General features: G+C 42.2%; 40 protein-coding genes and 1 tRNA gene (1 of these 41 only partly in view). 22 read left to right on the top strand and 19 right to left on the bottom strand.

All coding sequences use genetic code 11. The features are described 5' to 3' along the window. Nucleotides 1-48: 48 nt before the first annotated feature. Nucleotides 49-387, bottom strand: coding sequence for a hypothetical protein (locus tag JF50_RS07605; RefSeq protein ID WP_039608797.1), 339 nt, complete (start codon nucleotides 385-387; stop codon nucleotides 49-51). 579 nt (nucleotides 388-966) lie between these two features. Between JF50_RS07605 and JF50_RS07600 the strand changes: the two genes are divergently transcribed. Then, complete coding sequence (locus tag JF50_RS07600) at nucleotides 967-1,884, top strand: DMT family transporter (protein WP_039608796.1); 918 nt, start codon at nucleotides 967-969, stop codon at nucleotides 1,882-1,884. A gap of 11 nt (nucleotides 1,885-1,895) precedes the next feature. Here the strand turns inward: JF50_RS07600 and JF50_RS07595 are convergent, their stop codons facing one another. From JF50_RS07595 to JF50_RS07560, 8 genes are all read right to left on the bottom strand, one after another. Then, on the bottom strand, nucleotides 1,896-2,201 hold the full coding sequence (locus JF50_RS07595; RefSeq protein WP_039608795.1) for a DUF962 domain-containing protein: 306 nt from the start codon (nucleotides 2,199-2,201) through the stop codon (nucleotides 1,896-1,898). A 64-nt stretch (nucleotides 2,202-2,265) separates the two neighbouring features. After that, the gene (locus JF50_RS07590) at nucleotides 2,266-5,406 is read right to left on the bottom strand and encodes an efflux RND transporter permease subunit (RefSeq protein ID WP_039608794.1); all 3,141 of its coding nucleotides are present in this window, start codon (nucleotides 5,404-5,406) and stop codon (nucleotides 2,266-2,268) included. 10 nt (nucleotides 5,407-5,416) lie between these two features. Further along, on the bottom strand, nucleotides 5,417-6,595 hold the full coding sequence (locus JF50_RS07585; protein ID WP_152614475.1) for an efflux RND transporter periplasmic adaptor subunit: 1,179 nt from the start codon (nucleotides 6,593-6,595) through the stop codon (nucleotides 5,417-5,419). Nucleotides 6,596-6,859: 264 nt separating this feature from the next. Beyond that, on the bottom strand, nucleotides 6,860-7,213 hold the full coding sequence (locus JF50_RS25980; RefSeq protein ID WP_152614474.1) for a DUF2946 domain-containing protein: 354 nt from the start codon (nucleotides 7,211-7,213) through the stop codon (nucleotides 6,860-6,862). Between the two features lie 456 nt (nucleotides 7,214-7,669). Continuing rightward, nucleotides 7,670-8,155 (bottom strand): GNAT family N-acetyltransferase, encoded by a 486-nt coding sequence (locus tag JF50_RS07575; RefSeq protein ID WP_200890381.1) that lies wholly within the window; start codon nucleotides 8,153-8,155, stop codon nucleotides 7,670-7,672. A 12-nt stretch (nucleotides 8,156-8,167) separates the two neighbouring features. Further along, the gene (locus JF50_RS07570) at nucleotides 8,168-8,656 is read right to left on the bottom strand and encodes a GNAT family N-acetyltransferase (RefSeq protein ID WP_039608793.1); all 489 of its coding nucleotides are present in this window, start codon (nucleotides 8,654-8,656) and stop codon (nucleotides 8,168-8,170) included. 153 nt (nucleotides 8,657-8,809) lie between these two features. Continuing rightward, entirely contained in the window at nucleotides 8,810-9,262 is a 453-nt protein-coding gene (locus tag JF50_RS07565; RefSeq protein WP_039608792.1) for a YaiI/YqxD family protein, read from the bottom strand. Nucleotides 9,263-9,343: 81 nt separating this feature from the next. After that, nucleotides 9,344-11,227 carry a methyl-accepting chemotaxis protein gene (locus tag JF50_RS07560; RefSeq protein WP_039608791.1) on the bottom strand — a complete coding sequence of 628 codons (1,884 nt, stop codon included), beginning with the start codon at nucleotides 11,225-11,227 and terminating at the stop codon, nucleotides 9,344-9,346. Between the two features lie 84 nt (nucleotides 11,228-11,311). On the opposite strand from JF50_RS07560, the gene JF50_RS07555 reads away from it, so the two are divergent. Both JF50_RS07555 and nfi read left to right on the top strand, forming a co-directional pair. After that, a complete protein-coding gene (locus tag JF50_RS07555; RefSeq protein WP_039608790.1) occupies nucleotides 11,312-12,475 on the top strand; it encodes a porin in 1,164 nt (387 codons plus the stop codon). 137 nt (nucleotides 12,476-12,612) lie between these two features. After that, a complete protein-coding gene (gene nfi, locus JF50_RS07550) occupies nucleotides 12,613-13,284 on the top strand; it encodes a deoxyribonuclease V (RefSeq protein ID WP_039608789.1) in 672 nt (223 codons plus the stop codon). A gap of 19 nt (nucleotides 13,285-13,303) precedes the next feature. Here nfi and JF50_RS07545 read toward each other — a convergent pair whose 3' ends face one another. Continuing rightward, complete coding sequence (locus JF50_RS07545) at nucleotides 13,304-14,089, bottom strand: helix-turn-helix transcriptional regulator (RefSeq protein ID WP_039608788.1); 786 nt, start codon at nucleotides 14,087-14,089, stop codon at nucleotides 13,304-13,306. A gap of 126 nt (nucleotides 14,090-14,215) precedes the next feature. Between JF50_RS07545 and JF50_RS07540 the strand changes: the two genes are divergently transcribed. From JF50_RS07540 to JF50_RS07530, 3 genes are all read left to right on the top strand, one after another. Next, nucleotides 14,216-14,620, top strand: coding sequence for a hypothetical protein (locus tag JF50_RS07540; RefSeq protein WP_235423403.1), 405 nt, complete (start codon nucleotides 14,216-14,218; stop codon nucleotides 14,618-14,620). An 85-nt stretch (nucleotides 14,621-14,705) separates the two neighbouring features. After that, the gene (locus tag JF50_RS25975) at nucleotides 14,706-15,215 is read left to right on the top strand and encodes a GNAT family N-acetyltransferase (protein WP_052262165.1); all 510 of its coding nucleotides are present in this window, start codon (nucleotides 14,706-14,708) and stop codon (nucleotides 15,213-15,215) included. Nucleotides 15,216-15,289: 74 nt separating this feature from the next. Next, nucleotides 15,290-19,507: a DEAD/DEAH box helicase gene (locus JF50_RS07530; protein WP_039608787.1), complete on the top strand. Its 4,218-nt coding sequence runs from the start codon at nucleotides 15,290-15,292 to the stop codon at nucleotides 19,505-19,507. A 56-nt stretch (nucleotides 19,508-19,563) separates the two neighbouring features. Here the strand turns inward: JF50_RS07530 and JF50_RS07525 are convergent, their stop codons facing one another. Together JF50_RS07525 and JF50_RS07520 are read right to left on the bottom strand one after the other, a co-directional pair. Continuing rightward, nucleotides 19,564-20,745, bottom strand: a complete 1,182-nt coding sequence (locus tag JF50_RS07525; protein WP_039608786.1) for a hypothetical protein — start codon at nucleotides 20,743-20,745, stop codon at nucleotides 19,564-19,566. A 540-nt stretch (nucleotides 20,746-21,285) separates the two neighbouring features. Further along, complete coding sequence (locus tag JF50_RS07520; RefSeq protein ID WP_039608785.1) at nucleotides 21,286-22,467, bottom strand: hypothetical protein; 1,182 nt, start codon at nucleotides 22,465-22,467, stop codon at nucleotides 21,286-21,288. A gap of 245 nt (nucleotides 22,468-22,712) precedes the next feature. Between JF50_RS07520 and JF50_RS07515 the strand changes: the two genes are divergently transcribed. From JF50_RS07515 to JF50_RS07495, 5 genes are all read left to right on the top strand, one after another. Next, nucleotides 22,713-23,417 (top strand): aspartate/glutamate racemase family protein, encoded by a 705-nt coding sequence (locus JF50_RS07515; RefSeq protein WP_039608784.1) that lies wholly within the window; start codon nucleotides 22,713-22,715, stop codon nucleotides 23,415-23,417. Beyond that, nucleotides 23,414-24,055: a GNAT family N-acetyltransferase gene (locus JF50_RS07510; protein WP_039608783.1), complete on the top strand. Its 642-nt coding sequence runs from the start codon at nucleotides 23,414-23,416 to the stop codon at nucleotides 24,053-24,055. Before JF50_RS07515 ends, JF50_RS07510 begins: the two co-directional genes overlap by 4 nt. A 114-nt stretch (nucleotides 24,056-24,169) precedes the next feature. Continuing rightward, the gene (locus JF50_RS07505) at nucleotides 24,170-24,490 is read left to right on the top strand and encodes a hypothetical protein (RefSeq protein WP_039608782.1); all 321 of its coding nucleotides are present in this window, start codon (nucleotides 24,170-24,172) and stop codon (nucleotides 24,488-24,490) included. Further along, on the top strand, nucleotides 24,480-24,728 hold the full coding sequence (locus JF50_RS07500) for a hypothetical protein (protein ID WP_039608781.1): 249 nt from the start codon (nucleotides 24,480-24,482) through the stop codon (nucleotides 24,726-24,728). Before JF50_RS07505 ends, JF50_RS07500 begins: the two co-directional genes overlap by 11 nt. Nucleotides 24,729-24,732: 4 nt before the next feature. Continuing rightward, a complete protein-coding gene (locus JF50_RS07495) occupies nucleotides 24,733-26,331 on the top strand; it encodes a PepSY-associated TM helix domain-containing protein (RefSeq protein ID WP_052262164.1) in 1,599 nt (532 codons plus the stop codon). Between the two features lie 59 nt (nucleotides 26,332-26,390). Here the strand turns inward: JF50_RS07495 and JF50_RS07490 are convergent, their stop codons facing one another. Both JF50_RS07490 and JF50_RS07485 read right to left on the bottom strand, forming a co-directional pair. Then, on the bottom strand, nucleotides 26,391-26,939 hold the full coding sequence (locus JF50_RS07490) for a hypothetical protein (protein ID WP_039608780.1): 549 nt from the start codon (nucleotides 26,937-26,939) through the stop codon (nucleotides 26,391-26,393). 147 nt (nucleotides 26,940-27,086) lie between these two features. Then, nucleotides 27,087-28,907, bottom strand: a complete 1,821-nt coding sequence (locus tag JF50_RS07485) for a cytochrome c peroxidase (RefSeq protein WP_039608779.1) — start codon at nucleotides 28,905-28,907, stop codon at nucleotides 27,087-27,089. Between the two features lie 339 nt (nucleotides 28,908-29,246). On the opposite strand from JF50_RS07485, the gene JF50_RS07480 reads away from it, so the two are divergent. Further along, on the top strand, nucleotides 29,247-29,603 hold the full coding sequence (locus JF50_RS07480) for a hypothetical protein (protein ID WP_039608778.1): 357 nt from the start codon (nucleotides 29,247-29,249) through the stop codon (nucleotides 29,601-29,603). Nucleotides 29,604-29,646: 43 nt separating this feature from the next. Here JF50_RS07480 and JF50_RS07475 read toward each other — a convergent pair whose 3' ends face one another. The 3 genes from JF50_RS07475 to JF50_RS07465 all read right to left on the bottom strand — a co-directional run bounded on the left by JF50_RS07475 (nucleotide 29,647) and on the right by JF50_RS07465 (nucleotide 34,182). Then, nucleotides 29,647-31,032 (bottom strand): hypothetical protein, encoded by a 1,386-nt coding sequence (locus tag JF50_RS07475; protein ID WP_039608777.1) that lies wholly within the window; start codon nucleotides 31,030-31,032, stop codon nucleotides 29,647-29,649. Between the two features lie 332 nt (nucleotides 31,033-31,364). Further along, nucleotides 31,365-32,762 (bottom strand): hypothetical protein, encoded by a 1,398-nt coding sequence (locus JF50_RS07470; RefSeq protein WP_039608776.1) that lies wholly within the window; start codon nucleotides 32,760-32,762, stop codon nucleotides 31,365-31,367. A gap of 76 nt (nucleotides 32,763-32,838) precedes the next feature. Continuing rightward, complete coding sequence (locus JF50_RS07465; protein ID WP_039608775.1) at nucleotides 32,839-34,182, bottom strand: hypothetical protein; 1,344 nt, start codon at nucleotides 34,180-34,182, stop codon at nucleotides 32,839-32,841. A gap of 287 nt (nucleotides 34,183-34,469) precedes the next feature. On the opposite strand from JF50_RS07465, the gene JF50_RS07460 reads away from it, so the two are divergent. From JF50_RS07460 to JF50_RS07430, 7 genes are read left to right on the top strand one after another with little or no spacing between them, the layout of a single operon-like run. Then, nucleotides 34,470-35,738, top strand: a complete 1,269-nt coding sequence (locus JF50_RS07460; protein ID WP_039608774.1) for an efflux RND transporter periplasmic adaptor subunit — start codon at nucleotides 34,470-34,472, stop codon at nucleotides 35,736-35,738. 18 nt (nucleotides 35,739-35,756) lie between these two features. Continuing rightward, nucleotides 35,757-36,452, top strand: a complete 696-nt coding sequence (locus JF50_RS07455) for an ABC transporter ATP-binding protein (RefSeq protein ID WP_039608773.1) — start codon at nucleotides 35,757-35,759, stop codon at nucleotides 36,450-36,452. 8 nt (nucleotides 36,453-36,460) lie between these two features. Further along, complete coding sequence (locus tag JF50_RS07450) at nucleotides 36,461-37,828, top strand: ABC transporter permease (protein ID WP_039608772.1); 1,368 nt, start codon at nucleotides 36,461-36,463, stop codon at nucleotides 37,826-37,828. A 4-nt stretch (nucleotides 37,829-37,832) separates the two neighbouring features. Further along, complete coding sequence (locus JF50_RS07445; protein ID WP_039608771.1) at nucleotides 37,833-39,056, top strand: ABC transporter permease; 1,224 nt, start codon at nucleotides 37,833-37,835, stop codon at nucleotides 39,054-39,056. A 44-nt stretch (nucleotides 39,057-39,100) separates the two neighbouring features. Then, nucleotides 39,101-40,438 carry a sigma-54-dependent transcriptional regulator gene (locus tag JF50_RS07440; RefSeq protein ID WP_039608770.1) on the top strand — a complete coding sequence of 446 codons (1,338 nt, stop codon included), beginning with the start codon at nucleotides 39,101-39,103 and terminating at the stop codon, nucleotides 40,436-40,438. Continuing rightward, on the top strand, nucleotides 40,435-41,757 hold the full coding sequence (locus JF50_RS07435) for a sensor histidine kinase (protein ID WP_039608769.1): 1,323 nt from the start codon (nucleotides 40,435-40,437) through the stop codon (nucleotides 41,755-41,757). Before JF50_RS07440 ends, JF50_RS07435 begins: the two co-directional genes overlap by 4 nt. A gap of 55 nt (nucleotides 41,758-41,812) precedes the next feature. Then, entirely contained in the window at nucleotides 41,813-42,883 is a 1,071-nt protein-coding gene (locus JF50_RS07430; RefSeq protein WP_039608768.1) for a hypothetical protein, read from the top strand. 64 nt (nucleotides 42,884-42,947) lie between these two features. Here JF50_RS07430 and JF50_RS07425 read toward each other — a convergent pair whose 3' ends face one another. Then, nucleotides 42,948-44,825 carry a S8 family peptidase gene (locus JF50_RS07425; RefSeq protein ID WP_039608767.1) on the bottom strand — a complete coding sequence of 626 codons (1,878 nt, stop codon included), beginning with the start codon at nucleotides 44,823-44,825 and terminating at the stop codon, nucleotides 42,948-42,950. 716 nt (nucleotides 44,826-45,541) lie between these two features. On the opposite strand from JF50_RS07425, the gene JF50_RS07420 reads away from it, so the two are divergent. The 3 genes from JF50_RS07420 to JF50_RS07410 all read left to right on the top strand — a co-directional run bounded on the left by JF50_RS07420 (nucleotide 45,542) and on the right by JF50_RS07410 (nucleotide 50,588). Next, nucleotides 45,542-49,099, top strand: coding sequence for an ATP-binding protein (locus JF50_RS07420; RefSeq protein ID WP_039608766.1), 3,558 nt, complete (start codon nucleotides 45,542-45,544; stop codon nucleotides 49,097-49,099). Nucleotides 49,100-49,260: 161 nt separating this feature from the next. Next, nucleotides 49,261-50,025, top strand: a complete 765-nt coding sequence (locus JF50_RS07415; RefSeq protein WP_039608765.1) for a hypothetical protein — start codon at nucleotides 49,261-49,263, stop codon at nucleotides 50,023-50,025. Further along, nucleotides 50,022-50,588: a hypothetical protein gene (locus JF50_RS07410; RefSeq protein WP_039608764.1), complete on the top strand. Its 567-nt coding sequence runs from the start codon at nucleotides 50,022-50,024 to the stop codon at nucleotides 50,586-50,588. The genes JF50_RS07415 and JF50_RS07410 overlap by 4 nt, the downstream gene beginning before the upstream one ends. A 249-nt stretch (nucleotides 50,589-50,837) precedes the next feature. Here the strand turns inward: JF50_RS07410 and JF50_RS07405 are convergent. Beyond that, nucleotides 50,838-50,848, bottom strand: a tRNA-Leu gene (locus tag JF50_RS07405) (it continues 76 nt past the right edge of the window).

The following is a 50,848-nucleotide window of genomic DNA, read 5'->3' as shown; positions in this document are numbered from 1 at the left end:
GAGACTAGTTACTGAAGAAGTGCCATGAATATTCATATGCATTTAGCTCTATTGAGCTATCGCTGCATCATAAAAGTAACGCTTTCGTTTTAACTTTAAGTCACCGTTTGTTACGATTTCCATTGCCCCTTCATTATCCAAGGTGACATTGAAATCTGTTATACCTCTTTTTACATCTAACTGCATTTCAAGTTCCGCAGCAGACCAAGACTTACCAAACCCTACCTGTAAGCTTTCTAAATCCTCAACTTCTTCAGACAACCTATACGCTGATCCAGGGAATATTTGAGTTAAAGTCAAAGCAACTATCTGCTTATCTTGGCATAAGAAAGCAAACATTGGCGTATTTGTTTTATTGATAAATGTTACGGTAACTTTTGCAGCCATAGCGTTTCCCTCAAACTGAATAATCTATGTGCAACTATAGGGTGATTAAGATTAAATGCAATTACGGGGCATTACAGCTAGATTGTAAGCCTTGACTATTACCAATTACGCCGATTATTAATCATCGATAAGTAAAGCCTAAATTAGGCTACAAAAAGGACCAATATTCATATTATTTTTGGTGAAATACATCTATTCAGTCTACACCTGCATTAGAGGTGTCCTCGCCTTTATTAGGTAACTTATTAATCATAACAAGTTCAAATAACACTTATCATCAGTAAATATACAACTATAATACGATAAAGCCGACCCACTATTCCTTCCTTCGATACTACTTTCCTTATTAATTTAAGCGTTCTAAAACTGACTTACTTATGACTTTCAACAATTAAAACAGATATAATAAATACTCTAAACCAATACTAACTAGTACTAATACTTCTCTTTCATTGTCTTTTTCCGAATTCAATACACATATTAAGATGAAATTGTATTATCCTACTGCTTCTAATATGAGCTAAGTCTCAAAGCCAATAAGCTGCTTTGATTGCAATGTTGTTAATAAAGAGGGAAGTCATGTCAACGACGGTACTAAATCAATCATCAAAAGATACGACGGTTATCCTATCATTGATAAGTGCGATGCTTATTTGGGGCTCGAGCTGGATCTCTGGCAAAATCATTGCGGATATGGCTCCTGCAACACTGACAGTATTTTATCGCATTGCACTGGCAACGCTCAGCATGCTGCCGATTTTACTATTGGTCTATAAAAGTAAACTGCAAAAACTATTTTTTTCTAGACAGGCTTTACTTTGGTCCATACCCGCTGGCATATTAATGGCCGCATACAATCAGTTATTTTTCCTAGGGCTATATGATGGTTTGCCCGGCAAAGGAGGTATGCTAGTAACCACAACCAACCCTATTTTTACCATTATTCTTAGTACGTTCATTTTTCGCTCTACGCTTTCTAATAAGCAACTTATCGGCTGTATATTAGGGCTTATTGGCGGGTTGTTTATGATAGAAATCTGGCTTTTCGACGCGGCGCAAATATTTGCCTCTGGAAATGCCTACTTTTTACTCGCCTCTTTAACTTGGGCATTTTTAACCCTCATTAGTAAGCAAGGTACTAAATTCGGGGATTTCCTTACATTTAGCGCTGCGATGTATTTTTGGGCAATGGTATTGAGCTATCTGTTTGCGTATGACCTATCGCCGTTGAGTAGTATTACAAATTACTCCGCTATTTATTGGTATCACATGCTATACCTATCCGTGATTGTCGTCAGTATCGCAACCAGTATCTTCTTTTTAGCGAATCAACGATTAGGGCCAAGTCGATCAAGCTCTTTTATCTTCATTGTACCAGTAACGGCAATGGGTATGTCCATTTGGTATTTTGACGAGCAGCTAAGTTTGACTATGTTCATTGGAGGTGTTTTGGCTTTATGTGCAGTTTATTTACTAAATAAACCAGCCAAAGGTTAGTCACTCTCTGCTTAGATTGATATTTTTCGGGTGATGATATCTTTAAACATCACCCAATCAGCCAGGAAGCTATATAATGGATACCTGAAGGTAGCTGGTTTATTTCCCTCATATTTAAAATGTCCATACCAAGCAAATCCATAACCTAAAAAAGGTAAGGCCATTAACAACATCCAGTACTGGGTTACAATCACCACCACCAATAAAATAATAACTAGGGATGAACCAATAAAGTGCATTCTTCGGCATCGTTTATTTGAATGCTCTTTTAAATAAAAAGCATAAAATGCTTGGAAAGTCTTAAATTCTTTCGGCATATTGACTCCCTAAAAGGTGCAAAGCCCGAGCATGGGCTTTACACCTCGAACTAAATTAACCGCGTTAGGTCTCTTTTAATAAACTTCGTTTTAAGAAAATAGGATAAAAACTAGGAATGACAAAAAGTGTTAGCAATGTTGAACTGACTAAACCACCGAACACAACCGTTGCGATTGGCTTTTGTAACTCCGCCCCCACGCCTTGTGAAAACAACATGGGCAAAAGACCCAGAGCAGATGTTAGGGCAGTCATCAATACGGGACGCAGTCTAGCACTTGCCCCAAGTAAAATTGCTGTTTTTTCGTCAAACTGAGTTATGTTTTTATTGATACTTTCAACCATGACGACCCCATTCAAAATGGCAACGCCAAACAAAGTAATAAAACCTACCGAGCTTGCAACTGAAAGATAAAACCCAGAAACATATAGCGCAACAATGCCACCGACAATCGCAAATGGGATATTTACCAATATCAAAACTGTTTGGCGAACAGACCTAAATGCTAAAAAAAGCATGATGGCTATCAGTAGCAATGATACTGGTACTATCATTAACAATCTTTGCTGAGCCCGTTGCTGATTTTCAAACTGCCCACCTACTTCAACAGAATAACCCACTGGCAAAGTAACCTTGTGGGCAACCTGTTGTCGAATGTCGTCGACCACACTGCCCATGTCTCTGCCCTGTACATTCGCCTGAATAACGATTCGCCTTTGTACATCATCACGTCTAATTTGAGATGTCCCCGTTGTTATTTCAACCTGCGCTACATCGCCAAGCCTTACCCATTCACCACTTGGCGCAACAAGCATTAAACCTGCAATTGACTGTGCGTTCTTACGAAACGAGTCATCAATACGAGTATATATATCATATCTTTCATTGCCACTGACAATCTGACCACTGTGTTGTCCTCCAACTCCGTCATTGACCAATGACATTACATCAGCAACAGATAGGCCAAATCGAGCAAGCGCTTGTCGGTCTGGTGTCACTAAAAGCTGAGCTTCACCATTAATTTTCTCAAGCGCAACATCAGTCGTTCCCTCAATGGTCTGAATCACTCGTTCTATTTCTGCACCCTTTTGCGCCAAGATATGTAGATCCGGACCCAATAACTTTATTGCCAGCTGAGCTTTCACACCAGAGAGCAACTCATCAACGCGTGTCGCAATCGGTTGAGAAAAGTTAAGTTGTACACCGGGAATGACTGACAATCTGTCTTTCATTAGTGCTTGTAATGTATTTCGATTGTTCGCACTGTGCCACTGCTCAGTGGGCTTTAAGCCAATATAAATTTCTATATTGTTAACTGGCTCAGGGTCTCCGCCAACCTCTGCCCGTCCAATCCGGCTTAGCGCATATGTAACCTCAGGAAATTCCATTAAAATACGCTCAAATTTAGGCGCGATACCTAATGCGGTTTCTAAGCTGGCCGAAGACGCCAAGGTCACACGTAAATTTATCGTCCCTTCCTCGAGTTCTGGTACAAACTCCGTTCCTAGCTTAGTTGCAATATAACTGCTCAACAAAACCAAGCTCATCAGGCCGAACACTAATATTCTCGGTTTAGCCATTACACTCCTCAAACATAAGCGATACGTGCTTTCAAAGTGCGCGACCATATGGTTTTTTCTCGCTGAGAAGCCCCATCGATAGGCAATGGATGCGAGCGCCGGAACAAACATCAGCGCAACGACAATAGCAAACACTATCGCCAACATGATACTCGTCGCCATAGGTTCAAACAGCTTTGCTTCAACCCCTTCAAAACTGAACAAGGGTAAAAACACAATCAAAATGATAAGAGATGCAAAAAATATTGAACGTGCTACTTCCTTAGCTGCGCTAATGACAACCTTAGAAACAGCTTTTTGTTGTGATCGTGGTAAACTATCGCGCTCATTGAGCCTGCGAACAATGTTATCAACCATCACAACTGAGCCATCCACGAGCATACCTATTGCAATTGCAAGCCCACCCAATGACATCAAGTTTGCAGACCCCCCTAGCCAAACCATAGCTATCAGCGCTAAGCCTATAGACAATGGTATCGAGAAAAGTACTAACAATGTTGCCCTGATATTCAACAAAAATAGTGTCAACACAATAGAAATAAAAATGAATGCAAGCCCCAGTGCTTTTGCCACTGTGTTTACGGCCTTATCAACGAGGTTTCCTTGATCGTAAAAGGGCACGATTTTTACCCCAACTGGCAAGGCGCGATCTAAACGACTTAGCCGCGCGTTAATTGCCTCTATGGTCTCTTTACTATTCGCACCAATACGTTTAAGTACAATTCCAGATACGACTTCTCCCATCACTTCCACATGGCCCTCTTCATTACGCCGTGTCATAGTCACCGCACCTTGACGTATCTGCGCACCAATACGGACCTGCGCGATATCCCCAATACTGATCACTGTGCCATTGATAACTTTCACAGGCACTTGCGAAATTTGCGCAATGCCCTCGCTACCATGTGTAAACCACCCAGTTCCTCTGACAACGAGCTGTTCTTGGCCTCTTTGCATATACCAGCCACCCGCATTGATATTATTTTCTTCCAATGCCATTTGAATATCTGACTGTCGAAGCTCATAGGCTAATAATTTCTGAGGGTTTATATTCACTTGGTACTGCTGTACTTCGCCGCCAAAAGACAATATATCAGTGACACCATCTATTGGCATGAGCATCATTTTGACTACCCAATCATTTAAGCTTCTTAGTGCCATAATGTCATAACCTGAATTAGGCTCAGACACCAATAAATACTGAAAAATTTGGCCAAGCCCCGAGGTATTCGGGCCAATTTCAGGCGTTCCCATTCCGTTGGGAATAGCCTCTTTGGCTTGCTGTAAGCGTTCAAACACCAACTGCCTAGCAAAATAAATGTCTACCCCCTCTTTAAACGCAACCGTTATCCCTGATAAGCCGGTTTTCGAGATAGAGCGCACTTCTTCAACATCAGGTAATGCATACATCACGGCTTCAATTGGAAATGTGATCAATTGTTCAACCTCTTCGGCTGCAAGCCCTGGTGCTTCAGTGTTGATAACAACTTGCGTATTAGTCACATCTGGAAAAGCATCTAAAGATAGCTTTTTTATTGTCGCTCCCCCTATCACTATTAGCGCCCAAATACACACCACGATTAAAAATCGATTTTTTACCGACCACACTATCATTCGATTTAACATATGCACTTCCTTAATGATTGTGTGGATCAAAGCTATTTTTCGCTAGCTCTGAGGCAATGAAGAATGCCCCTTTTACGGCCACTTTGCTGTTATTTGGCAAACCATAAACGACCTGCTGGTCTCCAACTTGGGCACCCAACCTAACTGGTATAGCAGTGAATGAAGTATTATTTTGCTCTACAAATACGACCCAATTTTGTGTTTGATCTCTTACTATCGCAGATTCTGGAACTAGCATCGCATGGTCTTTTGACCTAGTAATAAGATTCACGCCAACAAACATACCCGAGTGCAATACATCCTGTTTATTATCGACAGATAAACGAATGACTTTCATACGCGTTTTTTTATCAATTGTATGCGTTTGTTGGATAACCTCAGCAGCATATTTTTCCTTACCAAACACAACCAGCGCTCGGTCAATAGTGCGTGGCTCAATGTCTGCATGAACCGGTAACTTAGCCTCTACCCAAAGCGTGCTTTCATCTGCTAGCCTCATCAGCGCATATCCAGCTTCAACGCGCTGCCCTTGCGAAAAGTCATCTTCAAGCACGACACCCGCTTGGTGGGCGATCAGTGTATATTCACCCAAAGTGTTACTGGCTAAGCCATGTAACTTTTGAATGGCTGACTCGCTCAGTCCCAATGCGATAAGCTGTCCGTATGCCGCATGAAAACGCGTCTTTTCCGCCAGCTTTTCACTTTCACTGACCGTATCACCTGACAATTGAGCGATTCGTTGCCATTCACTGCGTGCTAGCCTATATTCAGCCTGCGCACTGGCTACTTCTTGACTGAACAAGGTCACCAACTTTTGCCCTTTCGATACCTTTTCTCCTAAAGTGACGTAACGACTTACAACCACTGAATCTGTTCTGGGAGACACAATATAACTGGTATACCCATTTGCTTTAACTTCCGCAGGTGCATAATGGTTCTGCTGGTAACGCGTTTTTTTGATTTCTGTAACCTCAATCCCCACCATTCGACGCTGAGCCTCATTGAGTACAGCATATTCAGTCTCATGCTGATGATTCTCTTTCTTATTTGGATATTCACCTGTCTGTTTAAACTGGTTACTGATTTGATGCGCGTGTTCACGGTCTGCAGATAATGCAAAAGTTGAAAAGCCGAACAAGTAGATAAACGTTACGGCAGCTAAAACACGCTCTTTATTTATGAAATTCATTCACTAAACCTCTATTTATCCCCAACACATCAATTCAACTTTGCGTTGGGCGATAATAATCACGCACCAGCTCTATGAACGCTTGCTAAGCAAGCATACACACTGATGCTGATGACATAACGCAAAAACTGATTGCGTCAAAACGATGCTCGTCCTTATGTATACGTGCCTCGGTCTTTTGCAAGATATACTCTAGGAAGCGCTTGATTAATTGCTCATTAAATAACGCTCGAATTCAGCTCTATTTAATAAGAAAAAGAGAAGTTAAGAATAGATTGGAGGTTTATATTTCGATTCGGCTCGTCTTCGGATACGCGTATCAGGTGTATTGATCACGACATATGAAGGCATCAATGTGACCACTTCTTGCCAGTATCGACTTAACCAAGAGGTATGACCACCAGAACAATGACCACAGTGGTGGCAATCCTGAATCGCGTGACCATGCTCATCGAGTTCTATGGTATTGGTCACTTGCAGATCGAATTGATGAGAATGTGTAGACTGAAGGTGTTTTATATCTACCAAGTGTACATCGGATAGAGATGTCACAAAAGACACTGGCTGCAATGCAATCACTGCCACCAACATCAAATAAGCCCATATCCGAGAGTTCAAATCTAACACCTTAGCATGATAAATGAGCCGTCAATATAATCATTGGCCGAATTAAAGTCAATCAAGTCAAGACTAAAAAATAACTATAAACCATTGTTATGTAATAACATTATTATTTTCAATTGTAATTAACCGAACAATACTGTGGTTGTTCAAAGTGCGTTGTATCACACTCGCCCTTGGTAAGACTTCGCTTTTAAACGTTAAAGACTTTGTAATGATCCCACATGTAACTCCAACTTATTGCCCATAAGGATCAAGAATATAAGGTGACTCAACTTTTAACGCTTAAAGGGCTATGTACTTACCACACAAATATGAGCATAAACACACATCACCCAATGATATATAAGCACTACTTTGGCAACGAACGTGGGTTCCAGCCCCCAGCTAGCAATAGAGTTCAATCAACAAAAGCAGATCTGATACTGGCAAAGTAATATGATTTACCCGTTATCATACAGACAAACTCAGTGATTTTTTCATCACAAGCACATGATAGCCTGTCGAGTGTGTCTCAAACATTGGTTCAAAGCCCAATTGACGATATAAGCCGCCGTCCAATTGCTCTGTTTGTAAGTAGAGCGTTTTTATCTGCGCTAATTTCGCTTGCGATACCACATAAGACACCAGCCTTTTACCAATCTGCATGCCTCTCATTTGTGCGTCCACATACACTCCACCAATCCAATGTTCATATTGTGGGTAGTCATCCATTTCACGAATTTTTAGCTCCGCAGCTGCAACCAACTTGCTGCCCATCATCGCGATAACAACTTGTGGTAACGCGTGTCGACTTAATGAATTTCGCAGTTTTTCGGTGATCTGCGCTAATGTGTAGCGACCACTTTGTTCGCACCACTGCAAGTAATACCAGCGAGCGACTGTCGGTAGGTATTCAGGTTTATCAGCTAAATAATAAAACACTAATTCCTTGTTCAAGGTTCACTCCTTCTATTTTTTCTCCAACCACTTATACATAATATAACTATCAACAAACCCCAACTGAGGGTGACGGTAAGCGTTCGGAATAGTACCAATGATCTCATACCCCAACTTTTTCCAAAGCGACACCGCAATTTCATTGCTCGAAACAACGGAGTTAAACTGCATCGCCTTAAATCCAAGTGCCAAAGCTTGTAACTGAGAATGCTCACATAACTTTCTTGCCAATCCTTTACCGCGCGCTTGCGGTGAAACCATATAGCCACAATTACAAATATGGTCGCTGGGTCCCATAGCGTTGGCCTTGATGTAATACGTCCCCAAGACTTGTTCATTTTCAACATAGACAAACGCGTTTAATGGCTGCGCACACCAAATTTGATAAGCTTCTTCTTGCGACATATTAGGGTTATATGCGTAGGTTTCTTGCTGCAATATAACTTGTTTAAACACAGGCCAAAACGCCACAAAGTCTTGCTCTGTCATCTCTCTTATCATGGTTCTCTCTCTTGGCAGTCTATGTGCCCTTTTATTGGATAGACAACTTACTTTACAAAAAATGAACCGAAGATCAATACGCGTATTGGTGATTAAGTGGATGAATGGGTGAGAAAAATGAGCCTGCATCATCAGCAGGCTGTGAAGCGAGTTTTACTGTGTCTTGTGCTGCTGTAACCACCTATCTAAACAGTTTGCAAACTGCTGCTTTTCACTTTGGCTTAATGGAGGTGGCCCACCAGTTTGCACGCCACTACTTCTCATCGTATCCATAAAGTCACGTATATTTAAACGCGAACGGATGTTTTCAGTGGTATACATTTCACCTCGGGTGCTCAGTGCAAGTCCACCCTTTTCAATAACTTCAGCAGCAAGAGGGATATCACTGGTGATCACCAAATCGCCTGCGCTCATACGCTTTACAATTTCGTTGTCTGCAACATCAAAACCCGCACTCACCTGCAACTTGCAAATATACGGCGACGGTGGTGTTTTCAAATATTGATTTGCCACCAAAGTGACTGTCACCTGAGTACGTACTGCTGCTCGAAACAAAATCTCTCGAATTACGACAGGGCACGCGTCTGCATCTACCCATATGGCCATGATTTGCTCCTACAATCACTGACTATTTCAACTGAGCAAAATCATACGTGCTTTTGGCTCAGCTGAAAACAGCTCACCATACTATAAGGTAAATTTAGACAGGAGTACCTCTTGTTCATGTGACTGCTCAGCCAACTCTTGACTTGCTTCGTATTGCTGACTGGCGAAGTTATCAACTTCAACACTAATATCATTAATATTTGCGGTGTTTTTGTTGATCTCTTCAATGACAACACTTTGCTCTTCAATCGCCGTCGCAATTTGAATATTGCGATCCATGATATCTTTTACCGACTCCGAAATTTCATTTAGCATTTGCGTCGCATGCTCTGTTTGCTCAACACATAACAAGGTTTTATCTCGACTTGCCCCCATGGCATTTTGCACCTGATTTGACGATACCTGTATTTGTTCAATCATGCTTTTAATTTCTGTTGTCGACTCTTGGGTTTTGGTGGCAAGCGAGCGCACTTCGTCAGCCACAACTGCAAACCCTCTCCCCTGCTCACCAGCTCTTGCAGCTTCAATCGCGGCGTTAAGCGCCAGTAAGTTTGTTTGCTCAGCAATACCATTTATAACCGATAGAATATTTTCAATACTGTGGCTGTATTCAGCAAGTTGCGTACTCATCGCATGAGACTCATTTATCTCCTCAGATAACGCTGAAATCTCTTTTTTCGTTTCTAAAAACACTTGCTGTCCATCTCGGGTTTTGTCATTCACGGTTGTAATAGAGCTGGCTGCATTTTGCGCACTACCCGCTATCTCGCCGGAAGTCGTACTCATTTCATGCATGGCAGTTGCCAAACTTTCCACTAATCCAACCTGCTCTTGCAAACGCGAGCTTGATTGCGTTGCCAGCTCTCGGGCTGCTTGACTGCTCGACACCACCATGTCTGTGCCCTGTTTTACTTGTGAAACGAGCTGATGGAGTGACCCTAAAAATATATTAAACTGCTGCGCCACCTTGCCGCACTCATCATCATTTTTAATGGTTAAACGCTGAGTCAAATCACCACTACCCGATGCGATGTTGGTAATGGCAGCTTCTAACTCTTTGAGTGGTTTTAAAAGATGTATAGCGAGTGTTCTGATTGTTAATGACCCTAACACAACGGCAATGATTGCCAACACAATCGTATTCAATGTCATCTTATTGAGCACTTGATAGACCTTGTCTTTATCAAGCATTACCGCTAGGTACCATGCGTTACCATATTGGTCATCCAGCGGGTAGTAATACATGATTTTGTCTTCACCACCGACCTGCGCTTCAATCACTGTTTTTGACTGAGCCAGTGATAGGTTAGGCGAAATGTCACGTAACGTTTTGCCATTTAAATCCTTTTGCTGATGCGAAATGATTTCGCCTTGCTTATCCACTAAGAATGCAAATCCAGTTTCATCAAAATCAACCGCATTGATACTATTTGCAATGGTCGTCAGGCTCAGGTCTCCACCGATCACCCCTTTGAACTGGCCTTGATAGTTTATCGGAGAAACAACTGACAATAGTAACTCACCGGTAGCCGCATCTACATAGGGACTGGTAAATACCGTTTTACCTTTTTGTTTTGCCAGTGAATACCAAGGGCGCTGGCGAAAATCCACGCCAGGTGGGTTCTGACGATTTGGATTGTTCGACCTAAGCCCTGTTTCTGTATCCACAGTACCAAACGCCAGCAAAAATGAGGTACTAAAATAAGGTGTGTTTAACGCTTGCTGAAAATTTTCGACACTAAAATCAACATCTAGCTGTGTCTTCACTAAATGTACTTGTGAGGCTTTTTTCGATAGCCAGTTATTAATGCTGATCGCCAGCAGCTGAGTTGTGTCTCCCACATAAGCAGCCGTTTTTTGCTTCATTGAATCATTGATAAACCAGTAAGTAGAGCCGCTGAATACAATAATGATGATAAACACCACCAGCGCAGAAGCGACTGAAAACTTGGTTCTAATCTTCATAGTTACTCGCCAGAAAAAAAATCAGTCAACATCGCAAAGTGTTGTCTATAATTCGCTTTATCGCAACTAATTGGTTTAAAGACTATGAAAACAGCGAGCCGTTCTTTATTTGCTCTTTTACTATCAACGTCATTTGCATATCCGGTGATTGCAAATGATAACCGTCCCGTCACCATGGATGATATTAAGGCACTTGAAGCCCAGCTCGCGGAACTCAAACGACGATTTACAGCGCAGCACCCAGAACCTGAAAAGCCAGCAGACACTAGACAACCCACTGCCAAGGCAGCAACAAAGCCTGCGATTAAAGTGGCCGAAAAACCTGTAACGCACAAAGTCGATGTCTATGCGACTATGCGCCCAACCTATGGACGCATCGAAGACAAAGGGGAAGATACATACGATGTGCGTGACGCATTATCCCACGCGGGGATCAAAGCCACCCACAGATTTAATGATGACTGGGCCGCAGAACTGCATGGTGAGTGGAGTATAGACATTCAAAATACGGGAGAATTTGGCCGCTCTCGCCGCGCCTACACTGCCCTAGTAACACCGGTTGGGCGCTTTGGTATTGGTAAACAGCGACCAGCACAATACTTGTTTATTGCCGAATACGTCGATATTTTTAACCATGCTAACAGCCCATACGCCTATGATAACGAAAGCCTATTTTTCGTTGACAACTTGCTGAGCTACCGCCTTGACAGTGGTCCTATTACTTTTGTAGCTGTTGCACAGTACGATGGAGCAAATAACGAAAACTATGCAGACTTGTTCAATGCTGGTGTCAGCTATGACAAAGATGGATTGCATGCCGCAATCACCTACCAAATGAATGATGTCTACGACCAGCAAGTCAGACAAGGGGAAAACGCCATCTGGGCAGGCTCTTTAGCCTATGATTTTACAGACCGTTTTTACGCTGCCCTCGCCTACCAAGATAAAACGTATGAAAGAAACAACATCGCAGACAGAGATGGATCTACGCTTGATCTCTCCTTTGCTTATAAATTGACAAAGTTTTATAAGCTAAAAGCGGGCTTTTTTGATTTTGACGACGGCTACAGCGATAACGACCCAGCGAATCAGAGCTACGATGGTTACAACGTCACATTAGAATGGATGCCGACGCCACCGCTGCGTGTACACCTTGAATACCTCACCAAGTCGTATACGAACGACCAAGATTTTGACTCCTTGTCAGTTGGTTTCAGATATGACTTTAAAACGTCGATAAATTACTAACATCCAAAGAGTCTCTGTTACTCACGATACAGAGGCTCTTTTATCGATTAAGTCGTTAAGAAACCCTGTAAGCTATTGATATTTATCTTTTGCCCCCCATCATAATCAAATCATCAATACCAACATAAATCATCAGCATGATCCAATACAACGCACCCACAACACAAGAAGACGCATTGCAAATTCAAACATCTTTAGCCAATACCGTCGTTATGACTGATCAATTCAATGAAATTGATACAATCGCAGGCGTAGATGTTGCCTATGATGAAGACAATAACCAAGTGGTAGGCGCTGTGGTACTTTTAGATGCAAAAACACTGCAAGTTATCGAGTCATGTAGTGTGGTAGAGACCATCAGCTTTCCATATATTCCAGGGTTATTTTCTTTTCGTGAGATCCCCCCGTTAATCAATGCCATTAAAAAGCTATCGATGATGCCAGATTTAATTGTCTGTGATGGACAAGGCATCGCACACCCTAAGCGTTTTGGTATGGCAAGCCACCTAGGTGTGCTTTTAGATATACCCACTATAGGGTGTGGTAAAACCAAGCTGATCGGTGAATATGATATGCCAAACCCATGTAAGGGAAGCACATCTGATTTAATGCATGATGAGACGCTTATCGGCAAGGTGCTGCGCACGCAAAAAGATATCAAGCCGGTTTTTGTTTCGGTGGGACACAAAATAAGTATTGAAACGGCTGTACAATGGATTGAAAAGCTCACTCCCAAATTTCGCTTACCTGAAACGACACGCCAAGCGGATCAACTGGTCAATCGCAGCTTAAAAGCACTGAAAGCTTAAATATCCATAAATTAATACGCTAGGACTTTTGATTTTTTCGCCATGCCGCAGGCGTTTGGCCAATATATTTTTTAAATTGGCGAATAAAGTGGGTGGTATCACTCCACCCGAGTGTTTCTGCTAATTGACTCACAGGCTGTGAAGTATGCAGCAGTTGAGTACATGCTTGCGATAAGCGCTTTTGTGTGATCCATTGACCAACCGTATGCCCGGTTTCTTGTTTAAACAATTGGGCAAGATAAGGAGGCGTCACATGAACCGCCTCACTTACTTCATTGAGTCCAATCGCGTGTAGATAATTGGACTGTATGAACGCGAGCGCCTTTTCAACTTTCTCATTATATTGCGGCGAATTCGCGCCACACGAGACAGCCAGACTAAGTTCACTTAACAACAACACAACAAAGCTGCGTTGCACTTCAAGGCTCAATTTTTGTTGTTGAGCGGCGATCAGTTCATAAAAGAGTGTTGTAATGAAGGCATGTCTGTCCAAGTTTGCAGCTTTCACTGGCAGCACGCCTTTCTTAACCAATTCAAAAGGAATCAATAAATCACTGTCGGCTAAACCCAAGCAATCAGGACAAAAACTCAGCCATAAGACCTGTAAGCTTTCACCTGTTAACAGTGTATGCGGGACTCCCGGCGGCACAATATTAAACGACCCGGGCTTAACATGATAAGGCAAGCGATGAGCAATGGTCATTTCACCAGATACGATAAAAGTCAGCACGCATTCCGCATGTGAATCATGCTTTTGCTCTGTTAGCGTCTCAAAAAACGCCTCGCCAACGGCCAGTGCATGCATACTGTTACTCCATTTTCTGAAAAGCTTAAAAAAAGCCGATTTTTACTAAACTCTATCAATTATCGTCCAATAAATTTAGCTCTAGAATAGCTCACATATTAAAAAATGCATATTTCGAGGTATATTATGGTTGATTCTCCAATAACGATAAACGTTTCCATTGCTTTGATGGGGCTGACATTACATATTCTGATCTGGGAAAAGCTGCCTGATTGGGGCACGTGGTTTAACACGCTCGTCGATGGACTCCCTAAACCACTTGCTTACCTTTATGAAGCCTGGCATTGCCCTTACTGTTTTGGTTTTTGGGTCGCCTTAGCGCTGCATGCACTCACTCAGCAAGCAACCTTACCTGCGCTGCAAAATATGCCTGACTTTTTAGGGGTAACAGCACTGCCTATAGCCTGGTTTTTAGATGCACTAGTGAGCGCCCTCTTCATTTACGTAGGCAGCCTACTATTGAAAGCTCTCGCAGGTCCTGCACTCACAGGTCACCAAAAAATGATGGTGTTTAAGCAATCTCAACAATAAGTGCATTCAAGTCAGAAAGTAACTAACCTTTACCAATAAACCCTGCTTGCGGCACTGATAATGCCGCTTTTGGAGAGCTAAACAGATGCCCTCTTTATTCACTACGCAAAGACTCTGCGTATATCATTGCCAGTCTTTGTTGACAAAGCCAAACCATGCTCAGCAAATTACGCACTTGCTCACTCCTGCTGTCACTGCATTTTTACCAGAACAGTGGCATTCACCGCCGCTTGATGCGCACGCAGTACAATGGCTCAACGACAAGCTCGAAGAAGCTGATGTATTCATCGCGATGAGTAAAGAAACCGCACTCAAAGACCGTCCTCAGCCAATTGGATTAACCTTAGTCCACCGCTCTGGTGACACAGCACACATAGGATATTTAATCGCCGAACAGGCTTGGGGACAGGGCTTTGGCAGCGAGCTTTTGTCCGGGCTAATGACTTATTTAGCACACTCCACCAGCATTAAAACCGTATTTGCTGGCGTAGACCCACATAATAAAAGCTCTGTTCGTGCCCTTGAGAAGTGTCAATTTCATCTCGATACGACAGCGAAAGACGGACAAAATGCCTTTTATGTCTATCACTTTTAGTCCCACAGAAAGCTTGTGACATTGGCGACCATTTGATACTTTCCCTGCGTCAGTTTGTACGCTTAGGAATACTCTTGCACTCACTTAATCGCCCACTCACGCTCACACCAGATACCAATGTCATCATAGAGCGACTCTATCAAGACTATTTAGCCCTTGATGAGGACTACCAAACGCTGGTGCAAGTGCTTGCAGTGGTTTTTAAGTCGGCGTCTACCATAAAAATAAAACAAATACTAAAGCGTTTAACAGAGCAAAAAGTCATCGCACAAGGTAGGCCAGTTTCTGCACTTAGCTCAGAACTGACAACCCTATTAGAAGCAAAGCAGCTAGCTATTATTGAGCACCTCAATGTTCGAATAAATCCACTTATCGCTAACCTTGTGACTCAGCATGCACAAAAGCTTGGGCGATTGTTACCGATATTAAAATGTGCAGAAGCGTTTATCCCAGTGCTGAATGCCTATGAATGGGAGCGAGACCCAGAAGATGAAAATCGTCTCACGCGCGATTTTTTGTTACTTGGCCAGCTACCTAAAGCAAAAGCGAGATTGGCTTTTCACAAAAACCCGCAAATAGTAAACACACAAAATAACAGTGCATTGGTGCAGTTTGTTTTTTTCCCATTCCAACTGGATACGTTTGCTGAGTTACCAGAAGAGATGCAATACCAAGCATTTGCAACATTACTTGCGAACCAAAAACAGTTTGGTATCAATAACCATGTTGCGCTTGAGCTGCTTATTCAAGCGCAAAAGCACTGCCCAAATAATAGAAACCTGCGGTTTTTACTCAGTGAAACCTTGCTAGTCGATAACCAACTCGACCAAGCACAGCAACTCATAAAGCCCAACGATATAACCAGTTATGCGCAGCAGCTTAAAGCCTGCTTTTTACTGCTTAACAACCAAAGCGAGCTTGCATGTCAGCAATTTAACAGTGCGCTTCAGGCACAGCAAAAATATTCCAAGAAAAAAGCGCCTTATTTAGACGGTGTTTTTGGCTGGCTCCACCTCATCGCACTTTTAGCGTCAGCGTCAAGTAATAATGATCACACTCACCAAGCTATGTCCCTTGCCAGTAACCAGCTATCCGATAAAAAAGGGAATAAAGCGAATTACTATATTGGCCAATTATTTGAGTGCTTGAGTGAGTCTTTATTGACTGCGGCCCCCTTCATTAGCCAGTTTGTTGAGCATGAACGGGACTTGCAAAACCGTCCTTTGGATTATTACGCTTGTCAGCTCTTTTCACTGTTGGCGATGCACTGGTGTAAGCAATCGCTCAATGAACAACACCTCGAAAGACTGAAAGCATGCCGCGCTTTTTTTAGTAACGCGACACTGGGCTTATTTACCGACATTACCGATCAGCTATACACCTCTGTGACGAATGAATATAGAGAGAGTGGGCTGAGTCTTAACTTCGCAACGCTGATTAAACAGCAGTCTGAATGGGATCTTGCCCTAGATAGATTGCTCGCGCTTGCGCCAAAAGAAGCCTTATCAGATGACGCTGACTCAACTGCCACTGAACGATTGATTTGGCTACTTGATATCACCAATGGTAAAGCTTCGTTTCAAGCAAAAGTGCAAAAACGCCAACCTAATGGTTGGAGCAAAGGCAAAGCCATGCCGCTTGAGACGCTATATCAAAATCAACAAGATTTGAGCTATTTAACGGCATCAGATTTGGCCGTTATCGATGCCATGTCCATCGACAAACATTGGCAAGACACCACCTATCACCTCAATAGCGTTGAAGCGCTTCGTGCGGCAGCACTCGCACCCAATGTATTTACTACCAATGATTTGAACGAACCTCTGGACATCATCGAGTCTCCAGCACAACTCGCCATCACAGCATGTGGAGAACAACTGTTGCTTAGCTTGACTGATTTACCCGAAGATTTTGCAAAGTACTCAACGGTCTATGCCATAAAGCACATTACATCGCATCAATATGCATTCACTTACTTTGATAAGCAACACCTGAAAATTGCACACATCATTGGTGAAAATGGCTTACTTATTCCAAAGCAAGCCAAGCCAAAATTGATTGCCAGCATCGCAGCCATTGCGCCGCTGCTGAATATCGCCTCTCAAGTGAGCGACATCGAGATCGGGTTAGAAACGGTTGACCCGCAAGCTCATCTCATCATTAATGTTAGCCCTTATCAACAAGGACTAGAGTTTCACTGCCTAAGTATGCCGTTTGGTGATTTGGGACCCGCATTCCACCCAGGTGTTGGCAATGCGAGTATCAGTGCTGAAATTGAAGGCAAACGCATCGCCACGAAACGTAACTTGGCCCACGAACAAGAACTGCTCGACAGCTTAGACGCGCATTGCCCTGCCTTTTTAGCCATGGCCGATAACCGCTTGTGCATTGCTGATTTACAAGATGCACTTTGTGCCCTTGAACAGTTAGAGTTGGGCTTGCAAAGCTCGCCGCCCCTACAGGTTAAAATTCGCTGGCCCAAAGGGAAAAAGGTCAATTTATCGAAGCCTTTAGAATCACAACATTTGCAGCTGGCCATCTCTAAGAAAAACCAGTGGTTTGACTTAAATGGTGAGCTAAAAATTAATGACCAACAAGTCATCGAACTTAAAGAGTTGCTAAAACTGGTTGAACAAAGCCATGGCAGATTTATCGAGCTCAGTGGACAGCAGGTCGTCGCACTGTCTCAAGCCTTACATGAAAAGTTAGTACAGCTCAATCAAAGTACAGAGCAAGGTCGCTTTCACCCGCTTGCCAGCCCAATCGTCTCTGAGGCTGTTACGGGTATGCGCATGAAAACCCTGCCTGCTTGGGAAGAGCAATCACAAAAAATGCATCAGGCCAATACGCTTAAAATAACCCCACCAGCTGACTTAAACGCAACCCTGCGTGATTATCAGCATACGGGATTTGATTGGGCCATGCGTCTGGCGCATTGGGGAGCAGGAGCGTGTCTTGCCGATGACATGGGCCTTGGTAAAACACTGCAATCTCTGGCTGTACTACTTGAAAAGGCAAAAGAAGGACCGAGCTTAATCATCGCGCCGACTTCGGTATGCTTTAATTGGCAGCAAGAAGCAACGAAGTTTGCTCCGACACTCAGTTTAAAATTATTGTCACACTATGGTGCCGGTGACGCCCGAGCTGCATTGTTTGCGCAACTCCAAGCGCAGGATGTCGTGATCATCAGTTACGGCTTATTGGTGCGCGACATTGAACTGCTCAAAAGTATTAAGTGGTCTTGTATCGTGGCAGATGAAGCACAAGCCATCAAAAACCCGCTGTCACAGCGCGCCAAAGCAGCCTGTGCACTCAAAGGGCAGTTTAAAATGATCACCACAGGCACGCCTATTGAGAATAACTTGGTAGAATTATGGTCATTATTTCGTTTTGTTAACCCTGGGCTATTGGGTAATCTCAAGCGTTTCTCTGAACGATTCATACACCCCATAGAGAGCAAAGAAGACAAACCAATTGCGGCGCGCTATGCACAGCAAAACTTGAAAACCTTGTTGCAACCGTTCATTTTAAGACGCATGAAACATCAAGTACTGACGGAGCTGCCACCACGTATCGAAATCAATGTCCCGATCCAGCTTAGCGATGAAGAGCACACCCTTTACGAGGCACTGCGTCAAAACGCCATTGCCAATATCGCACAGGCCAATGAACAACAAGATGCAGGATCTCAACAATTGGCGATGCTTGCTGAGCTGACCAAACTACGCCAAGTCTGCTGCAACCCCAATTTGGTGGCCCCTGAATTGGGTTTAAGCAGTGCCAAATTAAACAAATTAGATGAGCTATTACAAGAGTTAAGAGAAAATGGTCACAAGGCTCTGATATTCAGTCAGTTTGTCGGCCATTTACAGCTGTTAGAGCAACATTTAAAAACACGAGGTGTGAGTTATCAATACTTAGATGGTTCAACGCCTGCGGCGCAGCGCCAAACACGTGTTAATGCATTTCAGCGCGGTGAAGGTGAGGTATTTTTAATTAGTCTCAAAGCCGGCGGCTCGGGGCTTAATCTCACGGCTGCGGATTATGTGATCCACATGGATCCTTGGTGGAATCCAGCGGTTGAAGCACAGGCATCAGATAGAGCACACCGTATTGGACAATCTCGACCTGTAACCATTTATCGCTTGATCGCACAGCAAACTATAGAAGAAAAGATCATTGCCATGCATGAGCAAAAGCGCGACTTAGCTCAGCAGCTATTGAGCGGCCAAGATACAACTTACACACTCTCAGTAAAAGAAGTGCTAGAGCTACTGAAAGATACCCTCTAAGACCCTTTCAGTCTGCGCTTTGATAGAGCAGGCTGTTGCCTGCTCTCATCTAAAACTTATGGAAAAGTTACAATTAACGGACCTAGCTTTAAAGTATCATGAATTGACAAATATACCCCTGCCATCGCAATGGCTCGGGTTTTTGTTTGCGCATGGTACTGCGCTTCGGTATACCCACGACTAAGCGCATCTTGAAGGCTGCCCAAAGGATTTTTTTGCACGGCAAAGTTGTACAACAAATGCGTATTGTAATCACGGGCATAGGTTTTAGTACTTAGAAACTCGCCATGCTCTATGGGAATATCCCATGCGATTGTCGATTGTACTTCCCCTGTTTCCGCATCCACACTATGACTCAGCGTGATAAACTGTGACAAAAAGGCTTTACTGTTGGGGTGCAATGCGCCTAACTGAATTGGCTCAGAAACCGACCTATTCCATATGCCAAAATCTGTCGCCATCACCTTCATATCCAGTGTGATGTCTTCCTTATAAAGAATAGATGATACATACCCATCTAAGGTAAATTGGCCTTTAAAAGGCACCGCAATACCATGTATTACCAAAGGGTCATCAGCGAATTTGGGGTGTCTATGTTGGGAATAGTCACAAAATTGATGATTGCTGTTGAGGCAATAAATTACCCCCTCCATGGGCGGCCCTGGCACCAAGTTACTAGGGTGTGCGATATTTAATTGATAAGGTAAGGTAGTTTCAGAGCGATGATTAACGAGCGCTAATAACGCTTGTTTATCATAAGCAACTGCGCGGAAGCGCTCTTCATCTTCACCATTCGCATGGTGATAACTAAATAGCAATATTTCTACTTCACCCTCAGGGTTTAACCTCGTGGGTACAGCTGAAAGATCAATATCGATTGCCCATGCGAGATTCTTTTCATCTTCAGATCCCCAGATTTCGCCACACAGCAGGGGGAAATCTCCCGAATATACCTCAACAAAGGCATATGCAAGGTCGTCTTGACCCGCAAAGCGAGCAGTCAGGTTTTTCCCACCCGCGCTTTCGGTGACGTCAAATCCCAAAAATCTTACCCCTGCTTTTTCAGTAGGCTGAAATGGATCTGTATTTGCTGACATAGTGTAATGCCGAAACTGATTTAACTCAGGCTGCATCTGCGCACTGGGTCCGCACATATTTCTTACCGGTATCTCTCTTGATTGTCCAAATGAAGCAAAGCAAAACGCATAGAGTAACACAATACCCTGTATATATTTCATGTTCAGATCCTTGTAAGTATTACGATTAAATATATCTGCGCAGTTTTCAATCTGCGTTTATATAGCCTATCGTCTTGATTAAAATAAAACTCCTACAATTCACATAAAGCAAACATTTAATTTAATACTATTCTACGTAATAACCTTTAAGTTATTGGTGATGTATAAAAATTTGCGTAGCGTGCTTGGGCGTAAATATACAGATAATCACCCGCCTCATAGACTTCATATACTAATAGGTACCATACCCACCTCTTATAATTTGGAGGAGAGAATATTAATAAAAGAGGCAAAATAGGGGCACTATAAATGAGTGATGTAAGCACCGAGAGAAAATAAGCACAACGCCGTGATATTCAGTCAGTTTATTGCCCATTGACAGCTGCATGAGCAAAAACGCGATTTAGCCCACCCACTACTGAGTGGCCAAAATACACCTTACACACTCTCGTAAAAAACAAAGCTAACACTACTGAAGACATCTAAGACCTTTTGGCGCACTTTGCGAGAAGCAGGCTGTTGCCTGCTCTCATCTGACATTTATGGATATGTCACCGTCAATGGGGCAAGCTTTAAAACACCGTTTAATGAATCATGTAACCCTGTCATCGCAATACTGCTCGTTTTGGTTTGTGTATGATACTGCGCTTCGGTATACCCATTATTTAGTGCATCTTGTAAGCTACCTAATGGATTTCTTTGTACAGCAAAGTTATACAAAAGGTATGTATTGTAATCACGTACAAACGTACCATTACTTAGAAATTCACCATGCACCACTGGGATATCCCATGCAATTGTCGATTCGGTTTTCCCGGTGTCTGCGTCCACACTATGGCTTAGCGTCATAAACTGTGACAAAAAGGCTTTACTATTCGGATGCAATGCGCCTAGCTGAAATGGCTCATGCACATCTGCATGCCATACGCCAATGTCTGTTGCCATTACCTTCATATCTGAGGTGATGTCTTCTTTATAAAGAATTGACGAAACATAGCCATCTAAAGTCAATTGACCTTTAAAAGGCAGCGCAATACCAATTGTATTCCATCGAGCATCATCACCCCTTGGATGCTCATGAATAGAGTAGTCACAATTGAAAAAGCGGCTATTGAGACAATATACAATGCGGTTTGGACCATGCTGTGTTTCCAAGTCACTTGGGTGTGCGATAGTTAATTGATAAGGCAACGCAGTGTCAGAGTGATGATTAACTAGCTCTATTAATGCTTGTTTATCATACGTTATTTCACTGATACGGTCTTCCACTACACCGTTAACGTCATGAAAGCTCAGTAACCATATTGCTATCTCGCCCTCTTGATTTAATATCGCCGGCAAACCAGAAAGCGGCATATTGATGGCCCATGCAAAATTGTTCTCACGTGCTGAACTATACACTTCCCCACAGATTAAATCGTGATCACCTGAATATATGTCAGCATATGCATAGGTAAGTCCATCACCACCTGCAAACCGAGCCGTCAGGTTTTTCTCACTTCCACTTTCGGTGATGTCAAAGCCCAAAAACCTGATACCCGTTTTGTCACTAGACTGCGGTTGTGCAGCATCGATTGACATACTTTCATGCCGAAATTGCTTTAACTCAGGCTGCATGACACCGTTTGGTCCACACAAATTATCTACCTGTATTACGCTTGATTGCCCAAATGCCGAAAAGCACAGAGAGAGGGCTAACAAAGTACCCTGTATATATTTCATGTTAAGTTCCTTGTAAATATTACGATCAAATATATCAGCGTAGTTATCACACTACGCCGCTATAGCCTATCGTTTTAATTAAAATAAAACACCTATTTTTCACATAAAATACACATTTAAATTAATACTATTCTATTAAACCACCCTCAACTTGATAATGAGGTGTAATATTTACGTAATAGACTTGGGTGGAAATGTATAGATAATCGCCAACAATAATATTTATACACGGTAAAATTGTGATTATGCATACCATAGGTATCATCGGCGGCGTTGGACCCAGTGCAAGTGCCCAGTTTTATTTAAGCTTACAACAACATAATAATCGTTTGGCGCATAGGCCTCATATATTACTCGATAGCCTGCCCGTCCCTTACAGCTTGGAAGCAACTGCCTTAACCAAAGGCGCAAAACTTGATCCCTATCGATCGCTTCTAATTGAGTCGGCCAAACAACTCGCACAAGGTGGGGCAGATTTAATTACTTTACCGTGCAATACACTGACCTGCTTTGTTGCAGATATTCAATCGCAAGTCTCCATCCCTGTGCTAAACATCATTGAACTTGCCGTGAATTCTCTTGCTCGTAATAAGATAAAAAAAGTGGGGTTACTCGCGACCTCACAAACCATAAAGCAAAGCTTATATTTAAACACCCTAAATGAACATGGTATTGCACTTGAGCTGCCAACCGCATTTGAACAAAGACAGATTGATCAATTCATCCTGTCTCAAGTATCCAATGCACACGCGTTGGGCTCTGAGTACACACCTAACAGGCTACTTGGTATTGCCGAGCGCCTTATTTCCCGGGGTGCCGAACTCATTATTCTCGGTTGCACAGATCTGCCGCCATTGGCAAAAATTCCAACTATAGACCCTATCACATTGTTAGCTCAAGAGAGCTTACGATTAATCTCACAACCCAAAAAGACCACTTTCCACTTATGACCAAAAGACAAAAGCTTATCAAAAAAATGACCAGTAAAGTTGCTCACCTTGAGTACAAAGCGTTTAGTGTTGAGTCTATTGGGGGTGCCGATGTATTGGCTGATTATCTTCATCAAGCCTACTGTACAAAAGACGCAGTTGTGCAATTGGGGTATGTTTGTCCACACTGTAAAGGCAACCAATTCAGTGTAGACACAGGGACATATCACAACAAAACACGCTGCCCTACTTGTGATACTCCATTGGTGTCATTTTGGAGCCCCTCCCGTACCCAGCACTACTTTTCATCTAAGCAAAATAGCTTAGGATATCTTGCATTTGACCAAGGAAAACTCATTGGCCTCATTTGGGGGTTTCCCAGAACATTACCAAGTGATACCAAACCCGGCTTATATGCAGATATGATAATTATCAATAAGGAATTACATAAAACCAAGCTCGGTATGGGTTTAATATTTAAGCTAACTGAGCATTTTTTGAGTGGTGCAAAAGCACAAGGTTACTGTCATATGATTGGTAGAACACAGATCATCAATGCACCGCTTGTCAGCACATTTAAACTTATGGGTGGAACAGAAGTCGGCCCTGATCCCAGCGACCCGAAAACAAGAACACTGTGGTCTTTTTTACTCATTTAATACATTTTTGCATGCTGCTTAGGCTCAGGTTGTAAGATCTTCATACTTTTATTGTTGAAATTTGATTCACTTATTGAAACAATAAACAACAAAATAACAATGATTTTTATTTACATGAGCTTTCTCGCTATTATCCCCATATGGGCAGCCTCTCTACTGCTGTACCTATCTAGCCCAAAACAGCGCTTAATGGACAAGCCGCTGAATAAAGCCGTCGGCTACCTGATTGCTTTAGCACTATACGTTGTTGCAAATGCACTTTTTGCGCACACCTTCCCACTTGTTTCGGCACTTTTAGCGAGCTTAGTCGTACTCATGTTGGGGCTCGTATCTGTGACAATTTTATCAGGTAAGTCCAAGCGTCTGTTTATGTCTGTATCGATGTTACTCGTTGTACTTTGTACAACAGTTGGGGGGACGCTTTATGTGGCCTAAAACGATTCTAGGTTTCTTTGCAGGATTATGTATTTCAATTTCGTTGGCCCTTAATACCAACTTAATTTTACCCTTTGCTGAAGATACACGCTTGCTCATCGGACTCATTTTAGGCTTCCCTATTTGGGCTGGAGTTATGGTTTGGGTGTACGCATTTGACACTGCAATTAAAGCCGCCAAGCACATGTTTTTAGTGCTGCTCCCTTCTGCACTCCTTAACGTTATTTTACTGGTATAATACGATGAAAAACCAAACTTTAAAGACACTCACCAATGCACACGCTTGGATTGGTCTCATCATTTCATTTGTTTTGTTTATCGTATTTATTGCCGGTTCAATCAGCCTGTTTAGAGCGAACATCGATACTTGGGAAAAAGTAGCCTTGATAGGTGAGCATGCACCACATGGCAAGCAGGTCTCCTATGATACCGTCTTAGCTAAGCTCGATGCGCAATACCAAGTAGATACGCACCATGGCTTCTATTTATATGAGCCTTCAGAGCGAAACCCATTCGTTCAGGTCTACTTTGCCGTTGAGCTTGATGAGCCTCACCCAGAAACTGGTGAAGATCACCAAGATATGTACTTATTGCTCGATCCCATGACCGGTGATGTGATTGCCGACGCCAATGACTTTCAATACGCCAATTTTGTATACCATTTACACTATGATTTAGGCCTTGGGCGCATTGGCTTATACTTTGTCGGTATTATTACTCTGTTCTTTTTTGTCGCCCTGCTCAGCGGTGTAGTGATCCATTGGCGTAAATTGTTTAAAAACTTTTATCAATACCGTTTTAGCGCAAACAAAGATAAATGGCTTGATGCCCATAACCTAATTGGCACCATGGGCTTACCATTTCATATCATGTACGCATTCACAGGCCTAGTATTCAACCTTGTGATCATCTATCAAATCTCATACGCGTTAATTTTGTATCAAGGCAGCCAAGAAAAAGTACTACAGGCTGCAGGATTTAATGAGCCTCATATTGAAGAAGCTGATAAACGTATGCCAATGCAAGGGATTGATGCGCTGTACCCGAGAGCCATGGAAGCAATGGGTGATGCCAAGCTTAGACTGATGATGATAGAGCACTTCGGAGATGAAAATGCGGTGTTGGTATTTATGGGTAAGAGTAATGATGAGTTCTCTAACGAAGTGGATGTACGCTATACCCTCAAAGATCAGCAGCAAATTTATATCACCACAGACAACTACGACAACAACTTGCGTGGGGGTCTTGCAACGATTGCCAGCTTGCATTTTGGCGACTTTGCCGGTTATGGGATGCGGATTGCCTTTTTTATTCTAGGACTGGCAACCGCTTATGTGATTGTTACTGGTAATCTCATGTGGATCAGCAAACGCGCCAAACAGAAAAAGCAAAGCGAACGCAGCCTTACTTTCGTTACTCGTTTAACCTCAGGGGCATTTATCGGGTGTATGATTGCACTGGCCTTAGGTGCTGTTGCAGCAAAAGTTATCCCACTTGATATAGCCGGGCGTATGACCAGTATTCAAGCAATTGTGTATATCAGCTTTTTCATCAGTATCGTCGCGTCGCTGTTAATCAAGCTGCAACCCATGTTTTGTCACTACACGTTAAAATTATCAGGGCTGTTGTATGCCTTGGCAGCACTGCTCAATATACCAAATTACCTACAATTTGGTGATGTGTTGTCAAATATGGTGCTGGTAGATCTTGTTATCGTCGATGTGATGTTAATCTCGATTGCCAGCTTATGTTGGTATAGCGCGTTGAAGTTTGCGAAGCAAACTGAACAGGTGCAACAAGATATTAACCAGACTGACGCCGAGTTAAGTACAGCACCATAACCACGACCTACGCAAGTTAAAAAGCCCAGTTTAAAAGCTGGGCTTTTTAATTAAGTGGGTCACTTTGATTGCTGACAACTTTGATTCATATTATCTTCGTTTAATTCTGCCAATAATTTCCATGAACTTGTGGTCACCAAGGCAAGTGTCCATATGACCAAACCCACAACCAAATAGAGCGCTTTATCAATACCAAGAAACAGTAGCACGGCAACAATGCCGAACATCAAGTAAGTTAACATCGAAAGCAGGTAGATTTTACTCGCACCTGATACCTGTACGGCATAGTCACATTTATCTTTTAGTTCAATTTGTAGGCCTCTTGCAGTAATAACAAATGCATAGAGCGCAACCAAGAACAAAGGAATAGTTGTCCCCAACAACCCTGCCTTAGGAATGATAAATATCAACGCAAATATCACCAGAAATAGAAAGGCTTTAAAAGTGTGCTGTGCCAATCGTTTTACCCGCACAAACTCAGGGTGGTTCAGTAGCTCGTGACGCAGAGATAGACTCACAAAGAGCAAACCTGCAAACGTTGCACTGACTTGTGACAAGACGGAATAAAAGTCATGCCACGTTTCAATAACGGAATTAAAATCTACCACACTACTATCCTTAATGCTGCAAGCTATTAATTGCTTATTAGTACACAATCCTAAAACAAAAAAAGATGAATAAAAAGCCAGCCGAGACAGTAATTCAATGATTTATATAAATAGCAGGTGTACTCATACACCTGCTTGAAGTTGTGACTACAGCGCACCTCCATCACGGTTTATGGCATCGAACTGGTGGCCATCCGGTCCACCATCACGAAACGGAATAAGCGCATTAATTTCATTACTACCAGCTAAGGCTTCCGGGTCAGTTAACGCGTGCAAAAATGCTGCAAGGTAGCTGATTTGTGTCTCAGTAAAACCACGAATAATGGCATCGTCCCCCCGATCTGAGGCCGCTCGATTTTGCGCATTCAATGCCAGAACGTAATCTCCTGCCTCACCGACAACCAGTTCGCATTGCTCAGCATTCAAGTGTTGAAACTGCGGTAAACCACAGGTTTCGCGATCGCCATAAAAACGCTCCAACGACCCTGTCACATCTGAGTAATGCTCAATAACACGCTCTAATGTGGCAAATACCCCTTTGTCTCCATACGGTGCGGTGATGCCCACATTTAATAAGCTTGGCATTCTAAATTGATTTTTAAAGTTTCCATCTGCGACACCATGTATACCAAGTTGCGGGTACAATGGACCGCGAGTGCGTTCAGGCGTAAACATCACACCGTCATGACAATTTGCACAACCTGCGGCGGTATAAAAAAACAAAGCCCCCCGTTTTTGCGCTTCACTCAGTTTTTGCTTCTCGCCATCGATATAATCAAAAAATGGGTTATCTATGAACATAAATGACGCTTGGTAAGCGGCCATAGCACGCGCTATACGCAAGAAATCTATCTGCTCATCACCAAACGCCGCGACAAAGAGAGGCTTCCAATTATCGGATAGCCGCTGTGCGATAAACTCCCGGTAAGCTTGTGGCGATTCAAAGCCGCTGGGGTCACCCATTTCTGCAGCCGCGGTTATTGGAAAATGAGCCTGTGCCATCAACAAACGTAATGGATCTGAACTTTCTACTTCTTCATTTATTAAGCGCGTCACATCAAGCTCAGGTGTTTGTATGTCTGCCATGGACACAGTCCCCACCTCACTGTCTCGATTCGCTTCTCGTAACCGTACACGTTGATCCCAAAACATACTGTCAACCCAAAGTGCAGAATTACATATTGGCGGTGAATTTCTGCCCACAGCAGGAACCGTCAGCCCATCACTGCGGCCTAGCCCCATTACATCAGCATCTTCAGCATTCACGCCAATAGATAGCGATAAGCCATCACTGCCGCAACCTTGCGCAGGGTGATGACAGGAAGCACAGGAGGTATCAAAGTTCTGACTTAAAGCTTTGCTAAAAAATAGGCGTTTACCAAGCTCTATCATTTGACTGTCTTCTTGTCGACGATAGCGCGCCACATAAGCCTGCATATCTTCTAAGCCCGTTTTGAGCGTATAGTGCTCGATCAGCTTATCCATACAAGCATCCAGCGCTTGCGCTGGTATTGTTTCCAGATCATTAGTACCACAGTGATCCACCAGCCTTGCAATCCCCACTCTGATCACCGAACCATTACGCATACCATCGTTGGTATCATTGCTGAGTGTTTTTACACTATCGGTATTGGAACGTTGGCTGGTTTTTCTCCCCTGTGCTCTTGCCACGGCCACGACATCATAACTGTGCACAAAATTAGGGGTCGCTGACGTATCAACAAAAAAGGTCATTTTAGTGCGGCCAATACGTTTACCATCACGAAACACACGATAACCAGTAATGCCTTCAACACCGATAGGTGCCTGCCAACTGAGCCCGACTTCAGTTGCAGAGTGCACTTTAGCAATCAACTGAGTGGGCGCGGAAGACTCTATGGGGATGCTGGCGTGCAGCGAAGACCCCCATAATGTCATAGGTATAAGTAAAATGAGATGTATCGATCGACGGTAGCTTTTTCCAAACATTGCAGTTCCTCCATAACGACTACCAGGATGTGTGGGGTTATCTCGGCAACCTACTCCATTTATCACATATCTATCCCGATAATAAAAACAACTGTATTAGAATCAGGTAATTAACTGGATCTAGGCCACCGACACTGACTATGGGTATGAAATAAGGAAAAAATATGGATAAATTTAAAAATACCAATATTTAAGTATCAGATTTAACATCGGGATATTAAACAGCGTCACTGAAAAGTATCATTAATTTTGCTGGTGCTTGCCCCTTTAATCTGGCCTGTACCTCCCTAATATGAAATAATTACCTTACTTGGAAACTAATATTTTATAGATTGTTAAATGGATTTAAACTATCCCATAGAGTCTGCTTTCTTAGTCTTATCACTTTTATTTGCCATTACACTCATACCTGCCAAAGTTACAATTCAATTTATTGGAGCGGATTACAGCAATATTCTGCGCTGTGCACTCGCTGTATTCATTGCCACAATTACGACCTTATATGCCATAAGTGCAATTGACCATCTAATGGGAGTGATATTGTCATTCACTTGGTTAGTCTTTATTTTTAATCGAATTTTAGGGATGTCTAAGTCTTGGAGTAGTCTATTTACAATTTGGTTAGTACTTATGCAGCTTGCTGTGTTACATGGTTTAGCTCAATATGGCTTGACGTGGTATCAAACTACAAGCTAGCTTGCTTAATACCACTTTTTCAAAAATTCAGAATTGAGCGCACTTAATCAATACGACCACTTTTATTTATGAATTTATAGTCAAATTGTATATAAGATTGGTTTTCAGCTTTTGAAAAATCGTCCTTATCCTGAGTCGCTAAAAATGTGCGGTACTCATTCAATGCCGTTGGGCCTTTTGGATATCCAGACAAACTAATTTGAAATGATGACAGCCCATTAAGCTCAACACTGCCTAAAGTGAACGCGTTCCCAAATTGAAACTCTGGTATGCTGCCTTCCGTATCACCGGTGATATGCCATTGATAACTCACCCCTTCGCTAGATGAAAATACAAATTGCCAATCTGCCAGCTTCAATCTATCGTCTAATACACTGAAGTCATAACTAAAATTAAAACTACTGCTGTCGTGACTAGATAAAAGTGCCTGACCCAGACCGTTATCTAATTCAACAAGTTCCGTAAAGTTCACTTCCCCTTCAGAGGAAATTGCAGATTTTGAGGAGCTTGTGCGTATCAGCTGGAAAATATCTAAATCGGTATCATCACTCACTTTTACGCTGTACTGCGAATAGTCAGCTAAATCAGGAAAAATGACATTTGCTGTCATTGCAGGCATATTAAACAATAATTTATAGCTATCACCCTCTTGCTTTCCCTGAATATAAGAAGCAATAACTATGTCAGCCCCCTCATCCAGTTCAGGTGCCGTGACGGCTAGTCCATCATAACTAAAATCTTCAGCTAACAACTGAAACATGCCTGTATTCGCATCGGTATTGGGTTCAACACGGGCAAGTTTGGCTATCTCTTTATCGCCTGACACAGCCAAAAATGGAATGAGCTTTTCATCTCTGCAAAGGTGCGCATCGTGCAAAGAGTCGACTAACGGTTTAGTGTACGCGTAATTCAAAAAGGTTGAGTCCAAGCCTTTAGTCAATATCTTATAATCGGGGTATGTTAGTTCAGCGTCCCTTACATCAACAAAGTAGGAATGACAAGGTATCGCCGTGATGGCACTACACTCTTGCGGTGAATCAAATACCATGGTGCCCAAATTAACATCTCCTGATATATGCATATGTGTATATATTTTTCGAAGCATACGACTATCTTCTCGGGCAATCGTATCTACAACAGAGATATGTTTAGCATTTTCAGGAATATCTCCTTGATAAGCGCCATTTTCATCTGGGTTCGCCGTGGCAACCACTCCCCCGTTTTCATCATGAAAAATGATTTCAATATCAGTTTTACTATCTGCCGTCGCACATCCACCGAACACCGCATTGAGTGTCACAGACCCAAGCTCTGGGACGGGCACCACTGGTGAAACCACAACTTGATTATCGTCTGACGAACCACAGCCTGATAGCATCATCAGTACTGCGCTGGTCACAAACGCATTGTTGAGATTTATTTTCTTCATTTTATTTCCTTTTAAAACAAATGGGTAATTCCAATCAAAATCGGAACAAACCTTAGCACGTGAGCTACCTAATAAAAGTTAATAAATGTTACTCTATGCTATTGTTTGCAAATCAAAAACAAGTGACGCAATGTCCATTGCCCGTCTGCTTCATGCTGAAAGATGAAAAAATAATAAATACAGAAATGTAAAAGTTAGTACAGCGTGATATAGGAAAACACGATATGTGTTGAATGATAAAACATGACAACGAGATCTATTTACTTATTTAATTTGAAGGTTAAAGGTAGTTTGGGATATTGCCCAAACTACCTTTTTGACAATCACTTCGTTCAAAGCTTTCTGAACGAATAGATTGCTTGTACAAAAGACTTGTACTCTGCTTTGTCAAAATCAGCATATTTGTGTTGTCGTATAAACTCTCTATACGCTTTAAAACCTTCAGGTCCATGAGGGTGAGACCAAAGCATAATTTCAAAGTTTTCCATTGCAGCAAAATCAGCACTATTAATATCTAACAGTGTGCCAAATTGAAATTCAGGGATCGTGCCAGATGTATCACTCAAAATACGCCACTGAATTGATTCACCCGCAGCATTAGTAGGAGAGAAATACCAATTCACCACTCGAAGTCGGTCATCTAGATTGCTAAAGTCATAATCAAAGCTAAAGCTATTATTCACATTACCAAGTAAAAAGTCGGCTTCAATACTCTTTGTTAAGGTAATGGGTGCCTCAAAGTCAAACTGTCCAGATTCTGTAATGGTCGAGCGTGAAGAGTGACGCCTACTAATCTTATATTCGCCAATTTCTATGTCTTCATCCAAGTAGGCACGGTATTGGTGATAATCTGCTAAGTCTGGAAAGATAAATTGCATCGCCGTCGTAGATGCAGAGAAGATAGTTTTATATGGGTAAGCCCCTTCTAAATCTACCTCTTCTTTTTGATAAGACGTAATGGATGATTCACCTTTAAACTCTGAATTAGCTGTGTCAACCGCCACACCTTCGTATATAAAATCTTCAGCAACTAATTTCACAGTCAATGGTGTAAGGTATTGCGAAGGCTTAACACTCGCAGCTTTTGCAACCGTGCCATCTGGTGACACTAACGCAAACTGAAAGACATCATGTTCACCACAACTCTGAATATCCGTGAGGCCAGGTACCGTATCTAAATGGTCAGGGTTATGCGTACCAAGGATGTTGCCCCTTTGGCTCACCACAGTGTGGTGAGGATATGCACTTTGTATCTCAGTGTAATCCACTCGCAGTTTAATGCATGGTGATACCGCTGGTACGTCACACCCTTGATAGCTTTTAGGCACATTAAAACTCACTGTGCCTAAATTCAACCCATCTTCTATGTCCATATGGGTCACAACTTCGCCATTAATTTGTAACCCCTCTTTGATATCGGTATCGACAATAGAAATGTGTTTGGCGTCTGCAGGGATATCCCCTTTAAATACCCCTTCTGAGTTTGATGTACCTTGTCCAACAACCGCACCTAATGCGTCGTGAAACACAATATTGACATTCGATTTTGGCTTTTCGCCAGCGCACCCCTCAAACACCGTTTTTAGCTCTATGCTTTTTAAGGCTGGAGGTATAACGGGAGTCGGTTTTTCAGTGACAACCGGGCTGGGTGCATCTTTTGATGAAGAACCGCATCCAGCAAGAGTTAAGGCAGTAACCACAGGAAGAAGCGCATATAATTTATTTTTCATTTTTGTCCTTTTTATTTTTCTAAGCTATGGCTCTTTAATTCATGAGCCATATTATTAAGCAAAAATGCCAAGCCTCTTAATCATCGCGATTTGTATGAGAATAATATTTATAAATATACGATTGAGCTTCTACGTGAGAGTGATCCAGATATCCTTCTTTTGTCATATCAGCCAATCTGGTTCTATACGTATTGAGGTCTGTGGAAATCTCTGGGAGTCCAGACAAAACAAGACGTATACCCGATAACTTTGATAGCTCTAGACTGTTCTGGTTTAACAACTGACCAAATTCAAAAGACGGTACACTCCCTGCCAAATCTCCTGAGATCCGCCAGTCATATCGGTCAGACGCTGCATCGGTAAATCGAATATTCCATAGCACTTCATTGATCCGTTCATCCATATGTGCAAAGTCATAACTGTATTGTAAGCTATTGAAAGACATCAACATATCTAAAGGTGCATCATCGATTTCTATCGGTGCTTCAAGTTGGATCTGGCCAGTTTCATCAATGCGTGACATAGAGCCACTGTAGATAAAATACCTATCAGTATTTATGGTAACATTACTTCTTCTCCCAGCATCATAAAATCGAAAAGCGCCCAGTTCTGGAAAAATAAACTGTATTTTGCTGAAAATGGGCTGTTCGAACTCTGGAGCCGCAAAAGTACTAATGTTACTGTAGTGTAAGTTTTCCAAGCCAGGATCACTCACCGCAACGCCAGAGTAGACAAAATCGTCCGCTTGTAAATGTACCTGCTTGTCAAGGGCCAAGTTTGACAGCTTCGCCGCCTGTGCAGAAGTGCTGTCTGGAGAGATAAGCGCAACGTGATAGTTATCTTGATCATTACAAACATTGAGTGTAATTGGGTACATATTAGAATCCGCTTGACCCAAAATACGAGTATTCCCCTCACTCGTGACCAGTTTGTAACCTTCATAAGCAACATCTAATTTAGATGTATCTAATGAAACTGAGCTACATGTGGGACTCACAAATGAACATGAAGGCGCATTATCTGGACGGATAAACAAGATTGAACCTAAATTAACGTCTCCATCTATATCCATGAAAGTTCGAATCATTCTACTTTGCGGCTGCTCACCCCTTGGCTCTACCACAGACAAATGCACGGCCTGATCTGGAATGGCGCTCTTAAATTCACCATTCGCATCAGACGTATGCGTTGACACAACGCCACCACTTGCGTCATGAAAAACAATGTCCACATTTGGAAAACGTTCATCACCGTTACAGCCGTCATAAACGGTTTTTAGTGCAACTTGATTTATCTCAGGTGAGGGGGGTGCAGGCGGTATAACTATATCTAGATTATCTTTATCTGAAGAGCCACACCCTGAAAGAGCAAGCAAAACCGTTGCACTGACTAGAGTGTATTTATTATTTATTTTTGTCATGTAAATTCCTTTAGAGCTAATTTAGATTCAAATCTAAACAGGTACAAATGTTAACACACATAAGCCTGCCAAACGTTAATAAATGTCACTCTGAGCACTGATTTGACGTTGAGTTTATCTGCCATTGTCCGTATTTACCCCGTTGTCCGCGTACTGTCCGGTGTCCGTCCGCCTCTCATATTCAAAACACAATAAAAAATAAAAATACATAAAATACAATGCATTACAAGTTGGCACATAGATTGATATAGCACTATCAACAACTTCGTTTCAAGGAGTCGGACGTTATGATCCGCAATACATCTAAACAGGACAAAGCAATAACAAAAAAATCCCACTACAAAAAATGGGTGCTCTCTAGCCTTGGGGGCATAGGGCTTATTAGCGCCGTGGGGTTCTCTTATAACAGCTTTTCTATGCTGCTATCGGCAGAGCAAGTCGTATCCACCCAGCAATTGAAAATGGCTCAGGTCGTACTGGGTGACATGATCCAAGATATACGTGTTGAAGGCCGTACCCTTGCAGCTGTCAGTCCTTCACTGTATGCCATTGCTTCCGGCACTGTGACATTGCACGTTAAAGCTGGCGACACCATCAGCGAAGGACAAGTATTGGCGAGCATTGACAGCCCTGAACTGCATAATCAGCTGCTACAGGAGGAAGCCACGCTCAGACGTATAGAAATGGAAGTAAAACGTCAGCAAATCGCAATCAAGCAACAACAATTGGACAACACACAAGCCATGGAACTCGCAAAAGTCGAACTAGAAGCCGCACAAAGTGAAATGGCCCGTGCCAATGCCAGTATTGAAAAGCAAATAATCTCTAAACTGGAACTCGAACAAACCGTAGTCGAGCTCAAACGAGCGCAGCTCAATGAACGCCATGCAATCGACAGCTTAAAGCTCTCACAGGAGCAACTGAGCTTTGAATTACAAAGTACCCAACTTGACTTGGACAGACAACGTCACCTTGTTGCAGATCTACAAAGGCAAGTTAACGCATTAACTTTAACCTCACCATTAAGCGGCATTGTCGGTAATTTAAATGTGCAACAAAAACAACATATTCAAAGAGACACTGAACTGATGTCATTAGTTGACTTAAGCGAACTTGAAGTGGAGGCCTATATCCCTGAAAACTTAGCAGATGAATTAGGGATCGGTTTAAGCGCAAAAGTACAAATTAATAACTTGTACTACCCTGCCACTCTGATGGCCATTTCTCCTGAAGTAGAAAATGGTCGTGTTTCTGGACGCATACGCTTTGACCAACAGCCTGAAAATTTGAGACAAAATCAGCGTATAAATGCTCAGATCATCATCTCGCATAAGCAAAACATACTCAAAGTTGACCGTGGCGCATTTATCGAAACGGGCTCGGCAACAACGGCTTATAAAATCAGCCAGGGCAGCGCGTATCGAACCGATATTCAGCTTGGCGTAAAAAGCATCAGAGAAGTCGAAATTAAAAGCGGCTTGCAGGCAGGCGATACCATAGTAATATCTAGCCTCGCACCATTTCAACAAGCGCAACAAGTCATACTAAGTGAATAAAAATAAAAGGATAAACCCATGCTTAAAATGAATAACATCAGCAAAATTTACCGTACAGACTTAGTCGAGACACATGCACTGAGTGGTGTTAACCTCACCGTAGATGAAGGCGAGTTTATCGCTGTGACCGGTCCGTCCGGGTCTGGTAAAACCACCTTTTTAAACATCACAGGCTTACTAGAGACGTTTGAGGAAGGCGAATATATCTTGGATGGTGAAGATGTCAGTCAGCTTTCAGACAAGCACCTATCAAGGCTTAGAAATGAAAAAATTGGTTTTATTTTTCAGGGTTTCAACCTAATTGCGGACCTTAACCTATACGATAATATTGAAGTCCCATTAATATTCCGTGGTATCAATCAAAAAGAGCGAAAGCAACGCATAGAAGAAAGCCTCGAATTGGTAGGTCTAGGTAGCCGTGCCAACCACTACCCCGCCCAGCTAAGTGGGGGCCAGCAGCAACGTGTCGCCATTGCAAGAGCACTTGCAGGTAAACCACGATTTTTACTCGCCGATGAACCAACCGGTAACTTGGATACCATGATGGCACGTCAAGTCATGGAGCTGTTACAAGATATCAACCGTCAAGGCACCACACTTATCATGGTGACACATGACAATGAATTGGCACAGCGCGCGCACCGTAATATCCAGATCTTAGACGGTCAAGTCAGTGATATAGCTAAAAGCCAACTTACAGATTTAGCGGTATAGGTGACTATATGAAAGACGCACTTCACCTTGCATGGCAAGGGTTTAAACAAAAATCCAAATTAACAACCTTGATGATAGTCAACCTCGTCATCGGCATTACCTTGCTGCTCACAATGAGTACTATCATAGATCAAAGTGGCCGCTCTGCGATGTCACATAAGTTAAACGAGCTTAATCATATCAGCCTTAACTATATGGACAGCGAATTTGACAGACGCCATGCTCTGAGAACGCCGCCAATGACATACCGTGATGCCCAAGCGCTATCGATTGCCTTTGAGCAAAAAGAAGTATCATTAGAAAACCTGAGCTTTAATTACACCACGTCATTTATTTTGGATCTCAGTGATAATAGTGCAAGACCTCTTGATGCCACAGGCTCCGCAGTAGACGAACACTTCTTTGCAATCATGGACGCCCCGTTTTTATTTGGCAGCCCTTGGCCTGAAAATATGAATGACTCAGCAATCATAGTGCTAGAGAAAAAAGCCAATGACCACTTATTCGCAGGTCAAAACTCGGTCGGCAAATTTGTCGTGATCAATAATCAACAACTCGAAGTCGTCGGTGTTGTAGATTTATCGCATCACACTTTTCGTTTTCAAAATAATAGCTTTAGCAATAGAGAAAATGATCTTGCCTTTATTCCCTTAGACCATGCAATGGCAAATAACTTGCCTCGAGTTGGCTACATGCCATGTATGACTAAAGAAGAGCCGCTACGCACTCAATTCCGTCAGTCAAACATGACGGGGTTAAAAAGTGCGGAATGTGGTTTTTTGCATGCTTGGGCACAAGTCAGCACTGATAACGCACAGCAACAATTAGACGAATTAACCCTATGGCTAAGAAATTATACCCAACAGCAAATGAGTCAGGGGCGCTTCCCACACAGTGAGCCTTACTATGTCCAATCCTTAAAACTATTACATGACACTATTTACAGCTTTATGGACTGGGAACGTGTTTATCTCAATTTTGCTTATCTGCTTTTTGCCATCACCTTGGTCAACACCGTTGGGATTTTACTGGCTAAAAACCAACATCGTGCAAAGCTCGTGTCGTTATACCGAGCGCTCGGTGCAAATCGAATGTACATCATCAAGCTGCAAGTCATTGAGCTATTAATCGGCGCAACCATTGCCATTACTTTAGGCTTAGTAGGCGCACAGTTGGGCTTATATGTCATGTACCTTTTAGCTATGTATTCAATGGATTACGTCGGTGTTGCAGAGCAAGTACAAAGACTTTACAACATGGATATTTGGTTTGCTTTCAAGGCAGCGCTTAGCATTTATGCCACTATTTTGATTGCCGGCTTGTTCCCTATCATCACTGCCAGCCGAATTACGCCTGCATCTCAATTAAGAGGATAAATTTATGGCGATTAAACATATTCTAAAACTCATTTTAAAGCATAAAAGTATCTCTTTGCTGATCACCTTGCAAATTGCCATCGCAGTAACCATTATAGGTAATACCAGCTTTATTAGTTACCGTACCTTGCAAAATTGGCTGATCCCCTCGCATATTGCAGAGCAGCAAATAGTCAATGTCTATACCCGTGTTTTCGATAAAAACCTTGATAAAGGCGCTCTCGTTGAGCGAGATTTACAAACGCTACAGTCCATCGCAGGTGTTGAAAGCGTTAGCTATGCCGCTAACGAATTAGTGCTAGCCACAGTGAACGGGCGTAACTTTGCTCACGCGACACTGGATGAAGATAAACAGGGTGAAAACGTTGCACTTTTTGCGCAAACACCTGGGGGCCTTGAAACACTTGGTATTCAGGTGACTCATGGCCGTAGTTTTTACGATACAGAATATATATTCGGTCACGCTAGTGAAGGTCAAAGGGCAAGTGTTGTGATGATAAGTAATGCGCTTGCTACCGCGTTATTTCCAGAGCAAAGTGCGCTTGGGCAAACCGTCTATCTTCATAACGACCGTCTTCCTTATCAAGTTATTGCGACTTATCAAGACATGATGCTAGGTGAAGTAGCGGCTTACACCAACAGCTGGTATCACTCTGCGATTATTCCAGAAGCTCACTTTGGCACTAACAGCCAAGTAAACTATTTGGTCAAGGTGACTGAAAATACCGACGATGCAATTTTTGAAACCATTGAGAACAAACTGTTTGAAGAAGAAGGTCGCTTAGTTCAGCAAGTAGAATTTGCAGCGCGTGCCAAGAAACGTCTATGGGATGGCCGCAGTACCTTTGCATTTATTATGATGGGGATCAGTGCCATCGCTATCCTCGTGACTGGGGTTGGGATCATCGCACTGGTTTCATTTTCCATTTCTGTTCGTAAAAAAGAAATTGGCGTACTGCGAGCGCTGGGCGCCTCTCAAGCCAGAGTAATGAGAACGTTATTGTTAGAAAATTCAATCTTAGCCATAGTGGGCATTACCTTGGGTTTATTTGCAGCCATGTGGCTAAACCAATACTTTGTAACCAACCTGCGTATTCAAGGATTGATAGTCCCATGGCTTGCTGCGGCCGTAGCCCTCTGTGTTTGGGGACTAAGTGCCTCAGCTGTCTATATCCCAGCGCGAAAAGCAGCTAAAATATCTCCAGCACAGGTTACAAAAACCAGTTAAATAACAAGCCGGTACATGGTACCGGCAAAAATAACGATAAGAATATGCAAAACAAAATACTTGTGATTGACGACAATCAGGACGTTATAAAAGCACTTAAGCTGCTATTTTTACTCAATGACATTGACTGTGATGGCGCCACAAGCCCAGAACAAGGTCTCGATATGCTCAACAACCAAGCTTACGACCTAGTCATCCAAGATATGAATTTTACCCAAGACACCACCTCTGGCGTAGAGGGTGAAGCGCTTTATCAAGCGATCCGTGCCTTAAACCCTGACTTACCTATTATCTTACTCACCGCTTGGGCAAACTTAGAAACCGCTGTCGCACTAATTAAAGATGGGGCAGCCGATTATTTAGAAAAACCATGGCGAGAAGAAAAGCTACTCAAGTCAGTTACTCAATTACTCGAAATATACCGTCTAGAAAAAGCACAATTCCAACAGCAAACACAAGCCCGGAATCGGGCAAATAAACTGGCAGAACACTATAACTTAGCAGGTCTTGTTTATGCAGATCCAGCCATGCTTAACTTATTAGAAATCGCGACCCAAGTTGCGCACTCAGACGCACCAGTACTCATAACAGGTCCAAATGGGGCGGGCAAAGAAAAAATCGCCGAAGTGATCGTTGCCAACAGTGCCTATAAAAACAATGCATTTATCAAAATCAATGCGGGTGCATTGCCGGCTGATTTAATCGAAGCAGAATTATTTGGTGTCGTGGGCGGCGCATATACCGGTGCCAATAAAAACCGGATCGGAAGATTTGAAGCGGCTGATGGCGGTACCCTGTTTTTAGACGAAATTGGGAATTTGCCACTGTCTGGGCAACAAAAACTGTTGCGCGTGTTACAAACTGGCGAATTTGAACCCGTGGGTAGTAGCCAAACAAAAAAAGTTAATGTCCGTGTATTGAGTGCCACCAATGCCGATTTAAATACCGCGATTGCACAAGGGACATTCCGAGAGGATCTCTACTACCGATTAAACATGATCGAGTTAAAGTTACCTGCACTGATGGAGCGACCAGAAGACATTATTCCACTCGCAAATCATTTTATAGGGGGTAACAAGCAACTTAGTGTCGGTGCGGTCAATGCGCTAAAACGTCATACTTGGCCGGGTAACGTCCGAGAACTTCAAAATGTCATCGGCCGTGCTCAGCTACTCGCTAAAAGTGACCTCATTGAGGTCTGTGATTTAGGTCTCAAGGTCAACCCTATCAACTCCGCAGCGCATACAGAGTTATCGGCACAAGATATTCAAAATGCGTTAACCTCTCACAACGGCAACGTCACTCACGCAGCCAAAAGTTTAGGCCTTAGTCGCCAAGCGATGTACCGACGCATGGATAAATTTGGAATAGCGCGCTCATGAATACCAAAAGAAGATCTCTAGCAGGAAAAATGGCCGCCTTTTGTACATTATTTATAGTACTTGCCACATCAATTCAATCTGCGTTTTTCTTTATGGGCGTCCCAATTATTGTTGGGTTACTACTCTCTTTGCTGATCACATTGCCGTTGGCATTTTTTTGTTGTGAGTTTATTTTTCAACAACATAGACGCGTCATCGATACACTCACAAATGGCCTTAAAAGCCTCTATGACAATGACTTTTCTATCCGTATAGCGGAACAAAGACACCTTGAGCTAGGCGCAGCTGTACACATGTATAATAAGCTCACTCAACAGTTAAAAAAACAAAGACAAACACTCAACCAACGAGAGATACTGCTCGATAGTATTGTACAAGCTTCACCTATGGGTATTGTATTGGTCGACCCCTACAAACACATCGTTTACTTTAATAACGAATCTACCCAACTATTACATTCATCAAAGCTTGACGGTATGACCTTACATCAATGCTGTGAAAACCTTCCCCCACAGCTGCAGAAGTCAATTATGCAAGCGCAGTCAGGCCTGATAAGCTTCGAACACAATGACATAAAACAAAGCTACTATCTGAGCTTCAAAAATGTCATGTTTAATCACCAACCACATCAATTGATGATTATGAAAAATGTCTCTCAAGAGCTTGGTCAAGAAGAGCTGCATATGTGGAAGAGTGCCATCCGGTTAATTAGTCACGAACTCAATAACTCGTTAGCGCCGATAAGTTCCCTCACAGCTTCCGCAAAAAATATGTTAGAGCAAAATAAACACCTAGAATTGCTGCCTGATATTTTACAAACTGTCAATCAACGAGCACAAAATTTAAGTGAATTCATTGCACAGTACGCACGCTTTGCTCGCCTGCCTAAGCCTCACTTTGGCTATCACTCAATCAAACAGCTCTTTGACCAAGTTCGCGCTCTATATCCATTTGAGTTACTAGAGTCATTACCCATCGAACAAGGTTATTTTGATAACACGCAAATTGAACAAGTATTGATTAATATATTAAAGAATGCCCATCAATCAGGTAGCCCTGTCGAGCATATTGCCATAAAAGTAATTAAAGACTATCACCGTCTTCGCATCGCGGTTGTAGACCGTGGATGCGGGATTACTAGCGGAAACCTTCATCAAGCACTCCTGCCATTTTACTCGACAAAGCCAGAAGGTAGCGGTATTGGGCTGAGCTTGTGTAATGATATTGTGCATGCGCATCAAGGCCAGCTTAAACTCAAAAACCGAGCACAGGGTGGCTTGATGGTTGAATTTGACATCCCTTTACGAGACACTCAGTAGTAACGATGGACTCAGTTCCTGAATATAACACAGGGCCTGTATCAAGGATTTTTTCATGTTATTACGCGCTAGGTTCTGGGTTGGGCTGAGTGTATTTGCGCTGAGCGCTTGCCAAACAACTAACAACCAAACTCAATCTATTACCCAAATACCGTGCTGGCTACAAAACCCAGTAACACAAGACCAGCTTGGCTTTATTGGTACAGCAGCGCCTCAGAGCGTGACCCAAGATGGTTCTATTATCGCCAGTAGGCAACGAGCAGCTTTACAGCTCACCCAATACTATGAACTTCCGGGTATAAATAAAGCTATCGCACAATTATCAGCAGAACAAAACCAATTGACCTTAGCAAACGGCCAAAGTGTATACTTCTCTGAGCCCTACATCACTTCGAATACACTTTATACGTACGCAAGTATTCAGCCCATTGATGATTCACAGGCTTGCCAAGAAGTCAGTTGTAATTTTAATTTGTGCAAACCAACATGGCTGTGCAACGGGGAGGGTCGCCATGTCATAGGTGCGAGCTACTACACAGCCCTACCCCACGAACAGTTGGCCATGACAAACGTGAACGCGAATGCTTTGGCAAGTTATCTAAGTCAAGCTCACGTAAACATGCAAGAGTATTACTTTGAGTCTTATTCTGAGCAACATCATAAAACTCATTTCTCAAGGCATGGTGAAGTACGCAAAAGTGGACATCAACAACCTTTGCTCTTGTCACAAAGTTGCAATTACGGATCAACTTTACTTGCAAATTACCAAACGAATAAAGCGAATATAAAGCCATACACGACACAAAACTGGCGAAAAATAAAGCAATACAAAGGCCGCAGCATCGTGATGGGCAATTTTGGTGAAGATGGCACGATAGCGCCTGACAACCTCATTAGTAGTGCAATTAAATTTGCCATTCGTGATGCGCTGGTTGAACTCGCAAAAAACAAAGGACTCACTGTATCAGCAAGTACCACATTACTTAATAAAAACGGTCGATACTTTTTAAACACTGCTCGTTTTGATATTCAACAAACAGTCAGCGGTCAACTGTTGGATATACAAATCAACTATAAAGCAGGTTTTCCAGTAGTCTATGTTTGGCTCCTCGAAAGCAAAACCTAACATATCTAGGGTCCGCGAATTAAGATACATCATTAGGGTGCAAGCCACCCTAATGGATAATGGCTTAGCCTCCTCCACACATCAAACTTAGACCTTTACAACTATATGTTGAGCTCTCATTCTCTAAACCCGAAAAGTCTAAGATGCTAAACCCAGCATCAGCCGGCGCTGATTGGCTTTGATTACTTGAATCGCACTCTCCTTGCGCTTGCCACATTTTCGGCGACTGCGATGGGTTGGCACCTTTATTCCAATAATACGCACTGTATATTTTACCTTGATAGGTAACTTGCTCTCCCCCATCGTAAGGCTTATTGTGATACCAATTTTGTGGGCAAGCTGGCGTATAGCCTGATTGCAAATATGTCAGTGCCTGCGCAAAGTTTGGTAGGCCATGGCCATATACATTATCTTTTCCTAAGTCTCCTAAATCATGGCTAGTCGCTTGAAGCGCACCTATAATTTGTGCCCTATCCCAATTCGGGTTTTGTGACCAAAGTCGAGCAATCCCACCAGAAATAATCGCCGTTGCTTGGGAAGTACCCGCACCGACAACGTAGTCACTGTGGTAACTGTTGATAGCGATAGACATGTTAGCGCTGTCTGTGACATTAGGCCATTGATGTACCAATAACGTTGGAAACTCTGTGTAATAGTCTATGCCCTTTAAACGGCCTTCTGAACGTTGTGGGTAATTAATGAGTAGTACTTTACCACCGGCCGCTACACAACTAGATTGCGCATTACTGAGATCCTGACGTGTCTCATACGGTAACGTACGCTGTGTTAACTGCTGTTGCACATCACGACTAGATAACGTAAACACACAATGTTCTGGCAAGGTAGCTTGCATTGATTCACTGCGCACACCCACATCAATTTGCGTGTATTTTAGCGCATCAGAAATTGACCCACTGTGCTGTATCACCACCTCCTGAACCGCGTAATGGCTACGGTTGGCAGTAGATACAATTTTGCTACCAGGTGCGACAAAGTCAATATGCTGATTGGTTGGCGAAAAAGATGCAATGGTCCCATCGGTTTCCAATGCACCAATCGACAATACATTATGATATGAAGCTGGATAATGCAGTGCATCATCATAGATACCTTGTTGTTTTTTTTCTGTCGTGCCATGATTGCCAGCTGCAGCAACGAATATAAGGCCTCGATCATAAGCCAGCCTATCAATGACTGCTATCGTCATAGGTGAATACTGTTCACCACTCAAGGACATATTAATTACCTTCGCGCCTGAATTTGCACACACTTCGATGGCTTCGATTAAGTTGCCGCCCCAAATTGCAGAGTTTTTCCCATTTGCAGTTTTTATTAATTTGTGAACTTGCAAGCTAGCAACACCGTCACTGAGTGCACCTTTAACCCCGATCCCATTGCTTTGTGCAGCGATAATGCCCGCCATGTGCGTACCATGACTTAATGCATCTTGATCCCAAAAGCCTGCATAAACACTGTGATAACCATGAATATTGACAGGTAAGTCCGGATGGTTACTATCAACACCCGAGTCAATAACACATACTGAAATATCGTTGGTCGCGGAGGGTAACTTACTGATAGAAGTTGCACGTAACCAATAGGGCTCTAGCTCACTATTTGCCAGTACATCTAGGCTATTTGTTGTTGCTTTGAAGTAATTAAGTGAATTGCTACTCAGAGATAAACCGTAATCTGCTTCGAACGTGACTCCATCAATTTGATTTAACTCATCCAACTGCTGTGCAGATAATATCCCCTGCGCTATTACCTTATCGCCACTTTGTCCAATCACTTTTAAAGAGCTAAGTATGTGCTGAGATAGCTGCCCATTTTTAAATTGTACTAAATATGCACTGTCAGCATTCTGTGCTTGCACCATTGCGCCAAACCCCAAACTACCTAACATACTTGCAAAAACCGCACTTCTTTTAAAAAAATCCATACTAACTCCTAGCAAAGCGATGATTATTTTTTATTTTTTATCCTTAAACCCTTGTTTTCACTGAATTTAACTATTAAATTCTCGCGATGCGAATACTTCCTTCAATGCAATACAACCACCAACACGTGTTCATATCTACTTACTTACAGTCAAGCTAAACAGTTACCTTTTATAAAGTGAAATGCCCTTCACTATCCCTTCAAGATAATTGTTAAATTCGAGATATATCTACTCTAGATTTTTCACAAAAATGGATAAGTTACGTACGAAATTCAATCAACTACATCCTGATGAAGTAACATTTCTTATACAATCTGAGGACTAAATCATGAATAGAAAACAGGTTTCTGACTGTTTAAAACGCTATTTTGGTCAAAAAATAACAAAACAGTCAACAACACACTAAAAAAATGTAGATTTATTAAAAAATTCATAGTAGGGAAATTAGGGTCATAGATAGGATATTAATTTTTTCGAAAATATCGAGAAATGCCAACCAAAAAGTTTCGTAAATATGAATAATATTCATTAGACTCGTCCCTTTATAGGGTGTAAACGTTTTTTTATCGCATTTGTTATTTTTTACTCGGATTTAACGTTTAAATAGAGTACAAAATATAAGTTTTGTGTACTTACATAGAACAATGGGTTAAAAACAACAACTAGAATATTGATGATCGTGGGACATACGATTTACTAAAAAGAGCTAAAAAATAATGCACATTCTTCTATCTGATAAGCGCTACACATACAGCCCCAAGTTCAGATTTATAAAACCGAAAGACCGCCAAAAAGTAAAAGTGAAGTTTGCCAACGACTTGATACTTGCCTTAGGCTACAAGTTTAAAGAGCAGAGCAACTATTTTGCTATGGCAGCTGAAGCTGCATTTATGTCTCTAAACCCATTAGATAGACAAAATAATCAATTTTTCATTGAGCTAGACCTGCAAACCAGTAACCAAGAAACCGTTAACTTACAAGAAGACAGTACAAGCGTTGGACTAGGTTATGCACTGAGCTGTGCATTGGCATACCGATCACACATTAAAAAGCCTGTAAGTCATACTTATACTTGTTTTGCCACTGGAGAGGTATCACCAAGTGGTAACGTGCATAGCATTGGTCATATCAATAATAAAATTCAAGGCGCAATCTATGCGATGACACATCGGCATACAGGCCCATTCTTCGTCTTTTACCCGCTCGCCAATCACGATGAAATCGACGATGCGCTATGCAAAGAAGTAGAGCTATTAGGAGGAAAGTTATCACCTGTTGAGCATATTACTGAGGCATTGCAGCAGCTACTTGGAGATGAATATGATGGCGCGCAGCAATCTGGCTCACTGACCTTCAAAGGCCTTCGGAGCTTTGAACCTCATGACGCATACTACTTTTTTGGTCGAGACAAGCTGACCTCAGAACTACTTGCGCTGTTTAATGATAATCCCTCTCTAATTAAAGTACATGGTGTTTCAGGCAGTGGCAAATCAAGCTTAATCAAAGCGGGCCTGCTGCCTGCGCTGGCTCAACAAGAAAGCAATGTGTGTTGGCAAGTAGGACTTCCCAAAGACTTTAAAGACAGCAAATCATTACTAACGCACTTTATCAGCTCAAAAGGCGCCGGGTTTGAGCCTGTTCTCAAGGCTATGTCTGTGAGCCTTGAGCAATTTATAGAAGAGCTCACACAGTTAAATACCACTTATTTAGATGAGCTTGCATTGCATCTCACTGCGCATAAAAAGACCTATATTTGGTACATTGACCAATTTGAAGAAATTTATGAAATTGAGCCTAATAATCGCTTATTACAAAGTCTAGCGGTATTATCAGAACATACCCCTATATCTATTATAACCAGCATTAGAAGTGAGTACTTACATAACACAGATATGGTAGGTAGAGACTTTTACGTACCGCATAGTTTGACGGCTGAGGACTGGCTCAAGATCATCAACAATCAAGCGACCGCGTTAGGTATTACACTCGAGGATGGTTTAGCACAAACCATACAAACCGAAGCATTAAAGCTTTCTCATGCACTGCCTGCTGTAGAGTATTTATTGGCCCAAATGCATGCTCTAGCAATCGATAGTAACCAACCAAAAGTGCTCACATTCTCTCAATATAACCAGCTCAATAAGTTAACTGGTGTCATTTATCGACAAGCAGAGTATATCTTAGGCCAATTTGAACCATTAACAGAGCAGTTTTTTGAGCTATTTATCGGCGTAAATATCAATGGTACCTGCTACTCAAAACATGTGGATTTTCTAGCCTTAGAGCAAGAAAACCCACATTTACTCGAGTTGGTAAATGCACTTATTGAAAAACAGCTGGTAATAAGGCACCAAGTACACAAGCTTCCTCCTTATGTAAAATTAACCCATGACTGCCTTATCACCATTGCAGAAGAGCGCTCTCTTGACCAACAGATCTGGCCGCGATTTTACATTTGGCTAAGTGCAAGAAAAGAATATCTGCAATGGTTTCATGGGGTAGAAGCAAAGTACAAACAGTGGAAGAATTTTTCTTCTACACCCGAGGAGCAACATAATTTCACATTGGGTAAGCATGAGCTGCAAGATGGTACTAAGTACCTCATACAGCCCGGAACCATCAGCCTACAATCAATTAAAAACTATATTCTTGCATCTCAAACCTTTTATCAGTCAGGGCTTGAACAGAAAAATAAAGCACAAAAAAGGCGGCTTTTTACGACCAGTGTACTATTTGTATGCGCACTGGGTGCAGCTTCCTTCGCTTATTACCAAAAGCAACTGGTTGAATCCGAGCAAGCTAAAACGGCACAAGCCCTCTCGCATCTAAAAAGCAATGTGCTCCTAAACATTGATTCAATTGAGCCAATACTTGCTCAATACCTACCGACGTTTCAACGTAAATATTTAAATGGTCACATTTCAAAACTAGTAGATAGCGTCGATGACATCGCATTAGACGATATTGATAAACTCAAATTGTTACTCATCAAAGTGAGAATACTTCGACAAGATGACTCTACACATATCGATGAACTAAAATCAGTACTCGCAATCTTAGAAGATCAAATAAAAAACATTGATAGTGATAACCCGAAAGAGTTACAAATCGCCATCTCATTTAATTATGAATTTGGTGCGTTACTCATTAAACAAGGTAGAAATGAGGATGCTAAGCACTATTTAGAACGTGCATTACGGCAGATAGATGACTTACCAGTAGATGCCACTTCCATACTCACTAAAGCAAAAATTGTCTCACAAATTGCGTTTATGGCTTTGTCGTCCAGCGATATCCACTTCGCTGCTGAAAAATACAATGAAACATTGCAATTGCTGGACTCTCACGTACCAACAGAAAGTCTTGAGCAAGCATTTAACGTGCTACGAGTAAACACATTCAGAAACCTTGCAAAAACGGTATCCTCTGAGCAACAAGCAAGCGATTTATTATTGAGAGCAAAAAGCGTACTTGAAAAGCAACTGGCAACGGACCCGAACCATCTTGTCTCCCAATATAACTTGCTGAGGATATACATTAACTTAGCCGAAAATAGCAGTAATAAAGTTGAAGCAGACCAGTACTATGATCACGCCAATGAACTGGTCAAGCTGTATTCGATTAAAGATCCTGACAACGTACATGTACAAGTCGCCCAGCTACTTTTGGCAAGCCGCATAGGTAGCAGTAAATTAAAACAGGGTTATCTAGTCGAAGCACAAACACACTTCTTAGAGGGTCTAGACATCACAAGAAAACTGCGCATTTTAAATGACGCAAACATTGACTGGCAAGGGCACAGTATCGAGCTCTATATGACCTATGGTGATTACTTTAAACAAACTAATCAAGCAGAGCAAAGTGCACAATACTACGAAAAAGCACTCAAAGCGGCAGAGAGACTTCACAAACAAGATAGCAATAATGTCGATTTTATTAGCCTGTTGCAGGGCGCACACTCGAAAGTTGCTATCCACCTATACAATCAAGGTGATAAAAAGTCTGCCCAAACGCATCTGAAAAAAGCAGAGGCATTTGCTCGACATCTCACGCAAGTGCACCCCGATAACCAAGGCTATCAAGTCAGTTATCGGAAAAAACTATTCAACCTTGGATACATCGCTTCTGAAATCGGTGAAATAGACAATGCATGTAATTATTTTGAGATGGGTAAAGTCCTATCAGACACGTTCTTGCAATCACATACGAGTATTCAGTGGCAAAAAGCAAAAAATAAATTTGAACATTATATAGAATTATTGAAGTGTAACTAAAGTGGCAACAATTCTTGGTAACATCAATTAGGAAATACAAATATAATATGCTGAAACTTATCGAAAAGTTGTTATGTCGCAATCAGCAGTCAGGCTATTCCTAATAGAGTAATAGAAATGAGTGATGAAAGGGATACGACAACAATCAAAAGGGGGTATGGATGTGGTTTGATAACAAACAAGCCGTACAAGAAGCGTATAAATTTATTAAATTTTTACTTCGCAAAAAGTCGATTACTGATCACAGAATTGACACCGAAGCACTTGTTCAAGAGACATTGTTAAAAGTGATAAAAGCGACTAAGCAAGAAACTAGCGATAACCTAGAGAGTGAGAAAGAGACTCAAAAGCTTAATGCGCAAAACGATTTTAATCATGTTTTAAAAGCTTATACATATAAAGCATTTGAAAGCGTCTATTTAGACATGGGTAGTAACGTGACGTACAGAAGAAAATCAGCTTCAGAGCAAGCCAAAGCGCCTGATGAAGGGCGTTCTGTACAAATTGTGCACCTGTATGAGAGTAATAGTGCGTCAGAAGGCGCACCTAGCAACATATATGAATTGATGCCAAGTGATCAGCCATCACCCGATCAGGTTACTAAAATGGACAAAAATGCGCGTCTATTCATAAATTTATTGCTTGAAACAATTGCACAAGAAGAAGACAAACAGAAGCAAGCGCTGTTTTACGACTTTTTTTCACTCTCTTTTCGACAAAATACTCTCACTCAAAAGCAGTTGGGTGAACGGCATGGTTTTAAGGGTAATGCCGCAATAACCTATATATCTAGGTTTGTAAATAAATTATCAAAACGCGTCGAAGAATCTGGATTAAACCTCGAAATAGGAAATAACCCGCAAACAGACTTCGACATATACTTTCTCACTCACAGCAATAAAATAAATGAGACGATATCAGTATGAATAAGGTTAAGATCACAGACAAGGTTTTAGAGTCGCTTGAAGATCACCTCATTGCCAAATCAATTACGGAGTTTGAGCACGAGGAAGATCATGCACTTACTCCTCAGGAAATCGTAATTATTGAGCGGATCTACAACCAGCATAAATCTGCGGAGCAGGTTTGTGAAGTACTCGATTTTGAAGTGCCACTATTAGCGGCGAGTCCGGATTTAACGTCCTCAGACAAACCCTGGTGGGATTTCGATACAATTATCAATGATACATTTCAACTTGCCGTGTTCAGTTCTTATGGGCAAGAGCTGAGCGAAGAAGTTGACTTCGAGCTTAATCCGTTAAAAGGTAAAGAACGTGAGTTCAATGATTACTTTGATACATTCAGGGGTACCAAGCAAGGGATCCGGATCTATTGGGCAAAAAATCGAAGACAAGTTGTTATGGAAGGTGAGCTCGTACACTCGTATGAAGGTGACTGTGTAAGTGGGCACGGCAAGATCATCTCTAGCGAGTACTTTGGCTCAGGCCATTTTAAATTAATGCTGGAGTTCTTTTCGTTGCCTAACTAAAAGGGATTGTTTGGCAACGAAGTGCAAATACTGACTCAAATTATTTATGTAATTCTACTGGCTGTGAATTAACGGATCAGCGGGTCTCACCCGTTGATTATTCACATAACCCACTCTGGTGTCCCCTATCGCTATTTAGCGTTCATTTACGCTAATCGACACTCAACTTACACATAACATATTAATACTTTCATAAAAAATATAAAAATATGAAATGAAATAAATGTAAGTGGGAGATAATCTTTTAAATGGTGCCCGGG

Source organism: Pseudoalteromonas luteoviolacea (assembly GCF_000814765.1).
In the GTDB taxonomy this organism is placed as follows: Bacteria; Pseudomonadota; Gammaproteobacteria; order Enterobacterales; family Alteromonadaceae; genus Pseudoalteromonas; species Pseudoalteromonas luteoviolacea_H.
This window is presented reverse-complemented; position numbering and strand designations above follow the sequence as displayed.

Coding starts and splice junctions, on each gene's coding strand:
- JF50_RS07605 (WP_039608797.1), bottom strand. CDS start 387: ATGGCTGCAAAAGTTACCGTAACATTTATCAATAAAACAAATACGCCA.
- JF50_RS07600 (WP_039608796.1), top strand. CDS start 967: ATGTCAACGACGGTACTAAATCAATCATCAAAAGATACGACGGTTATC.
- JF50_RS07595 (WP_039608795.1), bottom strand. CDS start 2,201: ATGCCGAAAGAATTTAAGACTTTCCAAGCATTTTATGCTTTTTATTTA.
- JF50_RS07590 (WP_039608794.1), bottom strand. CDS start 5,406: ATGTTAAATCGAATGATAGTGTGGTCGGTAAAAAATCGATTTTTAATC.
- JF50_RS07585 (WP_152614475.1), bottom strand. CDS start 6,595: ATGAATTTCATAAATAAAGAGCGTGTTTTAGCTGCCGTAACGTTTATC.
- JF50_RS07570 (WP_039608793.1), bottom strand. CDS start 8,656: ATGATAAGAGAGATGACAGAGCAAGACTTTGTGGCGTTTTGGCCTGTG.
- JF50_RS07565 (WP_039608792.1), bottom strand. CDS start 9,262: ATGGCCATATGGGTAGATGCAGACGCGTGCCCTGTCGTAATTCGAGAG.
- JF50_RS07560 (WP_039608791.1), bottom strand. CDS start 11,227: ATGAAGATTAGAACCAAGTTTTCAGTCGCTTCTGCGCTGGTGGTGTTT.
- JF50_RS07555 (WP_039608790.1), top strand. CDS start 11,312: ATGAAAACAGCGAGCCGTTCTTTATTTGCTCTTTTACTATCAACGTCA.
- nfi (WP_039608789.1), top strand. CDS start 12,613: ATGATCCAATACAACGCACCCACAACACAAGAAGACGCATTGCAAATT.
- JF50_RS07545 (WP_039608788.1), bottom strand. CDS start 14,089: ATGCATGCACTGGCCGTTGGCGAGGCGTTTTTTGAGACGCTAACAGAG.
- JF50_RS07540 (WP_235423403.1), top strand. CDS start 14,216: ATGGTTGATTCTCCAATAACGATAAACGTTTCCATTGCTTTGATGGGG.
- JF50_RS25975 (WP_052262165.1), top strand. CDS start 14,706: ATGCCCTCTTTATTCACTACGCAAAGACTCTGCGTATATCATTGCCAG.
- JF50_RS07525 (WP_039608786.1), bottom strand. CDS start 20,745: ATGAAATATATACAGGGTATTGTGTTACTCTATGCGTTTTGCTTTGCT.
- JF50_RS07520 (WP_039608785.1), bottom strand. CDS start 22,467: ATGAAATATATACAGGGTACTTTGTTAGCCCTCTCTCTGTGCTTTTCG.
- JF50_RS07515 (WP_039608784.1), top strand. CDS start 22,713: ATGCATACCATAGGTATCATCGGCGGCGTTGGACCCAGTGCAAGTGCC.
- JF50_RS07510 (WP_039608783.1), top strand. CDS start 23,414: ATGACCAAAAGACAAAAGCTTATCAAAAAAATGACCAGTAAAGTTGCT.
- JF50_RS07505 (WP_039608782.1), top strand. CDS start 24,170: ATGAGCTTTCTCGCTATTATCCCCATATGGGCAGCCTCTCTACTGCTG.
- JF50_RS07500 (WP_039608781.1), top strand. CDS start 24,480: ATGTGGCCTAAAACGATTCTAGGTTTCTTTGCAGGATTATGTATTTCA.
- JF50_RS07495 (WP_052262164.1), top strand. CDS start 24,733: ATGAAAAACCAAACTTTAAAGACACTCACCAATGCACACGCTTGGATT.
- JF50_RS07485 (WP_039608779.1), bottom strand. CDS start 28,907: ATGTTTGGAAAAAGCTACCGTCGATCGATACATCTCATTTTACTTATA.
- JF50_RS07480 (WP_039608778.1), top strand. CDS start 29,247: ATGGATTTAAACTATCCCATAGAGTCTGCTTTCTTAGTCTTATCACTT.
- JF50_RS07475 (WP_039608777.1), bottom strand. CDS start 31,032: ATGAAGAAAATAAATCTCAACAATGCGTTTGTGACCAGCGCAGTACTG.
- JF50_RS07470 (WP_039608776.1), bottom strand. CDS start 32,762: ATGAAAAATAAATTATATGCGCTTCTTCCTGTGGTTACTGCCTTAACT.
- JF50_RS07465 (WP_039608775.1), bottom strand. CDS start 34,182: ATGACAAAAATAAATAATAAATACACTCTAGTCAGTGCAACGGTTTTG.
- JF50_RS07460 (WP_039608774.1), top strand. CDS start 34,470: ATGATCCGCAATACATCTAAACAGGACAAAGCAATAACAAAAAAATCC.
- JF50_RS07455 (WP_039608773.1), top strand. CDS start 35,757: ATGCTTAAAATGAATAACATCAGCAAAATTTACCGTACAGACTTAGTC.
- JF50_RS07450 (WP_039608772.1), top strand. CDS start 36,461: ATGAAAGACGCACTTCACCTTGCATGGCAAGGGTTTAAACAAAAATCC.
- JF50_RS07445 (WP_039608771.1), top strand. CDS start 37,833: ATGGCGATTAAACATATTCTAAAACTCATTTTAAAGCATAAAAGTATC.
- JF50_RS07440 (WP_039608770.1), top strand. CDS start 39,101: ATGCAAAACAAAATACTTGTGATTGACGACAATCAGGACGTTATAAAA.
- JF50_RS07435 (WP_039608769.1), top strand. CDS start 40,435: ATGAATACCAAAAGAAGATCTCTAGCAGGAAAAATGGCCGCCTTTTGT.
- JF50_RS07430 (WP_039608768.1), top strand. CDS start 41,813: ATGTTATTACGCGCTAGGTTCTGGGTTGGGCTGAGTGTATTTGCGCTG.
- JF50_RS07425 (WP_039608767.1), bottom strand. CDS start 44,825: ATGGATTTTTTTAAAAGAAGTGCGGTTTTTGCAAGTATGTTAGGTAGT.
- JF50_RS07420 (WP_039608766.1), top strand. CDS start 45,542: ATGCACATTCTTCTATCTGATAAGCGCTACACATACAGCCCCAAGTTC.
- JF50_RS07415 (WP_039608765.1), top strand. CDS start 49,261: ATGTGGTTTGATAACAAACAAGCCGTACAAGAAGCGTATAAATTTATT.
- JF50_RS07410 (WP_039608764.1), top strand. CDS start 50,022: ATGAATAAGGTTAAGATCACAGACAAGGTTTTAGAGTCGCTTGAAGAT.